The sequence below is a fragment of the Chitinophaga alhagiae genome, assembly GCF_003568665.1.
Classification (GTDB): domain Bacteria; phylum Bacteroidota; class Bacteroidia; order Chitinophagales; family Chitinophagaceae; genus Chitinophaga; species Chitinophaga alhagiae.
Map to the genome: position 1 here is coordinate 1,211,101 of NZ_QXMH01000002.1, position 56,238 is coordinate 1,267,338.

A 56,238-nucleotide genomic window follows, 5' to 3' on the forward strand; every position below is an offset into this window, starting at 1 on the left:
TTAATTAACACACACTTTTATGAGCACCTTACAGAATAAAGTGGCCGTCATTACCGGCGGCAACAGTGGAATAGGTTACGCTACGGCGGAAGAGTTCATAGCCAGGGGGGCAAAGGTGGTGATCACGGGGCGCAACCGCACTGCTGTTGAAGCGGCTGCCGCCACGCTGGGCAGCGGTACTTTGGGTATTACCGCCAACCAGGCCAGCCTCACCGATGCCGCACAGCTCACTGCACAGGTAAAAGCCGCCTATGGCAAGGTTGACGTGCTGTTCGTCAACGCCGGCATAGGAGCGTTTCTGCCCGTAGAGCAGGTTACGGAAGAACAATTTGACGAAACCATGAACATAAATTTCAAGGGCGCCTTTTTTACCGTACAAAAATTTCTGCCCTTGCTGAACGATGGCGCTTCCATCGTACTGTTATCTTCCGTGAATGCCTTTACAGGCATGCCGGGGTCTTCAGTATATTCTGCCAGTAAAGCCGCACTGAACTCCCTTGGCCGAACGTTAAGTCGTGAACTGGCCTCCCGCAACATCCGTGTAAACGTGGTGAACCCGGGCCCCATTGTAACACCCATACTGGCCAAAGCCGGTATGGACGATGACAGCATAGCAGCGTTCCGTAAGAAGTTTGCAGAAAGGATACCGCTTAACCGCCCCGGGCAATCGGCAGAAGTAGCTAAACTGGTGGCCTTCCTGGCCTCCTCTGACGCTTCTTTCATTACCGGCGCAGAATACAATATTGATGGTGGGCTCACCATTCATGAACTGGTAGGATAAAATTTGGAAGACTGCATAGTTTCATAGTCCCGTTGTATTGACCCTGATGCGTTTTTAAAACAGATTGACACTAGCGAACAAGGCCGGGCAGTTTCGCACTGGTCCCGGCTTTTTCTTTACATTCGAAGCATTAAAACCATGTGATATGACCAAAGAACCGGAAAGCCTTTACATTATCCGTTTTAATGACTGCGACCCGTTCAGCCACCTGAACAATGCTGCATATATCAACTATTTTATGAATGCCCGTGAAGACCACCTGGTGGATGCTTACGGCATTCAGCTGAAAGACTACGCGGCCAAGGGGTTTGGCTGGGTAGTGACCCAGCACCAGGTAGCCTATCTGAAACCGGCGCTGGTAGCAGAGCGGGTGTATATCTTTTCCCGCGTGCTGGATTTTACGGACAGCCAGATAAGGGTAGAAATGTGGATGACGGACGAAGAAAAGAAAAAAGTGAAATCCCTGCTCTGGTCTACTTTCACCCATATAGACCTGAAAACCGGCCGCCGCGCCGTACACGATGCGGGCATGATGGAACTGCTGACCCAGATTGCCGCGGACCAGCTGCCGGCAGATACCTTTGAGCAACGGATGGCCGCTATGCGGCAGCCGGCCTGAGGTATCTTTTGTTAACACCCTTTTAAAAATATTGAACCGAATAAGTAAACAGTTGTAGGAAAACAGCCGCCGGGGTAATCATGCCCCGGCTTTTTTCAAAATTTTATTTGGCCCGCTCAATTATTTTAATACCTTTGTCGCGGAGTTAACCAAATGGTTAAACAAATAAGTTAAAGATGCAGACCTTAAACACCACCGAACAACAGATCATAGAAGCAGCCAGGAAAATATTCATGCACAAGGGCCTTGCCGGCGCCAGGATGCAGGATATTGCGGACGAGGCGGGTATCAACAAGGCCATGCTGCATTATTACTACCGCAGCAAGGAAAAACTGTTCGAAATAGTGTTCTGGGAGGCCATAGACCAGCTACTGGTAAGGGTGAACGCCGTACTCGCGGAAAAAATGCCCGTGGAGGAAAAAATAGGGGCGGCCGTGAGCCACTACATCATCACCCTGAGTGATAATCCGTACCTGCCCCTGTTTGTATTGAACGAAATACAGCAGAACCCTGACCGTATCATCCAGCGTTTTGTACATGCACCGCTTTTTCCCAACGTGCAGGTGTTCATGCAGGAAATAGCCGCCGCCATGGAACAGGGCATCTTCAGAAAAGTGAACCCGCCCCAGCTGATGGTCAGCATTATTTCCATGTGTATATTCCCGTTTGTTGCCAAACCATTGCTGCAAGCGGCTTTTACAGTGAATGACGTACAGTTCGGCATGATGATGGAAGAGCGGAAGAAGTTCGTAACGGATTTTGTGATGCACGCATTGCAGCCCTGATTTTTTTGCAATGGAATTAACCAAATAGTTAAATAAAAGAGTTAATTATGAAATGCTTTCCCCTGTTGCTGTTGGGGCTGCTGGCCACCGGCTGGCTACATGCTCAGGAGCAGCGCCTCACACTGGATTCCGCCTGGCATTACGCGCGGGAATATTATCCCATGCTGAAACAGAAGCAGGTGGTAGACGAGGTAACGGCCCTGCAGCTGCGCAACATCAAAACCGGCTACCTGCCGCAGGTGGAGCTGGGCGGCAAGGCCACCTACCAGTCCGATGTAGTGAGCATCCCCATCAAGCTGCCCAACGTCAGCATCCCCACCATTCCCAAAGATCAGTATAACGTGGAGCTGCAGGTGAAGCAGACCATCTGGGACGGCGGCGCCACGGCAGGGCAGCGGGAGCTGCAGCTGGCGCAGCAGAAAGCAGAGCAGCAAAAGGTGGAAGTGGAAATGCACAAGCTGCGCCAGCAGGTAATGCAGGTCTATTTCAACGCCCTGCTATGGGAAGAGAACCTGGCGGCCCGGCAGCAAATGCATGCGGAAGTGAAGCAGCGGAAGGAGCGCCTGCAGGCCGGAGTAGACAATGGCACGGCGCTGGCCAGCCAGGTAGACATCCTGAAAGCAGAGCTGCTGAGAACGGAGCAGCAGGTGTACGAGGCCCAAACGGGTAAGCACGCCGCCGTTCAAACCCTGGCCTTGCTCACGGGCAGGGATATACGGGACAATGTACAACTGGAACTGCCTGCCGCGCAGCCGCAGCAGGGCGGTGAGCTGCAACGCCCCGAGCTGCAGCTGTACCGCTACCAGGCGGATGTATTGCAGCAGCAGGGCCATCTTACCGGCACGCGCAGCATGCCCCGGCTGAGCGCCTTTGCAACAGGAGGCTACGGCCGGCCGGGCCTCAATATGCTGGACAACAAGTTCGATTTCTACTACATCGGCGGCCTGCGCCTCAACTGGACGCTCTGGAACTGGCATTACAACCGCACGGAAAAAGCTATTCTCCAGCAGCAGGAGCGCACCGTGGCCGCGCAATCCGAGACCTTTTCCCTGCAAACCCGTTCTCAACTCCTGCAACAGTCTGCCGAGATCAGCAACCTGGCGGCCGCGCTGGAAAAAGACAAGGAAATTGTTTCCCTGCGCAAAAGCGTGCGCACCGTGTCTGCCGCCCAACTGGACAACGGGGTGATGACGGTACATGACTACCTCACAGACCTGCACGCGGAAACGCAGGCGGTGATAGCGGAGAAAACGCACCACGTACAATGGGTGTACGCCACATTGAATTATCAGGTTATTAAAGGCAATTAAAACATACACTGATGAAAACAACGGTAACGGCTATATCACTATTAACGCTCCTGGCCGCTTGCGGCGGCAGCAACAACGGCGCGGATGCCTACGGCAACTTTGAGTCTACGGAAGTGATCGTATCTGCCGAGGCCACCGGCCACCTGCTCACCTTCAACGTGGAAGAGGGCATGCAACTGGCCGCCAACGCCCTGGTGGGCGGCATAGACTCCGTGCAGCTTAACTTGCGCAAGGCCCAGCTGGGCGCCAATATCAAGGCGGTGCTGAGTAAAAAGCCGGAAGTGAACCCCCAACTGGAAGTGATCCGGCAGCAGATAGCCACCCAGCAAAAGGAAAGGCGGCGCATCCAGGACCTGCTGAAGGCCAACGCGGCCACACCCAAGCAATTGGACGATATCAATGCGGCCATTGCCGTGCTGGAAAAACAATATGCTTCCACCGCCTCCACGCTGCATACCCAGGTAAGCGGCATCACCAGCGAAACCCGGCCGCTTCAGCTGCAGGTAGAGCAGGTGAACGAGCAACTGGCGCAAAGCCGTGTTATCAACCCGGTGGCGGGTACCGTGCTTACCAAATATGTAGAAAATGGAGAGGTCGTGAATTATGGCAAGCCGCTGTATAAAATTGCGGACCTCAACACCATGTATCTCCGCGCTTATGTAAGCGGCAGCCAGCTGCCGAGCCTGAAGACCGGCCAGCAGGTAACGGTGCAGACAGACATGCCGGACGGCAGCCTCAAAAACTGGCCCGGTACCGTAAGCTGGATAGCCGCTGAAGCGGAATTTACGCCCAAGACCATCCAGACGCGGGAAGAAAGGGTGCAGTTGGTATATGCCGTAAAAGTACGCGTACAAAACGACGGCAGCCTCAAAATAGGCATGCCCGGCGAATTAAGGATCACGCAATAATCCCGTTATGCAACCCATCGTAATAGAGAACGTACACAAGCGTTTCGGGGATGTAAAGGCCCTCCACGATATTTCCTTTTCGGTAGAACAAGGGGAGCTGTTCGGCCTCATCGGGCCAGACGGGGCGGGGAAATCCACCCTGTTCCGCATACTGGCCACGCTGCTGCTGGCAGACCAGGGCAGCGCCTTCGTGAACGGCCTGCATGTGGTGAAAGATTACAAGGCCATCCGGCGGCAGGTGGGCTATATGCCGGGGCGCTTCTCGCTCTACCAGGACCTTACCATTGAAGAGAACCTGAACTTCTTTGCCACCATTTTCAAGACCAGCGTGGAAGAGAACTATGATCTTATCAAGGATATTTACGAGCAGATAGCGCCGTTCAAGGGCCGTCCCGCCGGCAAGCTCTCCGGCGGCATGAAGCAGAAGCTGGCCCTGTGCTGCGCCCTGGTACACAAACCCGCCGTGCTGTTCCTGGACGAGCCTACCACCGGCGTAGACCCCGTATCCCGCAAGGAGTTCTGGGAAATGCTGCAGCGCCTCCGGCAGAAAGGCATCCCCATCCTAGTATCCACGCCTTACATGGACGAGGCCATGCTGTGTGACCGTGTGGCGCTCATCCAGAAAGGGGAGATCATGCAGATCAACACGCCCGGCAACATTGTAAAAAGCTACGGTAAAAAGATATGGGCCATGCGGGCGGACAATATGTTCCGTCTCATCCGGGACCTGCGGGCTTTTGAAGGAACAGACAGCTGTTTCGCCTTTGGGGAATACCTGCATGTAACACTACATGTACCGGTAGAAAAGGTGCAGGCCTACCTGACCCCGCTGCAGCATGGCAACCTGGTGATCAAACCCGCACAGCCCGGCATTGAAGATGCTTTTATGCAACTGATGCAGGAACAAAATGAAACGGTATGAGCAAAGCCATCATCACCCGCAACCTCACCAAACGCTTCGGCGACTTTATAGCCACCAACGCCATCACTTTTGACGTGGAGCAGGGGGAAATATTCGGTTTCCTCGGGGCCAACGGCGCCGGCAAAACCACCGCCATGCGCATGCTCTGCGGGTTGCTGAAACCTTCTTCAGGAGAGGCTACCGTAGCCGGTTTCAACATCTTCACCCAAACAGAGCAGGTAAAGCGGCGCATCGGTTATATGAGCCAGAAGTTCTCGCTCTACGAAGACCTGACGGTGAAAGAGAACATCCGCTTCTACGGCGGTATTTACGGCCTCAGCCATCAGCAGATCAAAAGCAAAACGGAAGAGCTGCTGGGCAAGCTGCAACTGCAGCAGGAAGCGGGGCAGCTGGTCAGTTCCCTGCCGCTGGGCTGGAAGCAAAAGCTGTCTTTCTCCATTGCCGTGCTGCACAACCCGTCTATTGTATTCCTGGACGAGCCTACCGGCGGGGTAGACCCCATCACCCGGCGCCAGTTCTGGGACCTCATTTACGAGGCGGCAGACCGCGGCGTCACCATTTTTGTGACCACCCACTATATGGACGAGGCGGAATATTGCAACCGCATTTCTATTATGGTAGATGGGAAGATCAAGGCGCTTGACACGCCGGCCAAACTGAAGGAGCAATACCAGGCGGCATCCATGAACGATGTGTTCCTACAACTGGCAAGGGCCAAACCGGGAGAAAACAATTCATCATCTTAACCGATCATCATGCGCGAGTTCCTCGTTTTTGTCAGAAAGGAATGTTATCATATTTTCCGTGACAGGCGTACCCTGCTCATCCTCTTCGGCATGCCGGTGGTGCTCATTGTGCTGTTCGGTTTTGCCATTACCAACGAAGTGCGCAATGTAAAAATTGCGGTGCTTGACCAGGCAAAGGATACTTACAGCCGCCAACTGACAGACCGCATCACCGCCTCGGGGTATTTTACGGTAGACCGTTACCTCGCCTCAGAAAAAGATATTGAGCCGGTGTTCAGGGAAGGAGAGGTGAAAGTGGTGGTGGTACTGCCGCCCAACTTCGGCCATGAATTTTATCACGGCCGCAAAGCCCCGCTGCAGCTGCTCACAGATGCATCAGACCCCAACACCGGTACTACGCTGGTCAATTACGCCAACGCCATCATTCTCCAATACCAGCAGGAAATGACGGGCAAGGTTACGTTGCCGCTCACCATTCAAACAGCGTCCCGCATGATCTACAATCCTTCCCTGAAAAGCGTGTTCCTGTTCGTTCCCGGCGTAATGACACTGATACTGATGCTGGTCAGCGCCATGATGACATCTATTACCATCACCCGGGAAAAAGAGCTGGGCACCATGGAAATACTGCTGGTATCTCCCCTGAAACCCCTTACCATCATAGCCGGCAAGGTAATACCCTATATTGCCCTGTCTTTCATTATTGCGCTCACCATACTGGCCATGGGTTTCTGGATATTCGGCATGCCCGTAAAAGGCAGCCTGCTGCTGTTGCTGCTGGAGTGTTTGCTGTTTTGCCTGGCCGCGCTTTCCCTGGGCATATTGATATCGAGCCTCACCAATTCCCAGCAAACGGCCATGATGATTTCCATGATGGGCCTGCTGCTGCCTACCATCTTGCTGTCCGGCTTTGTGTTCCCGCTGGAAAGTATGCCGAAGCCGCTGCAGGTGTTTGCCAATATTGTACCGGCCAAATGGTTCATTATTATTCTGAAAGATATCATGCTCAAGGGCGCCGGCCTGCGCCAGGTATGGCAGCCCACGCTCATCCTGGGCGGTATGACGCTGTTTTTCCTGGTGCTGAGCGTTCGCAAATTTAAAACCCGTTTAAGCTGATGCGTACCATCTTCTTCATATTGCAAAAAGAGTTTCTGCAGGTGTTCCGCAACCGCTCCATGCTGCCCATCATTTTTGTGGTGCCGGTGGTGCAGCTGCTGGTGCTGGCCTTTGCGGCCAATTACGAGATCAGGAACCTGTCTGTAGACGTGGTGGACCATGACGGCTCTACCTGGAGCCGCCAACTGCGTGACAAGCTGCTGTCTTCCGGTTACTTTACCCTGCACCGCCAGTCTTACAGCCAGCAGGAAGCGTTTGAAGACCTGGAGGCCAACCGGGCAGATCTCATCCTCACTATTCCCCCGCATTTTGAGCGGGACCTGGTGCGGGAAAACGAGGCCACGGTACAACTGCTCGTAAACGCCATCAACGGCAGCAAGGCAGGCCTGGCCTATGGTTACGCCGCCAACATCATTGGCCGGTTCAACCGGCAGGTACGTATGGACTGGCTGGCGCTGGATGAAGATGACGGCCCGGAGCATATAGATATTACTTACCGCTACTGGTACAACCCTACGCTCAATTACAAGTTCTTTATGGTGCCGGGCATATTGGTGGTGCTGGTAACCCTTATTGGCGCGTTCCTGTCAGGGATGAACATTGTGAAAGAAAAGGAAATAGGCACCATTGAGCAGCTGAACGTAACTCCCATCCGCAAGCATCATTTTATTATCGGCAAGCTGCTGCCGTTCTGGATCATAGCGCTGTTTGAACTGGCCTTTGGCCTCGCTGTGGGCAAGCTGGTGTTCAGCCTGCCGTTTGAGGGCAACATTGCCTGGGTGTTCCTGTTTGCGGCGGTGTACCTGCTGGTGATGCTGGGGCTGGGCCTGTTGATTTCCACCTTTACGGAAACGCAGCAGCAGAGCATGTTCATCACCTGGTTCTTCCTGATCATTTTTATACTGATGAGCGGGCTGTTCACGCCCATAGAAAGCATGCCCGCATGGGCGCAGCAGCTTACGCTTGTTAACCCCGTAGCGTATTTTGTAAAGGTGATCCGTATGGTGATGCAGAAGGGGAGCGGCTGGGCGGACATACAGCATTATTTCGGCATCATGCTCCTGATGGCCGCAGCTGTCAACAGTGTGGCCATCTGGAACTACCGTAAAACGGTTTAGTAAACAGTTGTAGGAAAACGGACGGCCGGGGCATTTTTGCCCTGGCCTTTTTTTACCGCAGCGCCTGGTGTACCAGCTTGCCAATGGTTTTCAGCCCGTCGTCCACCTGTTTGCTCCAGGGGTTGGCAAAGCTGATACGGAGGCAGTTGTTGTACCTGTCCTGCAGGGAGAAGATGCGCCCTGGCGCAAAGCTGATCCGGCGTTTCATGGCCTGCTCGTACAGCTCAATGGTGTTCACGCGCTGGTTCAGTTCCAGCCACAGCACATAGCCGCCCTGCGGGCGCGTAACACAGGTATCTTCAGGGAAATAGTCCGCAATGGCCTGCTGGTAGCGGAGGCATTGGGTGTGCAGCAGCGTGCGGATGTTGCGCAGGTGGTGCTCGTACCGCCCGTTTTCCAGGAAGTGGCCAATGGCGGCCTGCGGCAGCGTGGCGCTGGAAACGGAGTGGTTGAGCTTGAGGCGGAGCACTTTGTCCTTGTACTTGCCCGGCATGGTCCAGCCCACACGGTAGCCCGGGGCCAGGGATTTGGAAAAGGAGTTGCAGTAAAGCACATTGCCGGTACGGTCATACTGTTTGCAGCTGCTGGGGCGGGTTTTGCCGAAGTAGGTATCTCCGTAGATATCGTCTTCTATCAGCGGAATATCGTATTTGTTCATGAGGCGCACCAGCTCCCGTTTGTTCTTGTCTGGCATGCAGGAGCCAATGGGGTTGTTGAAGTTGGTCACAAATACGCAGGCTTTTATTTTGAACTTGGGAATAGCTTTGTCCAGGTACTCGAGATCTACCCCGTATACCGGGTTGGTAGGCACTTCCAGCACTTTCAGGCCCAGGCTTTCCGCCAGCTGGAAGGTGCCGCAGTAGGCCGGGCTTTCGAGCGCTATCACATCGCCCGGCTGGGTGGTGGCGGAAAGGCAGAGCGTTAAAGCGTCCATACAGCCCGTTGTGGTCACAATATCTTCTTCCGTGATGGTACCGCCCCATTGCAGGCTCAGGCGGGCAATCTGCCGCCTTAAATTCATATTGCCCTGCAGGTTTTCGTAACTGGTGCCATTGGCGGGCAGGCTGCGCATGGCCTGTATCAGGGACTTGCTCAGTTTGGCGGCGGGCAGCTGGCTCTCATGCGGCGCGGCCACGGAAAAGCGCAGCACATCGTCTGGGCTGAGATGGTAGAACACTTCCGTGATCATATCGCTCACGTTCACTTCCGTAGCCTTTTTTACCGGCCGGCAGCTCTTGGGCATCTCCGGCAGGCGGCGGGGAGAAAAGCGCACGTAATAGCCTGATTTGGGCCGCGGCTCAATGTAGCCCTTGCTTTCCAGGTGGTAGTACGCCTGGAAAACGGTGCTCATGCTGATGCCCTGCTCCTTGCTGAGAGAGCGTACGGAGGGCAGCTTGTCGCCAATGCGGATCACCTCCTTTTCGATCATGGCCTGTATGCGTTCTGCTACCTGCAGGTATAAATGGTCCATAACACGGTTTTGTACTGATATGGTCAAAATTACGGAAATGATATCTGTTTGGCGGGAATTTCCTAATTTCATTTTTCATTTAACCATTTAGCCGCCATGCCACGACTACCTTTTTCCGTAGACACCCGTTTCCGCACCCAGCACCTTTCCCTGGCCGAAATAACGGCCAACCTGCCGCAGGAGCACCTGCAGCGGGAAGTCCGTCCCGGCAAGTGGACGGCGTTCGAGAACGCGGCGCACCTGGCCGTGTTTCACCCTGTGTACATGCAGCGCTTCAAACGGATACTGGAAGAAGACGAGCCCGTGTTTGAACGGTACGTATGGGAGAACGACGACCTCTTCGCCCAATACAAGAACGTGCGCAATGCCGCGCTGCTGGACGTTTACCGGAAAGACCGCGAAAGCATGATAGCGTTCATTGACGGACTGGACGAAAAGGCGCTCCGCCGCTACGGTACGCACCCCGTGTACGGGCGGTTTGACATGGCGCAGTGGATAGAACTGTTCATCCTGCACGAAGCGCATCACCTCTTCACCATTTTCCAGCTGGTGCATACAAAATCCTCCTGAGTACTACAGGATTGAAAAACATTCAGTCATAGGCCCGTGCATACAAAAATATCATGATCACGTTACCCGTTACAGATTACGCACATTTCAACTTTGCCGAAAGCCTGCAGTTCCTCAACCGTTCCCCTCGGGAATGCCTGCATTATGTACGGAACGACTCCGTATACAAACTGCTGGCGCCCGGCGGCCATCCTGTGTTGCTGCGGATAAGTGAGGCGCCGGGCAGCGAAGCACTGGTTGCAGACATATTGCACGGTGAAACGGACGCTAACGGCGAAGCATATATCAAGACCTACATCAACCGCTGGCTGCACCTGGACGGCAGCCTGCAGCCCTTTTACCGTTTTGCCGCCGGGGACGCCCTGCTAGGCCCGCTGGTACAGGCGTTCAGCGGGTTGCGGCTGGTGGGCATACCAGACCTTTTTGAGGCCATCACCTGGACCATCACCGGCCAGCAGATCAACCTGGCCTTTGCTTACACCATGAAGCAACGGCTGGTGCAGGCCTTCGGGCACGCGGTAGCATGGGAGGGGAGCACGTATTACCTTTACCCGCACCCCGCCGTCATAGCCGTGCTGCGCCCGGAACACCTCATGCCCATGCAATTCTCTCGCACCAAGGCGGAAGGCATCATCCGCATTGCGCAACTGATGGCCGGCGGCCATTTGAGTGAGGATATGCTGATGAAATTACCCTATGAGCAGGCACGGGATACGCTGGTGGCCATCAAGGGCATAGGCCCCTGGAGCGCCAACTACGTGCTCATGAAATTTGCGCAGCACCCGCAGGCCCTGCCGCTGGAAGACGCCGGCTTGCACAACGCGCTCCGGCACCGCCTGGGCCTGCCCGCCAAACCGGGTATACAGGAAGTAAAGAACATTACGCAACACTGGCAAAACCACGCAGCCTATGCAACCTTCTACTGCTGGCGTTCCCTCTACGCCAAATGAACACATGCTCAGCATGCCCTCGCCCGTAGGCCGCCTGCTTATCAAAGGCACGGCTGTCTACATCAGCGCCGTGTTGTTTACAGAAGAAGGGGAGGAAACCACAGACGCGCCGCCGTTATTGCATGAATGCATACGCCAGCTGCAGGAATATTTCGAAAAAAAACGCCGTGTTTTTGAACTGCCCCTGCAGCAACCCGGCACGCCGTTCCAGCAAACGGTATGGCATCAGCTCACCACCATTCCTTTTGGTGAAACTATTACCTACCTGACCCTTGCCAAAAGAGTGGGCAATGTAAAAAGCATCCGCGCCGTGGGCACTACCAACGGCAAAAACAACCTGGCCATTATAGTGCCCTGCCACCGTGTAATTGGCAGTGGCGGCGAACTGACGGGGTATGCGGGTGGTTTGTGGCGCAAACAGTGGCTGCTGGACCATGAGCGCGGCGGCCTGCTCTTCTGAATGACGAACCGCATTCGTCACGGATCACGGTTGCTTGTCAGTCCATCTGATATGGTCAAAATTTACAAAACTGCATCTGTTTTTTTATGTAGAAATGGCGGAGTTTTGTGTTGTCAAATTGAGACCTAACAACCGCGAACCATGAACGCAACATTCCGCCACGACCTCTTACAGTTGAATGAACTGCTTTCCCAAACGGCCGCTTATGCGGGCGGTTTCCTTTCCAGGATCAACGAGCTGAAAGTGAGTTTGCCGCTACCGGCCTTCCCGGCTTCGGTGCTGCCTGAAAAAGGCATGGGCGCCGCCGCCGCGCTGGAGCATTTTGACAACCGCTTCGGAGATCACCTGACCGGCAACGCCGGTCCCCGCTACTTCGGTTTTGTGACAGGCGGCGTAACGCCCGCCGCCCTGGCGGGAGACTGGATCACCAGCACTATAGACATGAACCCGGCAGACAAGTCCGCCGTGTCTTTCCATATAGAAACAGAAACCCTTGACCTGCTGAAACAATTGTTCGGCTTGCCGGAAGAGTTCCTGGGCTGCTTTGTGAGCGGGGCTACCATGTCCAATTTCACCGGGCTGGCCGCTGCGCGCCAGTGGCTGGGCAGGCAGCAGGGGGTAGATGTAGACATTGCCGGCGCCGGGGCGCTGAAAGACGTGAAGGTACTGGCCGCCACCCCGCATTCCAGCATAGCCAAAGCGCTGTCTATGCTCGGCCTGGGCCACAACGCGCTGGTGAAGCTGCCCACGCTGCCTGAACGGGAAGCGGTGGATGTGAACGCGCTCAAAGCCTGGATAAACGCGCGCCCCGGGGAACCGTTCATTTATGTGGCCAGCGCCGGTACGGTGAACACGGTAGATTTTGATGATATAGCCGCCATTGCGGCACTGAAAAAAGAACACGCTTTCTGGCTGCATGTAGACGCCGCCTTTGGTGGGTTTGCGGCCGCCAGTCCACGGTACAAACACCTGCTTCGTGGCTGGGAAGCGGCAGACAGTATTACCATAGACGCCCATAAGTGGCTTAATGTGCCGTACGATGCGGCCATGATATTCACCCGTCATCCATTGCTGCAGCTGGCCGTGTTCCAGAACGCGGGCGCGGCTTACCTGGGAGACCCCTCCCGGCATTTCAACTACATCAACTACGCACCGGAAAACTCACGCCGCCTGCGTTCACTGCCTGCCTGGTTCTCTCTGAAGGCCTATGGGGCCGAAGGTTACAGGGACATGGTGGAAGAGAACATACGGCTGGCCCAGCAACTGGGAGAGCGCATCCGGAAGAGTAAACGCTTCCGCCTGCTGGCGCCCGTGCGGCTCTGCGTGGTATGTTTTACGCTGAACCATGAAGAACGAATGCTGGCGGAGCATATCCAACTGTTCCTGCAAAAGCTCAATATGCGGGGCGTAGTATATGTAACGCCTACCCAATACCAGGGCCTGCCGGCTTTAAGGGCGGCACTGGTCAACTGGCGGACTACAGACCAGGACATTGACAAGGTGATGGACGAACTGGAAACCGTTGCTGCAGAGATCGCCCATCTTTCCGCCATCCTGGAAAACAATTGATTTAGAGGTTGATATTAGTTAAGGCGACGGGTATCCACCCGTTGCTTGATTTAACCTTGTTGCCATAACGGAATACCATATCAAAAACAAGTCATGAAAAAGAACAACATAAACGCTTATGTGGCATTGGTGATAGTGAGCATCTTCTGGGGCACCACTTACCTGGCCGCCAGGATAGGCGTACAACATATGCACGGCATGTTGCTGGCCGGCCTGCGGCAAACCTCCGCCGGTTTGTTGCTCACCGCTTTCTTCCTGATACGGGGGTACAAGCTGCCGGAGTTGCCGGTGCTTTCCCGCCTTTTTGTAATAGGGGTGCTCATGCTCTGCGGCAGCAACGGGCTCATGACCTGGGCCATGGCCTACATCCCCAGCGGCATGGGCGCCATCATTGCCGCCACGGTGCCCATCTGGATCACTATTTTCAGTTACTTCCTGGTACAGCGCACCAGAATAACCGTGCAGCTGGTGCTCGGCATGGTGATCGGGCTGGCGGGCATTGGCGGTATTTTTTACGATCATATCAGGGAGCTGATGGACCCGCAGTACCGTTTCGGCGTTATGCTCATCACCGCCGCCTGCGTGTTCTGGGCATTGGGTTCCGTGCTTACGGCCAAGTGGGCGCTGGGCGTTAACTACCTGTACGGCGCCGGTTTCCAGATGCTGTTCAGCGGTATTGTGATGCTGGTCATTTCCCTGTTCATGGGCCAGCCGCTGCATATAGCCAGCTTCACCGGGGAGCTGTGGGGCAGCTTGCTGTACCTCATTTTCATTGGTTCGCTGCTGAGTTATTCCGCTTATGTATTTGCCCTGAACAATTTACCGCCTTCGCTCGTTTCCATTTATGCGTACGTCAATCCCGTAGTGGCGGTAATACTGGGCTGGCTGATACTCAGTGAAAAACTGAGCTGGACAATAGGGGTTTCCTGCCTGGTGACCCTGCTGGGCGTATACCTCGTTAACAACGCATTTAACAAGAATAAAAGTTATGAACGCAGCAAATGATGCAAGGGTGCTGGCCTGGCACCCGGATTATCAGCCTTACTTTGAGCAGTTCAACAAGGCGTGGATCACCAGCAACTATACGCTGGAACCGATAGACCGCGCTGTGCTGGAACATCCGCAGGAGCACATCCTGGCGCATGGCGGAGAGATTATTTTTGTGGCCCTCGGCAACGAAATAGCGGGTACCGTGGCCTACAAGCAGGTGGATGACAATACGGTGGAAATGACGAAGATGGCGGTAGACAACGCCTTCCAGGGCCGCAAGCTGGGCTGGCTGCTGGCAACGTCTATCATGGAGCGCGCCGCGCTGGCCGGCTACACCCGTATGATACTGTACTCCAACACCAAACAGGCCGCCGCCGTGGCCATGTACCGCAAGCTGGGCTTTGCGGAAATGGAGCTGGAAAGCGGCGGCTACGAAAGGTGCAATATCAAAATGGGCATTGACCTGCCGGCACACCCGCTGGCTCCCCTGGCCCGCGAGCTGCGGCAAACCGTAGCGCAAACAGCGGAAAAGTTGCTGCGCTTTTCAGAACAGGAGGCCGGCGCCCGGCCCGCCCCGGGCAAGTGGAGCCGTAAGGAAATACTCGGCCACCTCATAGATTCCGCTACCAACAACTACCCGCGCTTCATCCGCGCCCAGCATTCGGAATATTCGGAGCTGCCCGGCTACAACCAGGACTTCTGGGTGGAGGCGCGCCAATACCAGCACGAGCCGTGGCCCGCGCTGGTGCAGCTCTGGAAAGCATTGAACCTGCACATTGCCGGCCTGCTACCCCTCATACCCGCCGCCGCCCTTGGGCATATCTGCGTAATCGGGCCGGGCGCGCCGGTTACGCTGCAATACGTGGCGGAAGATTACCTGCGGCACATTCATCATCATCTCAACCAAATATTTCCCGTTCATGCAAATTATTAAAGCAACCACCTCGCACCTGCAGTCCCTGGCCGCGCTCTTTGACGCCTACCGCCAGCATTATGAGCAGGCGCCGGACCTGGAAGGGGCTAGAGCCTACCTGGCGGAACGGCTAAAGAACGATGACAGCGTGATCTACGTAGCGGAATCAGCCGGCCAACTGCTGGGTTTCACGCAGCTGTACCCGGTGTTCTCTTCCATAGGCATGAAAAAAGCGTGGATATTGAATGACCTGTTCGTAGACCCGGAACACCGCCGCAAAGGCGCGGCCCGCCGGTTGATAGGCGCATCCCGGGAACTGGGGCAGGGAACAGGCGCGCGGTACATTATGTTGCAAACGCATATTACCAATGCCACCGCGCAGGCGTTGTATGAAGATGAAGGGTTTAAGCGGGATGAGGAGTTTTACTACTATTATCTTTCCATTTAACCATAACGGCAGGGCGGGAGCGGAAACGTTCCCGTTGCTGTTTACAGCGGAAACGCTTGCGGATCGCTGGCCTTACGCTGCTTCAGGCGCAATGCAGGCGGCATTTGCGTGCGGTGCTTTCTGCCAGCCCCTGTTACTTCAGAACGTAAAACCTACCATAAAAACGTTGGCCGCCGCGGGAAATTCCGTGTCAAAGGAATGCGGCAGCGCCCGTTTGCCCTCATAGCGCATGTGGTACTCCCGGCGGATATAGGAAGCAAACAGCCATACCTTGTCTGCCCGGTACTGGAAACCCAGCCCCGTGCCAAAAAAGTGGCGGCCGTTGAGTTTGATGGGAATGGTGGACCCCGTTTCCTCCCGGTAACTGAGCGCATTTTCCTTGTTATACAGCGGTTTCCCGAATTGCCCCAGCGCATAGGGAATAAACCGGCCCACGGGGTATTTCAGGCGCAGGTCAAAATAGGCGGGTACCATCAGGGAGTTGCAGAAACTGGTGATATCCACGCCCGCGCCTATACCGGCGTACCTGATGAAACCAAAGGAGTTCACCAGGGAAATGCCGGCCTGGCTGTTGTGCAGCATAACGCCCAGGTAGGCATTGGAAAAATTTTCTCTTCTCTGCGCGGTAGACACAAGGGGGCCCAGGAGTAACAGTATAAGGTAGAATTTTTTCATTAGCGTTTTGTTTATCTGAACAATAACCTGATGAACTAGTCTTTGGCCGGGGGAAGTGAAATTGAAATCTTGTATAAATATATCGCTTTTTCCACGTTCTTTGTTCAATGGAACAACAACAAAATCCCTGGCAGGTCAGGGCGTCTGCACTGCAGTATGACAACCGCTGGATCAGTGTTACAGAGCACCAGGTTATCAATCCATCTGGCGGGCCGGGCATTTACGGGGTAGTAAACTTCAAGAACCTTGCTATTGGCGTGCTGGCGCTGGATGAAGAAGGGAATACGTGGCTGGTAGGGCAATACCGCTTTGCCCTGGAAGCCTACAGCTGGGAAATTCCCGAAGGGGGCGGCCCCCTGGGGCAAGACCCGCTGGCCTCCGCGCAAAGGGAGCTGCTGGAAGAAACCGGCCTGGTGGCCAGCCGCTGGGACCTCATTGTTCAGCTGCACTTGTCCAACTCTGTGTCTGACGAGTTTGGGATGGTATTCCTGGCCCGCGGGCTGGAGCAGCGGGAGCCGCAGCCGGAAGAAACGGAGCAGCTGGCCATTCTGCAACTGCCCTTTGAAAAGGCGTACCAGATGGTGAAAAACCACGAGATCACAGACTCCCTGTCCGTAGCCGCCATTCAAAAGATTAAACTCATGATGCTGGAAGGGGAGCTTTGATGCGTTATCTTTGCCGCTGATGAACCATCGATTTAAACCTTCGCCGCCCAAACCGAAACAATCCGCCCTGATCATCGGCCGCCAGCCCTTGCTGGAAGCCATGCGCTCGGGCAAGGCCATTGAACGGATCTACCTGCTGAAAACCGCCACGGGAGACATTATCCCGCAGATCCGCCAGCTGGCCGCGGAGCAACGTATCCCCATCAATACGGTGCCGGTTGAAAAGCTCAACAGCCTCACCCAGGCCAACCACCAGGGTGTGGTGGCCGTTACGGCCAAAGTGGCCTACCTGGACCTGCAAGACGTGATCTCCCACGTAACAGATAAAGGAGAAACACCGCTTTTCCTCATTCTTGACGGCATTACAGACGTACGCAATATTGGCGCCATTGCCCGCAGCGCGGTTTGCTGCGGCGCCCAGGCCATCATTATACCAGACAAGGGCATTGCCGCCCTGAACGAAGAAGCCCTCAAATCTTCCGCCGGCGCTTTGGAGAAAATTGCCGTATGCCGGGTGAACAGCCTGCTGAAGGCCATAGACACCCTGCACCTCAACGGCATACAGGTAGTAGCCAGCGAAATGGAGGCTAAGGAAACGCTGGCCGGCCTGCCATGGACGGAGCCGGTGGCCGTGATCATGGGCTCGGAAGACAAAGGTGTGTACCCGGCGCTGCTGAAAGCCGCGGACCGGCAGTTCCACATCCCCATGCAAAACAGTTTTGAGTCTTTCAACGTGTCTGTTGCCGCCGGCATCATCCTGTATGAGGCCATGAAGCAGCGGATGGAGGTGGGGTGAAGGAATGGCCGCGTCAGGCAAAGTGAAAGGACCTGCTTGGGCGCAGCCGGTTTTGAAAGGATGGCGAGCGTTTTTCAAGGTGTTTAAAAAACTAAAGAGATGAAGTTTATAGAGTGCCCTCGAGATGCCATGCAGGGCTGGCCCCACCAGATCAGCACTGCCGCCAAAACGGACTACCTCAATGCTTTGCTGGAGATAGGCTTTGATACGCTTGATTTCGGCAGTTTCGTTTCACCCAAAGCCGTTCCGCAGATGGCTGACACAGCCGCTGTACTGAAAGGCCTGCGGCCTGGCAATAGAACAAAGCTGCTGGCCATTGTGGCCAATCTACGGGGTGCGGAAGAGGCGGTAGGGTACGAGGCCATTGATTACCTGGGTTTTCCTTTTTCCCTCTCGGAAACCTTTCAGCTCCGCAATACCAACAAGACCATTGAACAGTCGCTGGCGGAGGTGCAGGCCATCCAGGAGCTGTGCATCAAGAACGGCAAACAGCTGGTGGTGTACCTTTCCATGGGTTTTGGCAACCCGTATGGAGACCCCTACAGCCCCGAAGTGGTGCTGCAGTGGGCGGAAACCTTTGCCGGTCTGAACATCGGCATCCTGTCCCTGGCAGATACCGTGGGCGTGGCGGAGCCGGACAATATCGCCACCCTGTTTTCCCGCCTCATTCCCGCTTATCCCGGCATTGAGTTCGGCGCGCACTTCCATTCCACGCCCTATGCCTGGGAAGAAAAGATAGCCGCCGCTTACAACAGCGGCTGCCGCCGCTTTGACAGCGCCTTGAAAGGCATTGGCGGTTGCCCCATGGCGCAAGACGAGCTGGTGGGGAACATTGCCACGGAAAACCTGGCCGCCTGGTGCGCCCGCCACCAGGTTCCCATGCCTTTTCACATAACAGACATACTGGACGCCGTGCAGAAAGCGGAGCAGCTGTTCCGTAAAGATTTGATCTGAACGGCCCGCTAAAATTCCTGTTCGGCTTTCCGCTAGCGGCTGGCGCCGGGCGTCCCGCAAAATCACCCTCCACTCTTCCATAAAGATTTGATTTGATAACTTCGCAGCATGAACTTCAGAATGACCTTCCCGGTAGCGCCGCTGGAACCTTCCGTGCAGTATGCGGACAAATTGTTGATGACAGGCTCCTGCTTTGCTGAAGAAATAGGCGGCCGCATGCAGCAGCACAAGTTCAACGTGCTGGTAAACCCCAACGGCATCCTGTTCAACCCGCTGAGCATTGCCCAAAGCCTGCAAGGTTATATGGACGGGCGGCCTTACACCGCGGCAGACCTCTTTATGCATGAAGACCTCTGGCATAGCTGGGACCATCATTCCCGTTTCTCCGGCCCGGACGGGGAGGCCGTGCTGGCAAACATCAACGCGTCTCGGGCCGCGGCAAGCCGGCGGCTGCAAGAAGCAGACTGGCTGGTGATCACCCTCGGTTCGGCGTATGTGTACGTGTTGAAAGAAACCGGTAACATGGTGGCCAATTGCCATAAAGTACCCGAAGCATCGTTCTACAAAAAACTGTTGTCTGCAGACGAGATCATTGCCGCGCTGGACAATATGATGCATCGCCTGTTCTTCTCCAACCGCCAGGTCAACATCCTGTTCACCGTGAGCCCCGTGCGGTACGCGCGGGATGGCGTGGTGGAAAACAACCTGAGCAAGGCCATCCTGCTGCAGGCCGTGCATCACCTCGTCAATAAATTTGACCGGCTGTTTTACTTCCCCGCCTATGAGCTGGTGATAGACGATCTGCGGGATTACCGTTTTTATAAAGAAGACCTGGTACACCCCAATGAGCTGGCCATTCAATACGTATGGCAGCATTTCACCGCCGCCTGCCTGCACCCCGATGCGCAGCAGCTGGAAAAACAGGTGGCAGACATTCTCCGCGCGCGGCAGCACCGCCCATTCAACCCGCAAACACCGCAGCACCGGCAGTTCCTGGCCGCGTATGCCAAAAAGGTGGACGCGCTGGCCGCGGCGCACCCATACCTGGACATGAGCGGGGAGCGGGCGTATTTCAGCGGGCAATAACGGGCGCAACAAGTCGCATTTCACCTTAAGTATGTCGTAACCGCACCGCTTCTCCCCAAAGCGCTTCCCTTACTTTTGTGTATACAAAAACACAGTATCACATGAACCAGGAAGTAACGGCCTATATTCAGAAATTACCCAAATGGCAAGTAGCAGTAGCGGAAACGCTGCGTAAAATGATCCATACAACCATTCCGGGAGTGGAGGAGCGCTTGCAATACGGCAAGCCTCACTACCTGAAGAACGGCCACTATGCCGCCGTTGTACATGCGGCCAAAGACAAGTTGTCTTTTATGCTTTTTAATGCCACTGCGTTGCCGGAGATCAAGGGGTATTTTAAATCCATGTCAGGCCCCGAACGCAAAACGGCTACCATCACCGAAGGGCAGGAAGTAGACTACAAGCAGTTGGGCGATTTCCTGAAAAAGACCAGCGCATCACTATAAAATAAAAAGGCCGCCTCCTGCAACAGGGGCGGCCTTTGATAGTCTTCAGGAGGCTTACACCTCGGGCACTTCGGCATATCCGTCTGCCGTTTTCTTTTCCTTGATAAATATCACGCCCACCACCAGGCAGATCAGCGCAATGGCCACGGGGTATACCAGCCCCGCCAGGTGATTCCCTGTTTTCTGCACCATCAGCGTGGCAATAGCCGGCAGCAGGCCGCCAAACACGCCGTTGCCAATGTGGTACGGCAGGCTCATGGACGTGTAGCGGATGCGCGTGGGGAACAGTTCCACCAGGAATGCGGCAATGGGGCCGTATACCATGGTCACGAATATTACCTGTATCAATACCAGCACGATCAGCCAGATGAGGTTGTTGGTGCCTACTTTCACTTCTTTTTTTACTTCTTTCTTGTCTTTTGTGATGGTGGTCACTTCCTTCACTACGGTACTGTCAGAATAAGTGCGCACCTTGGTGGACTTTTCAAGCGTGGTGCCGTCTTCCAGCGGGGTGATGGTGCTTTCTACCCGGTACATGGCCGTCACTTCCTGCTTGGCGGAAAGATCTACCGTTTTGTCCATCGCATTGTAAATGGGAAAGTACGCCAACGCGGCAATGAGCATGCCCATCATCATGATCTTTTTCCGGCCTATCTTGTCAGACAGGTGGCCGAAGTAAATGAAGAAGGGGGTGCCGATGAGCAGCGCCACGGCAATGATCACATTGCTCTGCACAAACTCTATGTGCATGGTGCTTTGCAAAAAGGAGAGGGCATAGAACTGGCCGGTGTACCATACCACGCCCTGGCCCATGGCCGCGCCGAAGAGCGCCAGCAGTACCAGTTTCAGGTTTTCCTTATTGCCAAAGCTCTCTTTGAGCGGGTTCTTGGACGTTTTGCCTTCTTTTTTCAGCTGGGTGAACAGCGGGGACTCCTGCAGCTTGATACGGATGTAATAACTCATCATTACCAGGAAGATGCTCAGCCAGAAAGGGATACGCCAGCCCCAGTCGTTAAACGACTCCGCGCTCATGGTGGTGCGGGTAACCAGTATTACGCCGAGAGATACGAACAGGCCCAGCGTGGCGGTGGTCTGAATAAAGCTGGTGTAATAGCCGCGGCGGTGGGCAGGGGAGTGTTCCGCCACATAGGTGGCCGCGCCGCCGTACTCTCCACCCAGCGCAAGGCCCTGGGCCAGGCGCAGTATCAGCACCAGTATGGGCGCTACCAGGCCAATGGTCTTGTATCCCGGAATAAGGCCGATGGCAAAGGTAGAACCGCCCATGATGAGCAGCGTGAGCAGGAAAGTGTATTTCCTTCCCACCATGTCACCCAGCCGGCCAAATACGATGGCGCCAAACGGGCGCACAATGAAACCCACTGCAAAAGTGGCCAGGGTGGCTATATACGCAAGGGTAGGGTTGCTGTCCGGAAAGAATTTTTCAGACAGTATCAGCGAGAGGCTGCCGAAAATATAGAAGTCGTACCATTCTATCAATGTTCCGGCAGAAGATGCGAATATCACCTGCCAGATGTTCTGATGCTGTTTCGTGGAGCTCATAAAGTCAAATTGTTATCCCGAAAAGATAGAAAAATACTTTAATAATTTATGCATCCCCAAAATCCTTTATCTTTATTAATATAAGGACAGTTAAGCCGCATGCATCGAATTTTTCTTATTCTTATCCTGCTAATTTTCACCTATCCCTCTAGCCTATACGCCCAGAGACCCGGTGTAGGGCTTACTTTGAGCGGAGGCGGGGCCAAGGGGCTGGCGCACATCGGCATCCTGCAGGCCATAGACAGCGCGGGCCTGAAGATAGACTATGTGACCGGCACCAGCATGGGCAGCATTGTAGGCGGTCTGTATGCCATCGGCTATTCCGGAGATTCCATTGAGCACATGGCCCGCAAGCTGGACTGGAGCTCCCTGTTTTCCAACCAGCCCACCATGGACGATATCAGTTTCGAGGAACGTGCAGAATACAACCGCTATATGGTGGAGGTGCCCTTTGAGTACGGCAAGCCCAAGCTCACTTCCGGCGTTATTTCCGGGCAGCAGCTCTGGCTGGAGCTGGCCACCATGTGCTGGCCCGTGCGGGATGTGAAAGACTTTTCCAGATTCAGCATCCCCTTCAAATGTATTGCAACAGACGTGGCCACCGGAGAAATTGTAACGCTTGACAGCGGGGAGCTGGTATCGTGTATGCGTGCCAGTATGGCCATCCCCTCCGTGTTCACCACCGTGAAGATAGACGGCCGTAAACTGGTAGATGGCGGGGTGGTGCGCAATTTTCCCACCATCACGGCCAAAGAGATGGGGGCAGACATCATCATCGGCTCCAGCGTAAGCGGTGGCCTGGCCAAGGCAGATGAACTGGTAACGCCCATCGATATTATTTACCAGCTGGGATTTTATAAAGACGCGGAAGATTTCAAGGAAGCCCGCAAGATAACGGACATTTACATTGAGCCCAACCTGAAAGGCTACGGCGCCGCCAGTTTTGGCAGTGTAGACTCCATCATAGCGGTAGGCAAAAGGAAAGGCCGGGAAATGTACCCCGTTTTCAAACGCCTGGCAGACTCCCTCAATGCCCTTTACCCCCAGCTGCCTCCCCGCAGGAACCGGGTGCCCGTGGTACCGGATATAGAAATTGCGGACATCACCATCCGCGGGCTGGTGCATTCAGACGAGAAGTTTTTCCGCGGCAGGCTCAACCTCAAGCCCGGCGGCTGCTACACGCCGCAGAAAATACGGGAGGCGGTGGTGAACGTATACGGCACGCGTTTCTATAAACAGATCACCTACCACCTGAACCCGCTGGGGTATGGTAAAAGCGAGCTGGAAATTGATGTGGAGGAAAACCCGCTCACCTACGTGAAATTTGCCCTGCACTATAATACGTTCACTAACGTGAGCGCCATCATCAACATTACGCAGCGCAATTTCATAGTACCCAATTCCCGCGCTTACGTAACCGCCGCCATCAGTGAAAACCCGCGGCTGCGGGCGGAATATTTCAAATACCTGGGCCGCAAGCGCACCGTGGGTTTCGGCGTGGGGGCCTATTACGAGAACAACCCGCTCAACTACTACGACAATTTCAAGAAAATACAGGAGTACCGCAACAAATACGCCGCGGTAGACATTCACCTGCAATACATGCTGAACCGGATAATGGCCGTGGGCGTGGGTACCCGCTGGGAGTACATCCGCCTCAAGCCCAGCCTGAGCCCGTATATAGAGGTAGACGGCAATACCAACCAGCTCAATTCCTTCTTCTATTATGGCCTCAGCACCATTAACCGCAAGCTGTACCCCACGCGTGGCGCGGAGATCAAGCTGGAGGCCGGCGTGGTGCATAACCAGAACCCCACCTTTGCCATGCGCAATGCCGATGGTACGGAACTGGACCTTGACAGCCTGGGCTTCCGGTTCAACAACTACCAGCGCGCTCTGCTGAAAATGAACTACTATTTCCCCATGGGGCGCAAAAACACCCTCAACCTGAACGCGTACGCCGGCGTGAGCTTTAATTACAACCAGGAGCTGGTGAACGATTTTTTTATTGGCGGTATTACCGACTTCAGCCGCAACCAGATCCCCTTTGTAGGTTTATATGACGGGGAGATGAACACCTCTCACGTGGCATCTGTACAACTGGCCTGGCAACTGGAGGCGTTTAAGAACATATTCCTGATACCCCGCGCCTCCGTGGCCACCTTTAATACGGACAGGCTGGTGGCGCCCAAAGGCAATTACCTGAGCGGTTACGGCATTACGCTTGGTTACAGCACCCGCCTGGGGCCGCTGGAGGGTACGCTGATGTACAGCGATCAGGCCAGGTACCTGAAGGCTTATGTGAATTTAGGGTTCCATTTCTAGGGTCAATGCATCCTGTCTCCGCGTACTTTCAGGGTTTTGATCATGTCTGCTTCATAGGCCAGCCATTCCTGCCAGCGTTTTTTTACTTTTTCTTCCGGCAGGTATTCGTTGGCAAGGTCAATGAACAGGCGGTAGTGGCCCGCTTCTGACACCATGAACTTGTAGTAGAACTGGCGGAGGTAATCGTCTTCCAGCCCTTCGCTCAGCAAGCGGAAGCGCTCGCAGCTGCGGGCTTCAATAAGGGCAAATATCAGCAGCCTGTCCAGCAGCACATCCGCCGGTGAGCCGCCCTTCTGCTGAAAGGCCATGAGCGCGTTCACATAGTCATCTTTCCGCTGTTTGCCCAGTGTAAAGCCGCGTTTTTTCATTTCCGCCAGCACCTGCCTGAAATGCCCCCATTCCTCCGTTACAATGGGCGCCAGCTCTTCTACCAGCCGCTGTTTCTCCGGGTACCGCTGGATCAGGGATATGCAGGAGGTAGCCGCTTTCTGTTCACAAAAAGCATGATCTGTCAGCACTTCTTCCAGCGAAATTGCGGCCAGGTCTACCCAACGCGGGTCTGTGGGTAACTTCAGGCCCAGTATTGAAACTTTACTGCTCATACGGTGTTGATATTGGAGCACAAAGTTATAGATTTGGACCATGCAAAAGGAGGACTTTCTGGAAGCCGCCCTTCAGCGGCGGCGTGAGCAGCATGCGTTGCGGCAGCTGCGGTTGCCGGGGCACAAGGTAGACTTCTGTTCAAATGATTACCTGGGCCTGGCCCGCAGCGAGCGGGTGCAGGAAGAGGCGCTCACCATTTGCAGGCAGTTGCCGCAGGTACATGGCAGCGGCGGCTCCCGCCTGCTGGCCGGCAACTATGAGCTGGCGGAGAAAGCGGAAGAAGTGCTGGCCGCCTTTCACAATGCCCCCGCCGGCCTGCTTTACAACTCCGGTTACGATGCCAACCTGGGCCTCTTTTCCTGCGTACCGCAGAAAGGAGATACCATTGTATATGACCAGCTGATACATGCCTCCATCAGGGACGGCATACGGTTGTCTGCCGCGCAGGCCCATTCTTTCCGGCACAACAGTCTCGAAGACCTGCATAAAAAACTGCAGGGCGCCACCGGCACGCGCACGTTTGTGGCTGTAGAGTCCGTGTATTCCATGGACGGTGACCTGGCGCCGCTGCAGGAGATCAGCGGCCTTTGCCGGCAGCACAACGCCCTGCTGATAGTTGACGAGGCCCATGCCACCGGCGTAACGGGGCCAAAAGGAGAGGGGCTCGTACAGGCGTTGCAGTTAGAAGCCCATTGTTTTGCCCGCGTGCATACCTTTGGTAAAGCTGTTGGCTGCCACGGCGCCATTGTGCTCGGTTCAGCCGTATTGCGGCAGTACCTGGTCAATTTCTCCCGTTCCTTTATTTATACCACCGCGCTGCCGCCCCAGGCCGTGGCCGTAATACTGGCCGCTTACAGCATTTTTCCTGACATGCGGCAGGAACGGCAGCAGTTGCAGCAGCTTATACAGCAATTCAGGGCGGGCGTGCCCCCGGAGCGGCGGCTGGAGAGCGAAACGCCCATACAGGTGGTAATGGCCCCCGGCAATGAGGCCGCGCGCGGATTGGCACAGCGCTTGCAAGAAGCAGGGTTAGACGTGCGTGCCATCCTGCACCCCACGGTGCCCCGAGGAGGGGAACGGCTGCGGGTAGTACTGCATAGTTTTAATACAGAAAGCGAAGTAGCCCGGTTGACCGGAACTATTTTTACGTAAAAGGCGTATATTAACAATGATTTCTTCACCCTTCTAAAACTGTTTTTATGGACATTCACCCTGTTTGGAAAAAAGTGTTGGAAGAGCTCGATATCTGTAGCTGGTACCACTCGTTGCTGGAAGAGTACCAGGGTACACCGGCCTTTGCAGACCATAGCATTACGGAAGCACACGAAATGATCAGGGAGTTTGGGTACGAAAAAACGACCTATGATGCCAAAAGCGCCGTTTATACCGTAGAAGTGCTGGAAGAAGTGCGCACCGTAAAGGGGCTTGGCTCCGGTATCGCCATTTCCCTGAAAGACGGGCTGATAGACGTGGCCATGGTATTTGACCTTGATCACGACGTGAAGGAAGGCGGCAAGCTGAACCGGCTGTGCGAAGTGTTGGGCCTCCCGCCATCTCCCGGTAAACCATCTTTCACCAACTACAAAGAGTTGTACGCCTTGCTGAAAAAGATCTTTACCAAGTATGACGAAATCAGCAACAAGGTAATAGACCTGTACCTGGAAGAGCCGGCCTCGCTGTCTCGCCTATAACCATGCTCTATGAGATTGATCCCCCTCGTTTTTACGATAGCGCTCGTATGGGCGCTCAACCACAAATGGGGCAGCCTGCCCGCGCTGGGCATGCTTCTCAGCCCGCAACACGGATGCTGGCAGCACGCGGACCCATTAGCCATGGAAACAGAAGAGCAACTGGTTATCCCGGGCCTGAAAGGCCCCGCCCAGGTATGGTTTGATGAGCGCATGGTAGCCCACGTATTTGCCGCGCAGGAGCAGGATGCCTATTTTATCCAGGGTTACCTCCACGCCAAAAACCGCCTCTGGCAAATGGAGCTGCAAACCTACGCCGCCGGCGGCCGCCTCTGCGAAATATTAGGCCCCGGCCTGCTGCAGTATGACCGGCGCAAACGCCGCGAAGGCATGGTGTACGCCGCTGAAAAAGCCGTTTCCGCCATGGAGGCGGACCCGGTGTCCAAAATGCAGGGCGATGCCTATACCGCCGGGGTGAACGCCTATATCCGGCAATTGCGGCCCCGCCAGTACCCGCTGGAGTACAAGCTGCTGGGCTACGCCCCCGAACCGTGGAGCAACCTGAAAACGGCTCTGCTCATCAAGTATATGAGTTACGACCTGGCCTCCAGCGCCGATGATCTGGAGTATACCAATGCCCGCCAGCTATACGGCAAAGCGGACTTTGACCGCATGTACCCGGATTTTACAGACCAGCAGGCCCCCATCATCCCCGCCGGTACGCCCTTTCCCGCACCCTCGGCGCGGGCGGCACCGCCGCCAGACAGCCTGCTGGGTGATATCTATAAAGTGCAAACCGCCGTGCAAGATCGGGACAAAGGCAGTAACAACTGGGCCGTATCCGGCAGCAAAACCCGCTCCGGCGCCCCCATTCTCTGTAACGACCCTCACCTGGAGCTGGGCCTGCCCTCGCTCTTCTACGAAATGCAGATCAAAACCCCTGATATGAACGTGTATGGCGTGTCCCTCCCCGGCGCGCCCGGCATCATCATCGGGTTTAACGACCATATAGGCTGGGGCCTTACCAACGGCTATATGGACGTGCTGGACTTTTACCGGATGAACTTCCGCAACGGCAAAAAAGAATACCGCTTTAACGATGCCTGGCGCCCTGCCAGCCTGCGCGTGGAAGAGATCAGGATACGCGGCCAACAGCCGTACCTGGACACGGTGGCCTACACCGTTTGGGGCCCGGTACTGTATGACAATACCTTCCCCGACCTCAAATCTCACGAAGGTTTTCTGGCCATGCGGTGGACGGCCCACGACGCCTCCAATGAACTGCTCAGTATTTACCGCCTCAACCACGCCCGCAACTACAATGACTACCTGAAGGCGATGGCACTGTGGAACTGTCCGGCCCAGAACTTTGTTTTTGCCGGTAAAGATGCCGGAGACATTGCCATCTGGCACAACGGCCACCACCCCCTGCGCTGGAAAGACCAGGGCAAATTTGTGATGCCCGGCTCAGACAGCACCTACGCCTGGCAAGGCTTCATCCCCCAGGTGGAAAACCCCCACAGCTACAACCCCGTGGAGGGTTTTGTCAGTTCCGCTAACCAGGCGGCTACAGACAGTACCTTCCCGTACCATATGTTCGGTTACTACGACCTGTTCCGCGGCATGCGCATCAAGGAGCAACTGAGCGCCATGCAGGGCATTACGCCGGAAGACATGATGACGCTGCAGAAAGACAACAAGAACCGGCTGGCGGAGGCGGCATTGCCGTTCTTAAGCCAGTACATGAACGCGGCAGGGTTAACCGCGCAACAACGGAAGTACTGGAAAACCATGTTTGCCTGGGATGCCGTCAGCGCTCCGGAGAGCAAAGGCGCCACCCTGTTCCTGCTGTGGTGGGAACAACTGGAAAAACAGATATGGGACGATGACCTGGTACGGGACAGCATTGCACTGGTGCGCCCGCTGGAAAAAACAACGCTCTTCTGGCTGATGCGTGACAGCGCCATGCATTTTGTAGACAACGTCAACACCCCGCAGCGGGAAACCCTGCAGGATGTTGTGCAAACCGCCTTTCAACTGGCCGCGGACTCTGCCGCCGTCCTTGACAAAGCAGGTAAACTGCCGCTGGGCAAATTCCGGGGTACAGACATACGCCATCTTTCCCGCAGCCTGCCCGCACTGAGCCGCATGGGCCTGAACACCGGCGGCGGGCGGCACATCATCAACGCCACCAAGAAAACAACCGGCCCCTCGTGGAGAATGGTGGTGGAATTAGGGAAAGAAACGCGGGCCTGGGGTATTTACCCGGGCGGGCAAAGCGGTAACCCCGGCAGCCGGTATTATGATAATATGGTAGACGATTGGATGGATGGAAAATATTATTCACTGCGTTTATATGACGAACGGAAATCATCAGACGGCATTGTGCAGAAAATATTTTTTACACCTGGAACATAGCAGGGGAGAGGGTTTGAGGGGATGTTTGAATTTTATTTATTGAAATATTTGGCGAAAATAATTTAATACATATCTTTGCAATCCCAAACGAAAACGGGTGATTGATTCCGTAGCTCAGTTGGTAGAGCAATACACTTTTAATGTATGGGCCCTGGGTTCGAGTCCCAGCGGGATCACAAAGGTACGAGTAATCGTACCTTTTTTCGTTTTAATCCGTCCAGTAGCGCGGATTTCACGAAGTATTCGGTACATGTTTGTTCAAGGATGTTCAATCCGTTCGGGTACCTATTCGGGTACCCCTCTTCTCACCTTAATTTTGGTACCCTCGACGTGGATGAACTGAACAGGTTTAGGCTTTTTCTCAACCTTAAACTTTGTACGTATGAAAGTCAATGAAAAACTTTCAATTCTATTTCTGCTGGAAAAATCAAAGATCAGTAAAGATGGCCGGGCTCCTATTACAATCAGGCTAACGATTGATGGTGCGCGGGCGGAAATTTCCCTCGGTCAAAAAATTCTCCCACTCTACTGGAACCAGGAGCACGAAAACGTAGATTTAGATTTGCACCCTGATAAAAAGTTAGCTAAGCAAATATCGCAGGCGGTATCAAAAGCGCAGGGAGAATTAGAAACTCATTTCTTCTTCCTGAGCCAACAATACCCGGAAGTAACTTCTGAATTATTGAAACGTTCCTATACAGGCGAATTGGCGAAAGAAATTAGATGCGCAAAAGAAACTCCTCCCAGCCGCACTTTGCTCCAGGTACTTAATTTCAAATTCAGCAGATTCGCCCGCCTTGTAAAAAAGGGTGACCGTGCGGAAACAACATTGGATAGATGGAAGGTTGTAAAAGGGAAAATCCGCGCCTTCCTGAATTTCAAGTTTAAAAAATGGGATATTCCCCTAACGATTATTGAAGAATCCCTTTCTTCCGATTTTCTTCATTTTCTTCAAACAGAGCAGGGAATTCAGAAGAATACCGCCATGAAATACCTGAAGCAGACTAAAGAGCTCCTCACGATTGCCGAAAACAAGCGATGGCTGGAGAAAAACCCTTGGTGCAGCTTTAAGACTACCTACAAGCAGCCTGATAGATGTTATCTTACGCTGGAGCAGATTTTTTCCATCAGCAAGAAGAAACTAATTACACGGCTCAACCATGTGAGGAATGTTTTCTTGTTTGCGTGCTTTACCGGTTACTCTTTCAATGAATTGCTGCGACTACGTAGGGATATGATTTTTTTAGGAAACGACGGTAAACGGTGGATTAAAATTCAAAGGCAAAAAACTGGTAATCCGGAGTGTCTCCCTCTATTGCCGATTGTGGCTGCAATCGTCGATTCCTATGCGGATGATCCTTATTGTACTGCTAATGACGTACTGCTGCCTGTAAAATCTTACCACAACTATAATGGCTACCTAAAGGAAATTCAGGATCTGTGTGGTATTCCATTTGATCTCACCACACACGTAGCCCGGCATACTTTCGCCACTACCGTTTGCCTCGATCATGGTGTTCCACTTGAGACCGTCAGCCGGTTGTTAGGCCATACAAATATCCGTACTACGCAGATATATGCAAAGATTTCCACCCGCAATATCAGCATGCACATGCAGCGGCTGGAAAAAGTGTTGTTTGATATGGAAGGTGCGTTGCGAATAGTGCATCTTCAGGATATTGTGTTCCTGCCGAATAATGAGATTTCAGTGGCAGTATAAAAAAGGGAGAGATTTACCTCTCCCTCCCCTTATTTATTGAGCAGTCGGTGATTTATACACAAGCGTAAATTCTCGACACCGTTACCTTGCTGAAATGTGGATGACGGGGGTTTATGAGGAAGTTTTGTAAATTTTTATAGTGAAGCGACGGGAAGGAAGCGATTACCGCTACTTCTCCAGCAAGGCATAGCTGTGCGGTTTCAGTGAGGGATGGCAATACTGAACCTCCGGTATATGTTATCAGGGGCTCCGAGATGTATTCCTTATAGGCAGCGCCATTTGCAATTGTGTATTCTACCATACGCATGCTGGACGGTATACGGTGGTATTCCCGAAAAATATGGCTCTCGATCAGTGCGGCGGCCACAGAATCGAAGGCGGAAAAATATGGCAAATTATTATGGTATAAACAACTCTCCAGTACACGTTCGCGGAGTGCGTGCACTTCGATATGGTGTAATATCCGATAGATAATCATAAAAAACTTTTAAAATTGGCCCAAGCGAATTCGATAGAGTAATTCTCTGGTCTTTAGTAAGCCAGGATGTGTACAGGACATAACTAAAGGCGATTGGCCTGCTAGTAATGCTGTTGGTGACTTTAGCCATTCTCTAGCATCCAACGGGTTTGCAAATACTTCCAGTGCATAGCAGTATAGCTCCAACAATGCTCCCACACGATCATTGATCCATGGGTTTAGCCGATCATTCTCTTTCCGAAGGTGCAACGATCTTTGTGTAACATGTAGGAAACTTGCTAAAGTTGGATAATCCAACAACAGCACATTCTTGATGCATACAAGTTGGTTTTTGGTAAATCCCCATTTTATAAGTTTTTCTTTTTCAGAATAATGCATATCTCTATAGTGATGAATGAATTCCATCGGGTTTTCCAAATTGGAGAAAGGGTTAATGGAACTTTCTTTATGCATTAGTATTTCTTCGCTTTTTCGAGGGCGTCCGCGCCTTCTTTTCGCCTCTGGTGAGCTCTTTCCTGTTTGAATTTCGTTAGATTCCATAAACACTTTTTTTAAATTGCTGTATAAATGAGCCAGATAGAAATCCAGCCCCTATGCGTTTTAAACGCTCATTTATGAAAATAATATTGCTATGGCATTGGTTTGTACCGTTCTGCCGGAATTGGCGCCAGTTCCCTGATCCAAGCCACGAGATTATCGTGCTCGTTATTTAGGTCTACCAGATGTGGAATGAAATATTCCCGACCCAAAAACGTAGTGCCGAGATCCTTTAGATGGCCAATATTACCATGTAGGCACCCATAGTACATTAATTTGTTAAAAACTCCACAATCGCCGAAGAATGCATATCCCCATCCATAGATATTTAACATTTGAACTATCGGCTCTGATAGCCTTGAAGAGAACAGTTGTTGCCCTTTTTTAGATGTGAAGGAATGCGATTGAATGCCTGTAATACTATAAAGCATTGCATAACTAGCTTCCATGATCCGGCGAATATCCTCCAGCTGATCTTTTGAAATTCCTTCTTTTACCACATTGAGTTTATCCCATAATGGCAATCTTGAAAAATCAATAATGTCTTGCACGGTATTGAATTTGAATTCCTTTACCGATATTTTACGCTTTTTCGCGTATACTGTTGTTACGGTTGTCATCTGCGTAGATTTTAAAAATTGCTTTAATTAACTTGGTAATATTTGTAGTATAAAATATTGCGTCGACCCGTTGCTCACCATTCCAATCATCCACTACATGGCTACTCATGGCAGTTTGAAGCAACTCTGAGAGTTTTTCTTCAACATCGTGGCGGGAAATGTGCTTCACAAACCCCTTGACTACTTTTTTTGCGGCCTTCTTTTTCATAACAGCAATTTGCATGGTTAGGAATTGCACGGAATGGAGATCCCATGCCGAGTTTGCTTACTTCGGATTAATTGAAAGTAAATTTCAGATCTGCTCCATTAAAAAAATGGGAGATTTAGGTACCTAGGAAAAATATTTCTTGAGATTGGCTGATGTGCCGCGAAGAATTTCAGTTCCCGTTGTGATGAATTTCAGGCAACGGCCTAACTGAAAATGCGAATGCGCGGAACTCCTGCCGCCAGAGAACCCGTAGGACCGGGGTGCGTGGTACGGAACAGGAGCCCACGCGCATCCGCATGGGCCCTTTTCTCTGTCCCCGACCACGCTGTTGCAAAAAACGTCCTACTTTTCTCTGCAGCGGTCGTAGAAAAAAAAGCCAAATATTAGTTTGGGGGAAGGCAAATATATAAGCATCTGCCCTACCTCAACTGATTTTTTTACTATTTCTAAAACAAATATAATGTTTTTCTTGAAATGCACAACGCATTGTGCAAGCATGCCAGAAAAATTTGTTGTTTTCGCGGGATGAAAGACGAAATCATCCTTAAATTTTTTGCTGAGAAAGTGAGGTCGATTAGAGATAAGAAAAATCTAACGCAGGAACAGTTGGCAGCACTTGCCGATACCGGGCGTAATACAATAAGCAATATTGAAAATGAGAAGTTTGAACCCAAGCTCTCCACTATATGCCGGATAATTTGGGCGTTGGAGATGAATCCGAATGATTTTTTCCCGAAGTCTGAGTAATCATTGGTAATGTCAAACCAGCCAAAACGACACCATTTTGTTCCAGAATGCTATTTAAAGCATTTTATTTCAGGTACTCATTTACAGGTACTGAATATTCGCAATGTTCAAAAATGGGGGAAAATAGATATTGAGCCCAGGCAACCCGCAGGCATTTGTTATATCGAGCATTACTACACTATTCAACCTTCAAAGGAAAATGTAACTTTCAATCTAACCCGATACCCTAAACTATATATTGAAGTTGATCTTTTTAGAATTTTAGAAGGCATTTATAGTGAATTGGTTCGAAATCTTATAGGTTCGACTGAAATTAACCGTGATGATGCGATAAGAATTTCTGATTTTATTATTCAAATTAAAATTCGAAATCCGAAATGGAAAGATACAATGACGGATATCTTACGTACGTCTATCGATAATATAGTTCAATCAATAATTGAGAATCCAGATTATTCGGAAAAATTTAATACAAAAGATCCTGAAATACTAGAAGCAATCGGCAAACTTGCGAAGGATCGTATTTTGAGCGAACCTGCATTAATTGAAAGAGCTCAGCAAATGAGTATTATTGAAAGGTATGAGGAAGCAAGCAATAGAAATTTCGAATTTAGAAAAGCGATTGTAGATAGCAAATGGTCGTTGCTAACTGCGCCAAAAAAAGGCCCTTTTTTTATCACAACAGACAATCCTGGAGTTGGCGTTCATAATAATAAAATATTCAATACGAATTTCGTCGAAGGTGAATTCTACTTCCCAATTTCATATATGCATTGTCTAGTAATTCATAATGTAGAGCAAGATTATTGCTTTTCAGATAGTGCCCCCCTAAAAAAAATTGTAGTACAAGTTGCTGATAGCAACACGGTATTTCGCATCAATGATTTCATAATTCAAACTGCTGATAAACTTATCATTGCCAGTGATGATTGGTATTTATCCCGTATGGCCAAGAAGAACCTCCCCCCAAAGCCAACTCTTAGAAAATAGGAGCATTTATTTTTTCCTAACTAGGAACCCCACTATGAAAGCTGCCCTCCCCCTGCCTATACTTTTGGGGAAAGAACTATGCGGCAGCAGTCTCCACCAAAGCCATCCGAGCGCCCGCCCTTACGCCGGGACCAGATCGTTACCGTTGAAGATCTTGAGCTGTTCCAACAGGAACTTCTCCTGAAAATCCGCCACCTGTTCACCGAGTTTTCTACCTCTTTTGCCGATGGCCGAAGTTGGTTGAAGACGGCGGAGGCGCGTCAAAAACTGAAGTGCGCCCGAACTACCCTCCACACCTGGCGGGCCAACGGAACCATCCCCTTCACCAAAATGGGAGGCACAATTCTCTACAGCGCCGAGGCCATTGAAAAGGTTTTACTGCAACGCATGGTGCAACGCAAGAAATCTATTCCATAATGCCAAAACGTCATTTCCATGAAAGAGAACTATGATGGAGGTGTACCTCCTCGGTATGAGCAAGTGCTTATCTACTTCCAGCAAAAAGGGTTGTCGGATCAGGAAGCACGGGATTTTTTCCTGTTTTATGAATCCAAAAACTGGCGCAACTCCAAAGGCGAGGAAATTCCCCGCTGGAAAGCGGTAGCCTATCGCTGGGCTATGCAAGCCGTTTCCCTACAACCGTGGTTATTCAATCGGCACCTTAACTGAATTCCGTTACGCATAAAATTTCATAGCTATGTGGGTTATCCGGAAATTTCCTGAGGCATGGGGTATTTACGATGAGGATACAGGCTTTGCCCGTATTCTAAACGAAAACGAAGTTTTTCTCATCGTAGAAGAGCACCCTCAACTATTGGATGAAGCCGTTAGGATGATCCTCGTACCCGAAATCGCCTCCTTCGATACGGGACTACCCGGTAGTATAAACGCTTGATTTTTCCCTCGGAAAAATTGCCATGCAACCCTGCAACGGGAAGGAACTGTGCAGCTGCCGGCGTAGGCGTTTGTAGGGTTGCCCTGCCTGCTGCGGCAGGGAGCAAGATGTATTGTTGTGTACAACAACTCCTTTGCCTGTGCCGGCAAAGGGCATAAATGCTTAACTGAAAACCGATGGTTAGGAAGAAAACGCCTGAAGACGAAGCACTGGTCCATATCATCAAAACCAGAGTTACCCGCCAGAAATTCGCCGAGCTACAGCAGCTTTTGGCGAAATCTGTGCACGGGGAAATGGCCGGTTTGCTGCGGGATATTCTGCATCACCGTACCATCCGCACCGTTGTACACGATCAAAGTTTGGATTTGGTGATGGAGGAACTCGCCGCACTGCGCGGAGAGATTCGGGCTATTGGTGTGAATATTAATCAGATAACGAAGCATTTTAATACATACGGTGAAAGCAGCAGGCGGGAATTTTACGCACGCACCGCCTTTGACCGGTACGCCGCGATGGAGCCAAAGATTAATCGGATTATAGAAATCGTTACCCAACTGGCGAAAATATGGTTGCGAGAATCTCCAGCGGCAGGTCGATAAAGTCGGCGCTCCACTACAACGAATCTAAACTTAGCGCCGGAAAAGCTACCCTGCTTTTGGCATCACGCTTCGGATGCAACGCAGACGAATTGACAGCCCGGCAGAAACTATCGCGATTTGAGGCACTCACTGGAAAGAATATAAAAGTGAAAACGAATACATTGCACATATCGTTAAATTTTGCGCCCGGGGAGCAATTGGCTCCGGCTACATTGCAGCACCTGGCGGCAGAATATATGCAGCGCATCGGATTTGCTGAGCAGCCTTACCTCGTTTACCAGCATTACGATGCCGGTCACCCGCACATTCATATAGTAACAACAAGCATTCGGGCAAACGGCCGGGCCATCAGCCTGCACAATATAGGGCGGGAAAGATCGGAGCCGGCCAGGAAAGCGCTGGAACATATCTATGGTCTTACAGTGGCAGAAGGCCGGCGGGAAAAGCTGGAGCTGCCAGCGGCTCCAGTTCCCGTATCCTATGGGAAAAGCGAAACGAAGCAGGCGATATCTAACATTGTTCGGGAAGTTTGCGGCACTTACTGTTATACTTCCCTGGATGAGCTGAATACCGCCCTGCGGTTCTACAACGTAACCGCGGATCGAGGAAGGCCAGGTAGCCTTTGCTGGAACCGCGGTGGGCTTATGTTTTCCGTAGTGGATAAGGATGGCTGTAAAGTAGGGATTCCCATTGCAGCAAGTAGCATTTACGGAAACCCTACCCTGAAATCGCTGGAACGAAAAATGGAGGTTAACCGAATCGCAGCAGTATACAAACGTAAGCGTTTGCGTAACGCAGCAGAGCGGTTAATAGCCGGGAAGTCACCAGCTGCAGTCAGGGAACAGCTGACCCGTAACAATATTACTTATCACCATACCAGCAGTAACGGTGAGACGGACCTCCTCCTGATCGATCACAGGAACAGGGCAGTTTTTTCCTTACGCGCAGAAGGATTTGATATTGCAACGGCAAAAAACCTACTTCAGCAAGGAGAAACGGACAATCATTCAAAGGCTACTTCGCTCTCTATTCCTTATAGCACAGCCTCATCTGCACTGAATATATCGGCCGGCCTACTCCGGGAACTTACCGCCGATGCTCATGCCAATGCCGAATTCCTGCCCGCGGAACTAATGGGTAAGAAAAAGCGGCGGCGGAAATCTTAATCAACTTCAAACTTTTCATTAATGTCTAATGGTGAAAATGCACAGGCGTTACGCTCAATATTGGATTTCATCCGGTTGGGGTCGGTATTTGTTATGCTGATTCATTTTTACGCTGTGTGCTTCCCACTCTTCGTAGAAATGGGTTTGTCCGCGGAAATGCTGGACAGGTTTACATACGACCTATGCCGCCGCCTTCCCATGTTTGGCACTCCCACGGCCGAAAAGACTTCCGCACTTGCGCTGCTGGCCATAAGCATGCTGGGTTCTAAAGGGCGAAAGGATGAAAAAATGCGGCTACAGCCGGTTATTGCTGCATTGGTTTGCGGATTACTGCTCTTATATGCAACAACCGCCATACTACGTGCGTACGATAGCCTGCGTATGCAGCAGGTATATATCACGGTAACATCGGCGGCATTTCTCGCCATACTTTATTCCGGCTCCCGCCTAAGCAGGTACATCCGCCTCCGCTTCCAGGATGATATATTCAACGAAAAAAATGAATCCTTCCCTCAGTGCGAAGAGTTAATTGAGAATGAATATTCGGTTAACCTCCCTGCCAGATATCAATTCCGGGGTAAATACCGCTCCAGCTATATTAACCTGCCATGCGTTTTTCGTGGCACGTTAATTTTGGGTACGCCCGGCAGTGGCAAGAGCTACTATTTTATTAACGAAATCATTCGCCAGCACCTAAAGAAGGCGTTTCCCATGTTCATTTTCGACTTCAAATTCCCCACCCTTAGCCAGCTGGCATACAATTACCTATTGGAATACGCAGAAAAATTTCAGATCAAACCGCAGTTTGTAGTAATCAACTTTGATGATTTATCCAGAACACACCGTATTAATGCGCTGCCGCCCGAGCAGATGGTGGATATTTCTGATGCTACAGAAAGCAGCCGCACCTTCATGCTGGCACTCAATAAACTGTGGGCTCAAAAAATTGGCGAGTTCTTCGTGGAATCGGCAATCAATTTTTGCACCGCCCTTATTTGGTTTCTAAAGAAATATGAAGATGGTAAATATTGTACGCTTCCGCACGTAATTGAACTCTCTCAAATCGAGTACCCAAAGCTGTTTCCGGTACTTTCCCTCGAAACCGAAATCTCTGTACTGATAAATCCTTTTACCAGCGCGTTGAAGCACAAGGCCAATGAGCAATTAGAAGGGCAAATTGCTTCCGCTAAAATTGCTATGGCCAGGTTGGCATCCCCTGCTTTGTATTACGTGCTCAGTGGCAACGATCACGACCTGGATCTGAATAATCCAGCTGCCCCAAAAATAATCTGCGCGGGCAGCAACCCGGCTAAGCGCCAGATATACGGCGCCGTGCTTTCGCTGTACGTAGAAAGAATGTTGAAGCTGGTTAACCAGGCCGGCAAATTGAAGTCCTCCCTGGTATTTGACGAATTCCCTACGATATACGTGCCCAATATCGATACCCTGATAGCTACCGCCCGGAGCAACAAAGTAGCCACCACGCTGGGCGTACAGGATATGGCACAATTGATACAAAGCTATGGAAAGGAAAATGCCGACGTAATAATGAACATTACCGGCAACATTATCAGTGGCCAGGTTATGGGAGATAGTGCCCGCCAGCTGTCGGACCGTATTGGTAAAATCATGCAGGAACGGGAATCTTTATCCATTAATTCTTCCGAAACATCGGTCAGCCGTAGTACCCAGCTGGAAACGGCTGTGCCGCCTTCAAAAATTGCTATGCTCAGCAGCGGGCAGTTTGTTGGTTTGGTAGCCGATGAGCCCAGCCGGCCAATCCGGCTGAAAGCCTTTCATGCAGAGGTTGTGAAGGATCATGAGGCCGAACATACAAAGGAAAAGAATAGCATCCCCATTCCTTCTTTCCGCAATGTTACAAAGGCAGATGTAGATGAGAATTTCCAGCGGGTAAAAAGTGATATCGAAAATTTGATTGAAACTGAACTCACGCGGATAAAGGCTAGTCCTGAATACCAGGAGATAATTGCTACAAGGTCTGCTGAAGGGCAGCAGGCATTGAACTTGTAATTTTTTCACCAAATAAATGTGAATACCATGGAACAAGCAAATTTTATGTACCTCACCGAAGAAGTGCTCCCTTCGCTTGGCTTCGGTGAAATTTTAGACGAACGTTTGCATCAGTCGATGAAAATGGGTCTTGAGAAGATTGAGTTGAAGGTGCGCGATCAGCAACCTAGTGGAGAATATTTATACAACGTAGTGTTGGAAAAACAGAAGGTAAATCCTGAAGATCCGGAACGTGAGCGCCGTTATTACGCCAACCGTGTGGAGGTTACGTTTAAGATGAATGGTGAGAAGGAAGCCCGCCAGCATACTTTTGGCCTGTATAAACAAAAAGGGCTTCCCCTTAACCAGATGCGCAACCTCATGAAAGGGAACTATGTACACAATTCTTACTGGAAAGAAGGTGTACAGAAGCAGCGGTGGCAATATGTGGATTTTTCCAAAACCACTGAAGAGGGTGTACACCCTATGAAGAGCATTTGGGCTGATTCCATAGAATGGAACCTAGCGAAAGAACTTTCCGCACTTCCGCATGTAAACGCACTTTCTGCGGACGTAAAGGAGGATCTTCTCCGGGCTATGAAAAATGGTGATAATGTGGCCGCCTCTATCAAAATGGATGGTAGCAGGCAAAATGTAATGCTGCGTGCAAACCCTAAGAAGTCTGCCATCGAAATTTTCAAACCGGATGGTGAGAAGATTTCACTAGGTAAGAAAACGGGGCTTTCTGTAGTTAACGATGGGCAGATGGGCTCAAAGAACCTGAAAGCTGCATCGGAATTGGTTACGGATGCGTTTGACGACGATTCTGGCTCGAAGAAGAAAGTAAAGCGCGGATGATGTTTATATACAAAGCCGGAATCATTATAGGTTCCGGCTTTTATCGTTATAACCCATTCCGAGCTACATCAGTTTGGCGTTGAATCAATATCACAAACGTGTTTGTGGGTAAGGATTTTAGCGAAACAGCAGTTGGATTTATTGATAAAAGTGAATAAATTCACTTTATAACCATATTTAAATTATTGAAATTTATTATCCAATTTATTTAAGGCATACCAACGGAAACCGATACTAACCCAAAACTTTCCATTATGAAATCATGGCAGCATCTTGAGCGTAAAGGTATGGTTGAGCCCGTACCGCTTGAAATTCAAGAACAAATGTTTGGTGCGCTTTTCCAAACTGTGAAAGAAATGCATCCCAATATGACAGATGAATTGGCGCAGGAAATCATGGAGAGATGTGAAGTCGTACGTTTTAAAAAGAAAACTACAATTCTGGATTATGGCGAAACTTGCCGCCACGTTTTCTTTACTGGTCAGGGACTGGTACGTGCTATTTTTCTTCATAACGGGGTGGATCAAACGTTTTGGTTTATGGGCAAAATGGATTTTGTGATTTCAGTTAGAAGTTTTTATCGCCAACAACCCAGTACAGAGAGGCTAGTTGCTATGGAGGATACAGACTGCATAACTATCCACTGGGATGATCTTGAGTATTTATATGATAAATATGAGAGTTTTAATAGGGTTGGAAGGTTACTAACGCAATTTTACTACGATCAGGCAATGGAACGGATGAAGTGGTTTTACTTTTCGGCTAAGGAGCGATACCAGATGTTGTTTGAGGAATATCCGAAATTTTTCGGGAAAGTGCCTGATGCAACGTTGGCATCTTACCTTGGAATTGATAAAGCCACCTTGAGCCGCATCAGGAACGCATTAAACAGAGAAAATTGATGACAAATGTCAACGTGATTTTATTTTCAGGCCCGTAGTTTTGAGTTATAAAACCTTTTACTGTTATGAAACCATATCTGATCGTAAGCCCCCTGCTACGGCCCATCTGGCTAGTGGCACTACTCCTCCTTTCTTTGCTCGCTTGCCAAAAAAGCGACACGCCCACTGAAAATATCAGACCTGGGCACACATTTACGAATTTACCAGACAGTGCAGACAGCCGGCTCAGCTCGTACACCGATTCCTTGCTCGTTAGTGAAGCTGCAAAGCCTTGGATGGACAGTGTAACGAATGCCGTGGGTAAGCCAAACTGGAAGCTGGCTGCATTCGGCGTGCAAGGTACTACACCTTCCGTAATGGTTCCCCTCATAAATTACGAAGCCCGCCAGGTAACCGGCCTACTCGTAATGCTTATGGGAGAACAATTCCGCTTCCGCATATTCGATTCCCGTAAGCCGGAACGATATGGGTTTAATAACGGAAGAAACCGGGCCAACGCCCGGACTGTATTCATTGCAGCGGATTTATTCAACCAGAAAGCATTTCCAGACAAGGGCCCTGCCGCAATCGGCCCCTGCCTGATGACCCGAAAGGAAAAGGAGCATTTTGATAACGCCAGGAAGACCGGCGGCTCATTTACGCCCATGGTAAAGGCTGCGGGATACGCCATGTCCATTACCTGCTACACCACTATGGCTTGTACTGGTGATGGCTTTGGTAACTGCGTAGGAAACATTGTATATCATACGGATTGTGTGTACAACTACATTTGGGTGGACGATGGTTCGTGGGGCTCTTCCGGGGGTAACGGCGGTATAGAGGGTGAAGGCGCAGGTGGCGGCGGTGGTGGTGGCACGCCACATGCAGGCCCTCCAGATCCATCGGAACTGTGCGGTGTACCTACTCCTGTAAATCAGGGGCCGGTTGCAGTGCTGCCGCCCTCCAAGCCCATTGAAAATGTGAAGCAGTACATTTCATGCTTTGATGCCCGCTCTGGTGCGCGTATTACCTTCTATGCGGACCAACCCGCACCTGGTAGCGATGAGCCCTTTGCCGTTAAGGGAAAAGTTGGGCATTCCTACATCACGATCGAGCAGTTTACCGGTGGCCAGGTGGTACGTCGCACTTTAGGATTCCACCCATACCAGGCTGTTTCGCCGTTCTTCACTAAAGAAGGGAAAAGCCAGCTTGGTGATGATTCAGGGAAGCCGTACGATGTAAGGCTGGATGTAGATATAGATGGGGAAAAGCTCAATAAAGTGTTGTTAATGATTGAGCAGTACAATCCGCATTACCACCTGGAAACCTATAATTGTACTAATTTTGCATTAGATATCTCCGATGCATGTGGAATAAAAATACCGCGTACAAAAGGCTGGTGGCTGGTTGGCTCGGGATTGAACCCTGGTAATTTTGGCTACGATCTGGCAAAATTACGTGGTGCGATCGTTGGGCAAGGCCAATCCGATGATAACGAAGGAGACTGTAACAAATAAACCATTTTTTATGAAAACCTTTTCAGCATTCATTTTGCTCACTTTTTTCAACATGCATGTTTCATTTGCCGGGCAGCCTCCCGAAAATGAGCAGAAGATTATCCGCAACTTTCTCACGTATATTACCGCTCCGAAGTGGAGCATCGATACTGTAGTATCCAAGTATGTTGTATTTTATTCGGAGGAGTCCAAGGTTGCCTCGCGCGCTAAACGCAAGTTCTATTTGAGCATGGCAGTTACGGAACTGGCGCAGGCGGCGAAGAACGTTAAAATCAACGAACTGAAGATTACACCATATGATGATGCGGATGAAAAACTCCAAATTATGGTGCTCGGCCCGGAATATCGTGAGCGTTCTTTTGTGGTAACTGATTCTTCCGGTAAGTTCGTGCGGTACTTTTTGATTAAGGACGATCAAATTGAATCGTTTGTTCTCTTTCAGAACAAAGCATACCTGCTACTGAACTAGCCCAATACTAAAGCAAACCTTTACGCTGTTCCTGTAACAGCAGCAAGGGGGAAGTGATGCCCCACTCGGCAGCATTGCTTCCCCTTTTTCATGCCCATATCTTAACGGAAAAAACGGAAATATATGTTGACCGCATGTACGGAATTGCTACGCGAACTGCAATCCAAAATAAACATTCTTTCGCGCGACCCTGGTGCAGGATTGGCCCGTATTGAGAAAATACTAGGGTTCATTAATCAGGTGTTTTTATCCATGAAATCGCTTATGGAATCCTATGTTTTCCAAAACCAGTATGAGGAAATTACTTTCTTCAAAGAGATTACTCCCGAACTGTACGCCCATTGGGTATTCTACAGCACGATTTATAATGTACAGAGCCACGCATATCCTGCATCCTCAAAGCATAGACTGAAATATTTTGAACATGAATTAAAGAAGATTGACGACTTTTTCTTTCACCATATAGAATTCTACAAATACTACCGAGCTGGCAGGAACCATAGGGATGTTGAGTTTTTCACAAGACAAGAGGCTTCTCGCGAATTTAATACGGATTTACTGGCACCGGTTATGGATCAGCAATTTTGCACTCCATATTCACTTAAACTGGCCATGGTAATCGCCAATGAGAAGTTGAAAAGTTGGTTGAGTAGTGCAATATCGGCTGAAGTAAAACCAGAAATCATTTCAACTTATAATTCAGAACCTCCACTTCCTGTGTTACAATGGACGGGAACTAAAACTGGGCTATGCGAAATGATTTATGCATGGTATGCCAGTGGGGTGTTCAATAATGGCAATGCTACCATTGAGTCTATTACTAGGCATTGCGAGAAGTTTTTTAGTATAGAATTGAGCGCGCAAACTGTGACGTTTCAGGAAATTCTTCGAAGAAAGAAGGGTCCAACCACTTTTATTGACTGGCTAAAGAGTAAATATATTTTTTATATCGAGTCTATTGAATCCGCAGCAATTCAGCGCAACATAAATAAAAAATAGGAACGATTTTACCCTATTGATTTCACAAATAGGTTTGTATTTTGGAGCGTTTTGGAGCTTTTATTTATAATGGTTATCTTCCACAGAGATTTTAATTTTAACAGCCCTAAAAAATTTGTAGCATGTTTATTCCTTACCGCGATTTTTCGGAAGTAGAGCGTGACATTAGAGATAAAAACCCGGAAGTTATATATAAGTACAGAACATGGGAAGATGATTACCACAAAAGGATAATCACTGAAAACGAAGCCTGGTTCGCCCATCCACATTCATTAAATGATCCTTACGACATAAGACCTCCATACAATTTTGTCGTTGATAGTATAAACTGGGATATTGCAAGGATGAAAATAAGGCGTGCTGGCCGCCATTATGAACCGGGATTGTCAGATGAAGAGCTTGAAAGAGAAGTTGAAATTCGCCTCCAAGCTATTATGGCAGACCCAATCACATATTTCCAACGGAATAGAGAGGAGTATGTGAACGATCGTAGAAATTACGATCAAATTGGACTTTTTAGCTGCTGCAAGACTTTTAGTAATGAGCCCATGTGGGCACACTATGGAGCCAATCACTGTGGATTTTCTGTTGGATTCAATACCGTTGAGTTAGCACGGGCATTACATTGTACTGTTGGTGAGGTTAACTATAGTGATGCTCCAATCGATTACTATGTTATGGGGGATAATGCAAAGAATCTTGAGAATGAAATAATGCAGAAGGCTACTAGGTGGTCTGCGGAGGAAGAACTCAGGTTTATTACAGTAGGAATTGGTATTACTAGGGAGAGAGCCGCAAAGTTTCCGAGTGGAGCGGTTTCGGAAATTGTTTTTGGACTTAATACTGCAAAGCGTGTTCAGGATGAAATTAAAGCTGCTGCGGCGATAAGGTTTCCCGGCGTGCCTACTTACCAAGTACGTACTCGTCAGGGTGCATATGGTTTTGATAAAGTTGCAGTTTAGAGTTATTTATTAAAAAAATGAAAATACTAATCGATTGGCAATAATTCCCTCAATAGATGCCCATTACTTAGAAGCGGTTTGTAAAGTAATCGCAAACACTGAGAAAGGCTTAACTGGAAGTGAAATACAAAAGTTGTTGGCGGATTCAAAGATTGATGATAGTGATCCCGATTTAACTAAGTGGAAGCGGTTATATAATGCATTTGCTCACTGGCAGAATAATAATAACTGTTCAAATAATATAGTTGACTTTTTGAAGCGAGCTCTGCAGCCTGCCAGATACATAAATCAGGCGGAATTGTTCCACTTTCGACGAAATGAGATCAATAAAGTATTGTCATTTATTGGAATTGAAATATCCGACAGGGGAACTCTCATTGAAGTTTCTAAAACTGTTACATTAAGTGAAGCGGAACAACGCGCAGGACACTTTAAGTATAAATTATTAGCACGAAACATACACCCGGATATTATCCAATATTGTAATTCAGAGTTATTACAGGAAAATTATTTTCATTCAGTATTTGAAGCAGTTAAGGGTGTGGCTGAAAGAATTCGGCTTATGACTGGTTTATATGCAGATGGGAATCCATTGGTCGATACTGCATTTTCAACTAATAATCCATTAATAAGAATTAATAGATTGCTAACTGATACCGATCGTAGTGAACATTTAGGATTGATGAATTCAATCAAAGGGCTGTTTGGAATAATTCGAAACCCAACAGCTCATGTACCAAAGATACTTTTTGTAATTGATGAAGATGACGCACTCGATATTATGACTATAGCTTCATTTATACATAAGAAGTTAGATAGGGCGCTTTAAATTTTTTTAAAATATTTCTTCATACTAGGATTTACACTAGGATAACCCGCCTCCCCCGCGCCCCACCTTTGCCATACACCCTCACCCAAAAACTTCGTGTATGGCAACTCTTACTCTTCACCCGTTTGTCCTCGCAGGCCTCCTCGCAGCCATTACATACGGTATCGTTACGCTAGTGCTCCGGCTGCGCACCTCTACCAAAATGCAGCTTGCGAATGTTCCCTCTTCCGAAAAATCTTTACTGTTTTCTGCATTCGATCCCGCGTCCGGTATGCGCCTGGCGCCGGAACCCGAAATGGAACTGGAAATAGAGGGGATCGACGACGATACCCAGCTGGAACTTGTAGAAGACGATACCAGTATCCTATTGAAGGAAGCCGAGGCCCTCACAGAAGAGGTAAGCCGCCTGCTCTCCAGTATCGCCAGCGACCCGCCCAATCCCACGGAGGTTTTCACGAAATTCCGTGCTCTATTAAGCCAGTATAGCATTTTCCAGAACACCGAATTCTACGACGCGATCAATCGCTTTGTGGCCATAGCCGTGGAGCGCGACCTGGATATCCAGTTTAACCACGGGCAGCTTACCGAATTGTGGTCGTAAACATCTTCCTTTCTCTACTTCTCCTTTAACGGCCCCGGCCCGTTGCGCCAAGGTTCTCCGCCGCCGCGTGATCCCCCAACGGCCGGGGCTTCCTTCCCAACCCAAAAAAAATACACCAATGTACAGACCAACGCATGAACGCCATACGGCGCTCCGGGTAGCTTTTACCCAATTTTTCCTCACGGTATGCATTTTCTCTATCGCCCAGGACGGCACTGCGGGTATCGAACGCGCAAACGAGCTTGTAAGGGATTATTTCGACGATGGTATCACATTGCTGTACGCTATCGGAGCCGTGTTGGGCCTCGTTGGTGCCGTGAAGGTATATACCCGCTGGAGCCAGGGCGACAACGAAACCACAAAACTTGCCGCCAGCTGGTTCGGAGCCTGCATTTTTCTAGTGGTGGTGGCGACTGTCCTGAAAAGTTTCTTCGGCGTGTAAAGCTGCAACCATGGCTACTGTATACCAAATCAATAAAGGCGTTAACCGCAGCATCGAATTCCGCGGCATCAAAGCACAATACCTCGCCATCCTCGCTGCCGGCATGGTTGCCCTACTGCTGGTAAGCGCTGTCGCCTTCGCAGCAGGTACTCCTGCAATGATTGCGATTCCTGTCATTGTACTGGCAGGTTACTGCCTGGTTACCGCGGTCCAGCGGTACAGTAAGCGCTACGGTGAACATGGCCTGGCTAAAAAGGCCGCTCAGGTAAGAATGCCGGCCTATCTCACCGCCTCTTCCCGGAAACTATTCCTACAACTCAAGAATGTTTGCCATGAAACGGAATAAGACGCTCGATAGCGTTTTCCCTATTCATAAGGTAGAGAATAACTATCTCATATCGAAAGCCGGAAGCATTACGATAGCCTTTGCTTTGGTTCTACCGGAAATATTTACCATGGCTGCTTCGGACTACGAAGCGCTACATGCGACTTTTGTAAAGGCAGTACGCACTCTTCCTGAACAAACCGTGCTCCACAAACAAGATTGGTTTATAGAAGAAACGTTCCGCGCTGTACCTGGTGATGATTCCAGCCTTACGGAAGCCAGTAACCGCCATTTTAATGAGCGGCCTTATCTCCGCCACGAGTGCTACGTTTTCCTAAGCACTATTCCCGCTGCACAACGAAATCCGGCCCCTTCGGCAAATATTCTGCTCCGCGGTTCCGTTTTGAGCAGCGAAATGCTCAACCAGCGCAGCTACGACCTATTCGCGGAGCGCGCCGGGCAGTTCGCCGCTGTACTGCAGGATAGCGGCTATTTACAGGTGAGGCGGCTCACCGACGACGAAATTGCAAGTACGCCGGAACGGGCGGGCATTTTGGAGCGGTATTGCTACCAGTTGGCCCATGATGCCCTACCGGCGTTGGCAGACTTCAAAACGGGTACAGAACTTAGTGTAGGCGGGCGTCTGCTGCAAATTTTCTCCCTCGCGGACCCAGAGGACTTGCCGGCACTTTGCGGCCCGAGAATAAATTATGAGAAGTACAGCACTGATCGCACACCCTTTTCCGTCGGCTTCGGCGCACCGCTGGGGCTCTTGTTGCCGTGCAACCATATTGTGAACCAGTATGTGGTAATCGGCGACAGCGGTGCTACGCTGCGGAAAATCGAAACCAAGCGTAAGCGCCTCCAATCGCTTTCCGCGTATTCCCGCGAAAATGCCATCAGCCGCGACGCGGCCAGCGCATTCCTAAACGAAGCTATTAGCCAGGGGCGGCTACCTGTGAAGGCCCATTTAAACGTAATTGCATGGCACGACGATCCAGCCAAAAGCCGCGAGCTGCGGAACCTGGTATCTACCGCCATGGCTGCACTGGATGGTAAAGCAAAGCTGGAGACTGCCGCCGCCGCATGTCTATTCTGGGCTGGAATACCGGGGAATGGCGCAGAACTGCCGTCCACGGATCGTTTCGACACCTTCGCGGAGCAGGCGGTGTGTTTTTTCAATGTAGAAACGAACTACAGCACATCTCTTGCGGCCAACGGCATCCGTTTTGGTGATCGGCTAACCGGCCGGCCGCTTCAGGTGGATCTGTTTTATGAGCCCTTCGAAAAGGGCCTCATCCAGAACCGTAATATCTTCCTTTGCGGCCCGTCGGGCTCCGGCAAGTCTTTCGCCACCAACCACATACTGCGGAGTTGCAATGAGGGCGGCGATCATATTCTTGTAGTAGACGTAGGCCATTCATACAAAGGGCTATGCGACCTGGTGGGCGGCTATTACTTCACCTTCAGCGAATCGAATCCGATTTCCTTCAACCCTTTTTTTGTTCCGGAGAATCAACTGGATACAGAAAAGAGGGAGGCGATCAAGTCTTTGCTACTGGCGTTGTGGAAGAAAGATGATGAGGCTTACTCCCGCAGTGAATATATTTCCTTGTCAAATGCGCTCCAGAGTTACTTCGATACACTGAAGGCCGATCCTGCGATATTCCCCTGTTTCAACACCTTCTACGACTATCTCCGCGACCAGTTTGTACCGGCCCTTCGCCAGCAGGGCGTAAAGGAGAAGCACTTCGATATCGATAACTTCCTCTACGTTCTGCGCCCATACTACACAGGCGGCGAATACGATTACCTGCTCAACGCCACGGAGAACTTGGATCTGCTGCATACCAACTTCATTGTGTACGAGTTGGATGCGATCCGCGACCATCCGATTCTCCTGCCCGCAGTTACACTCACGCTGGCAGAGGCCTTCCTGAACAAGATGCGCCGCCTGAAAGGCGTGCGGAAGATTATCCTGATTGAAGAGGCATGGAAGGCCATTGCGCGTGCCGGCATGGCTGAATATATCCGCTACCTGTTCAAAACGGTGCGCAAATTTTACGGAACCGCAGCTGTGGTAACCCAGGAGATCGATGATATCATTTCCAGCCCCATTATCAAGGATACCATTATCGCCAACAGCGATATCAAAATTCTACTCGATCAAAGCAAGTATGCCAACAAGTTCCAGGCTATCCAGGATGCGTTGGGCCTTACCGACAAAGACCGTGGGCTCATTCTCTCCATGAACAAGGCCAACGATCCCGCCCTGAAGTACAAGGAGATTTTCATTGGCTTAGGCGCTCATAGCAAGGTTTACCGTACCGAAGTTTCGCTGGAGGAATACTTGTGCTATACCACAGAAGAGCGGGAAAAGCTGCTGGTTCAACAATACGCCGCGCGCTTCGGCTCCATAAAACGCGGCATTGCCCGTCTGGCGGCGGATATAAGATCAAAAAAGGTATGATATGAAAAGGAAATTGCTCATAGCGTTCGTATTTGCCGCCGTGCTCATTGCCGCGCCCACCAAGGATTCCTACGCAATTTGGCCGGTCATAAAAGCGGCTCTGAAGAAGGTAATCCGCGCCATGGACTTACAAATACAGCGGCTTCAAAACAGGACTATCGGCCTGCAAAACGCGCAAAAGGTGCTGGAGAACGTAATGGCGAAGATGCGGCTGGAGGAAATTGGCCAGTGGACTGAGCGGCAGAAGGCTTTATACCAGGACTACTTCAACGAACTGTGGAGGATAAAATCCGTCATTGCCTATTACCGCCGCATTTCGGAGGTAATTGAGCGGCAACAGGCGCTGGTGGCTGAGTACCAACGGGCATTTGCCATCATACGGGAGGATAGGCACTTCTCCGCTGCTGAAGTAGATGGCCTGTACAATCTGTATTCCCGCATATTGGAGGAAAGCCTTGATAACGTGGAAGACGTGCTGCAGGTGGTAAATGCTTTCACCGTACAAATGAGCGATGCCGACCGCCTGAAGATAATCGGCACCGCCGCCGACCGTATGGAAGGCCATGTTATAGCCCTCCGCCGGGTTACCAACCGCGCCGCCGCCCTGAGTGCCCAGCGTGCCCGCACCGTGAAGGAAGTTAATCGTATCAAATCCATGTATGGCATAAACTGAAAGCGATGAACAGTATTACCATCATTTTACTCCTTTGGATATTCAACGTCGGCAGCGCACAAGCCCAGCTGGCGGATGAATGGCTCCGGCAAAAGCGAACCCAGCGCAAATACCTGGTTGCACAGATAGCAGCGCTTCGGCAATACGCAGGCCTCGCACGGAAGGGATACGACGTTGTTGGTGGCGGAATCAGGCTGGTTGGGCAGATAAAGCAGGGCGATCTCGATATTCATTCCGCATTCTTTTCCTCCCTCCGGCAGGTAAGCCCATTCGTGCGCCGCCACCGTAAGGTGCTGGATTTATCCGCCAGCTACCTTCAGCTTATCGCGCATTGCCGGAAAATGAAATCCCGCTGGTCTAACAGTGAGGCGTTGCCCGGATGGCAGCGTAATGCCGCGGCTGATGCCTACCTGCGGTTCGCCAACGAGATTACCCAGGATCTGCTATTCTTAACAGAACTGTTAACAGACGGGCGTTTTGAATTAAATGATGCCGAGCGCCTGGCCAAAGTTGACGAGCTCAGCGCTGCCCAATCTGCGCGTAAAACGTTGCTACACCGGCTTTCAACTACCATCTCCAGCAAGGTAGGTCGCGAGGAAATACGGCGTAGGGAAATACTTCATCAGCAAACCTTATTGCCATGAGAATAACCTTCATACTCATATTTCCGCTACTGCTCAGCTTTTCATCCACCAGGGCACAATCGGACGAACTCATTCAGCTTGGCCTCAACATTGAGAAGCTGAACCAGTTCCGGCAAATCCTTTCCGATATGCGGAAAGCCTATACGGTACTAAGCCGTGGATATTCCACCGTTCGTGATCTTTCGCAGGGGAACTTCAAGGTACACGAACTATTCCTCGACGGCTTGATGGCGGTAAGTCCCGGTGTAGCGCGTTACAGACGTATTCCCGAAATCATATCAACACAGCGGGTTATTGTAACTGAGTACCGTAGGGCAATGGCGCGTTTCCGGGGGAAGGGTTTGTTTTCACCAGATGAACTCGCCGCCATGCAGCGCGTGTATGCTGGGCTATTCGACCGGACTGTTAGCAGCTTAGAGGAATTGGCCCTTATCGTTACCGGCGGGAAGCTGCGAATGAGCGACGGAGAGCGCATGGCGGCTATTGACAGATTGTTTGAGGCACTCGAAAGGGAACTCGATTTCCTTCGGCAGTTTAATACCAACAACACCACTGTGGCCGATATCCGGGAACGAAAATTCAAAGAAATCCATCAACTAACTGCCCAGCAGGGCGAGTAAAATTTCAAACATTGAAAAAGAAATTACTATTCGCGCTGCTCATGGTGGCTGCGCCCATCGCATGTTTTGCTCAATCCGGCGGAAACGAGGATATACAGAAGCTACATGCTATTCTGGACAGGCTTTACGAGGATATGATTCCGTTATGCGGCCGGCTAACCGACGTTGCGCGTGGCATTGCAGGATTTGGAGCCATATTCTACATAGCAGTACGTGCAGGTCGTAGTTTGGCAGCGGCGGAGCCTATCGACTTCTTCCCGTTATTGCGCCCATTCGTGCTTGCCGTGTTGATAGGTATTTATCCATTGGTGCTGGGCGTAATAAACGGCGTACTGCAACCCACTGTAGATGCGACTAACGAACTGGTTACGGATAGCGATAATGCAGTGAAGGAACTGCTGAAGGTAGAATATGAGCTGCTGGCACAAGGGAAAGTGGAAGTGCCTCCCGGCAGTCCGGGCACCGGTGATGAGGAAATGAGGGATTATTACAAGTACCTCAACCAGGAAACTGCGGGGGAAGAGAACTCCCGCGGATTCTGGAGCCTGATGTGGGGCAAGGTAGAAGGCACTCTGCTTTACTACGTGCAGCTTATCGTTTCCAAAATTCTCCAGATTCTGTTCTACGCGGCCGCCTTATGCGTAGATGCCATGCGCACTTTTCATCTTGTAATTCTGGCCATTGTGGGGCCGTTCGTTTTTGCCCTGAGCGTGTACGACGGCTTTCAGCATACACTCTCAGTTTGGTTGGCGCGGTACATCAATGTTTACATGTGGCTTCCGGTGGCCAACTTATTCGGCGCAATGATTTCCCGCATCCAGGAGAATTTTATCAAAAACGATATTGAAGCCGTTCTCGCAGGTGGTAATAACCTCACTTACAGCCTTACCAGCGTGGCATACATCGTTTTCCTCATCGTTGGGATAGTTGGCTATTTCACCGTTCCGTCCATCGCCAATTACATAGTACACGCCAGCGGCGGAAACGCCCTTCTCTCAAAAGTTCATTCCGCCGTAGGCATGGCTGCATCTGCCGGGGCAACCGGCGGTGCTTCTGCGGCCGCGGCTGGTGGCAGTGGCGCCTCTGCGGCGGGTTCAGCTGCTGCGGATGCCAGCGGACCCGATAAGCAACATTTCCCGATGGCCGATGCCGCAAACTCCGAAGGCTATAACAAAGACGGTGGGCACCAGTACAAACAGATTTCCGGAAAGTAAACGTGAACCTATGTTTCAGCATTTTAAGAACATCGATACCGCATTCCGGCATATCCGGGTGTTTTCGTACCTCTTCCTTTTTGTGAACGGTGTAGGTGCTGCGCTGGTGACCCATTGGGCATTTCGTTCCGTACAGGAGGAACGCTCTCGTGTGTACGTGCTAGCCAATGGAAAACTGCTGGCTGCCGAGGGTACAAACAAAAGGCTGGTGCTGGAAATAAGGATGAAGGATCATGTTCGGGATTTTCATCAGCATTTTTTCACTGCTTCCCCGGATGAAGAAGCTATTCGCAATTCGGTTACCAGGGCGCTGTACCTGGCGGACGCGTCCGCCAAATCGGTATATGATAATCTCCAGGAATCGGGGTACTACAGTGGCATCGTATCAGGGAACATCAGCCAGTTTGTAGCGGAAGATAGTATCGCCGTGGATTTGAACACCATGCCAAACCGCTTTGTGTACTACGGTAAACTGAAGATTGTGCGTTCTACATCCACCGTAATTCGCGCCCTCATCACTACAGGCACCATCGCTGAAACTGCCGGGATCAGTAACAACAACCCGCAGGGCATGTTGATCGGCAATTGGCGAATCGTTTCTAACCAAGACCTCCAACACCTTGCGCCATGAAGAAACTGCTAAAATTGAAGGCGCTGGATTTGCAAGCCGCAGCCGGCATTATTTCTCGCCCAAAGCCCTGGGTGGCTGCTTTAGTAAAGCGGCTGGAAAAGCTTGAGCGACGACTTACCTACGCCCAAAAGCATTGTTGGCTGTTTATGTTTACCGTTGCGGCAGGCGCATACTTCCTCTATGTTGCCATTGCTGGTATTTCGGCCAGCAGCCAAGGCTTCATTCGCCAACAGCCACCAAAGCGAATAGTACCAATCTTCAACCCTCCACCTGCGCTGGTAGATTCAACTCATTTTAAAAACGCATTACCATGACTTCGATTTCACTTTCAAAGCTGGATATTAAAAAATACCTGAGATTATTGCCCTTTGCGGCTTTCGTGCTCACGTTGACTTTCTACTACCTGTTTACTTTCCTTGCAGGTACTGCCAACAAGGGGGAGCCATCCAGCAAAAGCGCATTCAATACGGAATTGCCATCTCCTAAACTGGACGACCGGTATAAAAACAAACTCGATATCTATATGGAGGCGCGGCAGGATAGCATTCGGCGCCTGAAAGAAGCCAAACGCGATTCCGTATTGTTTCCGGTAGAAGCAGCTACCACTGTTAGTACTGTAGGCCAACCGGGCGACATTTCACCAGCAGAGCTGCGTGGCAGTACAGTGGAAGATAGAAACGTGAAGCGGAGCAATAAGGCCATGGCTATGTTACGGGAGGCACTTTCTCGTCAGGAGGATTTACCGGAGCCCACGCCAGAGCCTCGTTTGCAGACTTACTCACGACAACCGGCGGGCACGACTGAACTCTCCCGTATGGAGGAAATTATGAATGCCGCGGCTACATCCCCCACAGACGATGCAGAATTACGAATGCTGGATGGTATGCTGGATAAAATACGGGAAATCAAGCAGCCAGGCAGCACTACATTGAACAAATCGCAAGGTCAGGATACTACGCCCGCACTATTTGCATCCTCCGTGGCACCCGCTTCGGTGGTTCCGGATGAAAATGTTGAGGGTAACGGGTTCTATGGGCTTGCCGAAGAAACCTCTGCCGATCAAACACCGGGTAGCGGCACTATCTCGGCGGTGGTACATGCCGATCAACGTGTAAAAACCGGCTCCATTGTACGCCTGCGGCTCACCCAGGATATGTACGTGAACAATGCGCGTGTACCGGCGAATGCTTCGGTGTATGGAGTTGCCACAGTGGCCAAGGAACGCGTGCAACTGGATATAAAGCATGCTGTATATGCCAATACAGTTCTACCAATAAAACTCAGCGTTTTCGATATTGATGGCATTCCCGGGATATCTACACCAGGGGCTGATGCCCACGATGCCAGCCGGGATGGCCTTAACCAGGTGGTACAGAACCTCGAATTGTACAGCATGGACCCAAGCATCGGCGCACAGGCAGCTGCATCGGGCATACAGGCTGCGAAGGGTCTTATTTCCAAAAAAACGAAAACCCCGTATGCCATGCTGAAGGCCAATCATAAGGTAATGCTGGTAAACGGTCGATTTTAAACCAATAAACCAATAGATATGAAACAATCCATTCTCGCACTGCTTTTTTCGTTTTCTGTTTTGGCGGTTGCCGGGCAGGTGGTGGAGCTTCCTGCTCAAACTGAAGTAATTCCGTATCCATTGAAATGCGGTTATAATAAAACAACCGTATTACTCTTTCCGGCAGGCATTAAGGATGCCGACCGGGGGCGCACTGATATTATTGTGAGCCGCCAGCAAGGGCTCAACAACGTGCTGAAGGTGAAGGCCGGCAAGAAGGATTTTGAGCCCACGAACCTCAACGTTTTCACCCTGGATGGGAAACTGTATACTTTTGAGGTGCTTTATAGCCCAACCGGCGGTGGTACATTTGACCTTTCCCTGCTAAAGCCTTCTGCCCACCATGCCGGTAAGCCGATGCCGCTTATTTTCCCCGAGCTGGAGGAATCCTCGCCGGACACCCAGTTGCGGCTAAACAAGGTGGAAGCCGCCAGACCGTTCTTCCGGCTTTCTTCCAAAGGCAGGCAGTTGAAGTTGGGGCTACAATCCATACATTTCGACTCCACGCGCCTTTATTTTCACTTTCGCATTCGCAATTCCGCCAAACTTCCATACCAGATTGATTTTTCCCGTATGTACATCACAGATGGGCGGTTGGTTCGCCGTTCATCTGCTCAACAACAGGAAATTACCCCGGAACTCTCCACAGGATTCAAAACAATACCCGGTTTGTCAACTGCCGATTTCATCTTCGTTTTAAAGCGGTTTACGATTCCTCATGGCAAAAAATTTCAACTGGAATTCAATGAAAAGAACGGTGGGCGTAGCATTCGCCTGGAAGTGCGCAACCGCCACTTATTTAGGGCTAAGCCACTTTTCTAAAATTAAGTGCCATGAACTTCGCTCAAACTGGCCCGGTAAATCGGGTTTCCGAAGCAATTGCATTGTATGCCTACCAGGAGGCTCAGGCAATAGCCCTGAATCCCGGTGGCTGGGCCATGGATAAAGCCGGCCTGGAGCTTAAACAGCGGTTCTACGAAGGCATTGCTGCAGCTTCTTACCCAATTATTTCAAATACAGAACGGCAGGCGCTACGATATGTTCGCCACCAAATACGCCGAATGCGCGCCGCGCAGCACCCCAACTGGTGGAATAGAGTTGTTTATCATCCAGCAAGCATATTTCTGCGAAATTTTTTACTACAGCGGCGGGAAGCGTTTCGCCAACTGGAGAACCGGCAGCGCTCTACGGTTAATCATGAGCTCCGGACCTTGAATGTACATGCATCGGTAAAGTCTCTTACCGATGCCGGTTTTAAAATCCCGATGGAATCCGTGCTGGTAAAAATGATGAACCAGGAGATGCCACATTTTCATTTCCGGTACTCAGATCCCACACGCTGCTCCAACACCGAATTTGTACTTCATTTTGAGCGCCTTCCTAACAGCAACTACTACCAGTTCAGTTCATTTACTGCCTCAGCGTTAGGTACGGGCAACACCAGTCAGGAACAGTTTCAGCAGGTATTTCGGCAAAATTTAGATGCAGAGGCTTGCCAGTCGTTGGTGACTGCCGAGGAAGCGGCAGTTTTGGTAAATGGCGGGCATGTATCCCGCATTGATACTGGAAATGAGTATTGGATTGCGCTGGATCGCACCGGCGTAAATCCACCTGGTAGAACAGCTCTAACCAGTACCGTTTTCGATTTAGATAAATCACTGAACCGTGTTC

General features: G+C 51.0%; 60 protein-coding genes and 1 tRNA gene (1 of these 61 only partly in view). 54 read left to right on the plus strand and 7 right to left on the minus strand.

Annotation, left to right across the window (positions count from 1 at the left end):
- Positions 1 to 19 precede the first annotated feature (19 nt).
- From D3A97_RS15815 to D3A97_RS15855, 9 genes are all read left to right on the plus strand, one after another.
- Entirely contained in the window at positions 20 to 781 is a 762-nt protein-coding gene (locus D3A97_RS15815) for a glucose 1-dehydrogenase (protein ID WP_119079431.1), read from the plus strand.
- 145 nt (positions 782 to 926) lie between these two features.
- The gene (locus tag D3A97_RS15820; protein ID WP_119079432.1) at positions 927 to 1,400 is read left to right on the plus strand and encodes an acyl-CoA thioesterase; all 474 of its coding nucleotides are present in this window, start codon (positions 927 to 929) and stop codon (positions 1,398 to 1,400) included.
- Positions 1,401 to 1,576: 176 nt separating this feature from the next.
- Positions 1,577 to 2,185, plus strand: a complete 609-nt coding sequence (locus tag D3A97_RS15825) for a TetR/AcrR family transcriptional regulator (RefSeq protein ID WP_119079433.1) — start codon at positions 1,577 to 1,579, stop codon at positions 2,183 to 2,185.
- Between the two features lie 47 nt (positions 2,186 to 2,232).
- Complete coding sequence (locus tag D3A97_RS15830) at positions 2,233 to 3,495, plus strand: TolC family protein (protein ID WP_119079434.1); 1,263 nt, start codon at positions 2,233 to 2,235, stop codon at positions 3,493 to 3,495.
- An 11-nt stretch (positions 3,496 to 3,506) separates the two neighbouring features.
- Positions 3,507 to 4,403, plus strand: a complete 897-nt coding sequence (locus D3A97_RS15835; protein ID WP_119079435.1) for an HlyD family secretion protein — start codon at positions 3,507 to 3,509, stop codon at positions 4,401 to 4,403.
- A 7-nt stretch (positions 4,404 to 4,410) separates the two neighbouring features.
- Entirely contained in the window at positions 4,411 to 5,325 is a 915-nt protein-coding gene (locus D3A97_RS15840) for an ABC transporter ATP-binding protein (RefSeq protein WP_119079436.1), read from the plus strand.
- Positions 5,322 to 6,071: an ABC transporter ATP-binding protein gene (locus D3A97_RS15845; protein WP_119079437.1), complete on the plus strand. Its 750-nt coding sequence runs from the start codon at positions 5,322 to 5,324 to the stop codon at positions 6,069 to 6,071. The genes D3A97_RS15840 and D3A97_RS15845 overlap by 4 nt, the downstream gene beginning before the upstream one ends.
- 9 nt (positions 6,072 to 6,080) lie before the next feature.
- On the plus strand, positions 6,081 to 7,187 hold the full coding sequence (locus D3A97_RS15850) for an ABC transporter permease (RefSeq protein ID WP_119079438.1): 1,107 nt from the start codon (positions 6,081 to 6,083) through the stop codon (positions 7,185 to 7,187).
- On the plus strand, positions 7,187 to 8,305 hold the full coding sequence (locus D3A97_RS15855) for an ABC transporter permease (RefSeq protein ID WP_119079439.1): 1,119 nt from the start codon (positions 7,187 to 7,189) through the stop codon (positions 8,303 to 8,305). Before D3A97_RS15850 ends, D3A97_RS15855 begins: the two co-directional genes overlap by 1 nt.
- 52 nt (positions 8,306 to 8,357) lie before the next feature.
- On the opposite strand, the gene D3A97_RS15860 is transcribed toward D3A97_RS15855, so the two are convergent.
- Entirely contained in the window at positions 8,358 to 9,776 is a 1,419-nt protein-coding gene (locus D3A97_RS15860) for an aminotransferase-like domain-containing protein (protein ID WP_119079440.1), read from the minus strand.
- A gap of 96 nt (positions 9,777 to 9,872) precedes the next feature.
- Between D3A97_RS15860 and D3A97_RS15865 the strand changes: the two genes are divergently transcribed.
- The 7 genes from D3A97_RS15865 to D3A97_RS15895 all read left to right on the plus strand — a co-directional run bounded on the left by D3A97_RS15865 (position 9,873) and on the right by D3A97_RS15895 (position 15,676).
- A complete protein-coding gene (locus D3A97_RS15865) occupies positions 9,873 to 10,346 on the plus strand; it encodes a DinB family protein (RefSeq protein ID WP_119079441.1) in 474 nt (157 codons plus the stop codon).
- Between the two features lie 53 nt (positions 10,347 to 10,399).
- The gene (locus D3A97_RS15870) at positions 10,400 to 11,296 is read left to right on the plus strand and encodes a DNA-3-methyladenine glycosylase family protein (protein ID WP_119079442.1); all 897 of its coding nucleotides are present in this window, start codon (positions 10,400 to 10,402) and stop codon (positions 11,294 to 11,296) included.
- Positions 11,256 to 11,756 carry a methylated-DNA--[protein]-cysteine S-methyltransferase gene (locus D3A97_RS15875; protein ID WP_232825984.1) on the plus strand — a complete coding sequence of 167 codons (501 nt, stop codon included), beginning with the start codon at positions 11,256 to 11,258 and terminating at the stop codon, positions 11,754 to 11,756. Before D3A97_RS15870 ends, D3A97_RS15875 begins: the two co-directional genes overlap by 41 nt.
- A gap of 141 nt (positions 11,757 to 11,897) precedes the next feature.
- Positions 11,898 to 13,325, plus strand: a complete 1,428-nt coding sequence (locus D3A97_RS15880) for a pyridoxal phosphate-dependent decarboxylase family protein (RefSeq protein WP_119079444.1) — start codon at positions 11,898 to 11,900, stop codon at positions 13,323 to 13,325.
- A gap of 93 nt (positions 13,326 to 13,418) precedes the next feature.
- A complete protein-coding gene (locus tag D3A97_RS15885; RefSeq protein WP_119079445.1) occupies positions 13,419 to 14,330 on the plus strand; it encodes an EamA family transporter in 912 nt (303 codons plus the stop codon).
- Positions 14,314 to 15,249 (plus strand): GNAT family N-acetyltransferase, encoded by a 936-nt coding sequence (locus D3A97_RS24860; protein ID WP_157986578.1) that lies wholly within the window; start codon positions 14,314 to 14,316, stop codon positions 15,247 to 15,249. The genes D3A97_RS15885 and D3A97_RS24860 overlap by 17 nt, the downstream gene beginning before the upstream one ends.
- The gene (locus D3A97_RS15895; RefSeq protein WP_119079446.1) at positions 15,236 to 15,676 is read left to right on the plus strand and encodes a GNAT family N-acetyltransferase; all 441 of its coding nucleotides are present in this window, start codon (positions 15,236 to 15,238) and stop codon (positions 15,674 to 15,676) included. Before D3A97_RS24860 ends, D3A97_RS15895 begins: the two co-directional genes overlap by 14 nt.
- Positions 15,677 to 15,814: 138 nt before the next feature.
- On the opposite strand, the gene D3A97_RS15900 is transcribed toward D3A97_RS15895, so the two are convergent.
- On the minus strand, positions 15,815 to 16,351 hold the full coding sequence (locus D3A97_RS15900; RefSeq protein ID WP_119079447.1) for a hypothetical protein: 537 nt from the start codon (positions 16,349 to 16,351) through the stop codon (positions 15,815 to 15,817).
- A 107-nt stretch (positions 16,352 to 16,458) separates the two neighbouring features.
- Here D3A97_RS15900 and D3A97_RS15905 point away from each other — a divergent pair, with 107 nt between their 5' ends.
- The 5 genes from D3A97_RS15905 (at position 16,459) to D3A97_RS15925 (ending at position 20,298) form a co-directional block, all read left to right on the plus strand.
- Entirely contained in the window at positions 16,459 to 17,016 is a 558-nt protein-coding gene (locus tag D3A97_RS15905; protein WP_119079448.1) for an NUDIX domain-containing protein, read from the plus strand.
- A gap of 19 nt (positions 17,017 to 17,035) precedes the next feature.
- The gene (rlmB, locus tag D3A97_RS15910) at positions 17,036 to 17,812 is read left to right on the plus strand and encodes a 23S rRNA (guanosine(2251)-2'-O)-methyltransferase RlmB (protein ID WP_119079449.1); all 777 of its coding nucleotides are present in this window, start codon (positions 17,036 to 17,038) and stop codon (positions 17,810 to 17,812) included.
- 99 nt (positions 17,813 to 17,911) lie between these two features.
- A complete protein-coding gene (locus D3A97_RS15915) occupies positions 17,912 to 18,766 on the plus strand; it encodes a hydroxymethylglutaryl-CoA lyase (RefSeq protein WP_119079450.1) in 855 nt (284 codons plus the stop codon).
- Between the two features lie 108 nt (positions 18,767 to 18,874).
- Positions 18,875 to 19,852 (plus strand): GSCFA domain-containing protein, encoded by a 978-nt coding sequence (locus D3A97_RS15920; protein ID WP_119079451.1) that lies wholly within the window; start codon positions 18,875 to 18,877, stop codon positions 19,850 to 19,852.
- A 101-nt stretch (positions 19,853 to 19,953) separates the two neighbouring features.
- Complete coding sequence (locus D3A97_RS15925) at positions 19,954 to 20,298, plus strand: DUF1801 domain-containing protein (RefSeq protein WP_119079452.1); 345 nt, start codon at positions 19,954 to 19,956, stop codon at positions 20,296 to 20,298.
- A 54-nt stretch (positions 20,299 to 20,352) separates the two neighbouring features.
- Here D3A97_RS15925 and D3A97_RS15930 read toward each other — a convergent pair whose 3' ends face one another.
- Entirely contained in the window at positions 20,353 to 21,858 is a 1,506-nt protein-coding gene (locus D3A97_RS15930) for an MFS transporter (RefSeq protein WP_119079453.1), read from the minus strand.
- A 99-nt stretch (positions 21,859 to 21,957) separates the two neighbouring features.
- On the opposite strand from D3A97_RS15930, the gene D3A97_RS15935 reads away from it, so the two are divergent.
- Positions 21,958 to 24,183, plus strand: a complete 2,226-nt coding sequence (locus D3A97_RS15935; RefSeq protein ID WP_119079454.1) for a patatin-like phospholipase family protein — start codon at positions 21,958 to 21,960, stop codon at positions 24,181 to 24,183.
- Between the two features lie 2 nt (positions 24,184 to 24,185).
- On the opposite strand, the gene D3A97_RS15940 is transcribed toward D3A97_RS15935, so the two are convergent.
- Entirely contained in the window at positions 24,186 to 24,785 is a 600-nt protein-coding gene (locus tag D3A97_RS15940) for a MiaE family protein (RefSeq protein ID WP_119079455.1), read from the minus strand.
- Between the two features lie 40 nt (positions 24,786 to 24,825).
- On the opposite strand from D3A97_RS15940, the gene D3A97_RS15945 reads away from it, so the two are divergent.
- The 5 genes from D3A97_RS15945 (at position 24,826) to D3A97_RS15970 (ending at position 30,612) form a co-directional block, all read left to right on the plus strand.
- Positions 24,826 to 25,938 carry an aminotransferase class I/II-fold pyridoxal phosphate-dependent enzyme gene (locus D3A97_RS15945; protein ID WP_119079456.1) on the plus strand — a complete coding sequence of 371 codons (1,113 nt, stop codon included), beginning with the start codon at positions 24,826 to 24,828 and terminating at the stop codon, positions 25,936 to 25,938.
- Between the two features lie 47 nt (positions 25,939 to 25,985).
- Positions 25,986 to 26,477 (plus strand): hypothetical protein, encoded by a 492-nt coding sequence (locus tag D3A97_RS15950; protein ID WP_119079457.1) that lies wholly within the window; start codon positions 25,986 to 25,988, stop codon positions 26,475 to 26,477.
- 9 nt (positions 26,478 to 26,486) lie between these two features.
- Entirely contained in the window at positions 26,487 to 28,892 is a 2,406-nt protein-coding gene (locus tag D3A97_RS15955) for a penicillin acylase family protein (RefSeq protein ID WP_119079458.1), read from the plus strand.
- Positions 28,893 to 28,995: 103 nt separating this feature from the next.
- A tRNA-Lys gene (locus D3A97_RS15960) sits at positions 28,996 to 29,068 on the plus strand.
- 206 nt (positions 29,069 to 29,274) lie between these two features.
- On the plus strand, positions 29,275 to 30,612 hold the full coding sequence (locus D3A97_RS15970) for a site-specific integrase (protein ID WP_119079460.1): 1,338 nt from the start codon (positions 29,275 to 29,277) through the stop codon (positions 30,610 to 30,612).
- A 487-nt stretch (positions 30,613 to 31,099) separates the two neighbouring features.
- On the opposite strand, the gene D3A97_RS15980 is transcribed toward D3A97_RS15970, so the two are convergent.
- The 3 genes from D3A97_RS15980 to D3A97_RS15990 all read right to left on the minus strand — a co-directional run bounded on the left by D3A97_RS15980 (position 31,100) and on the right by D3A97_RS15990 (position 32,455).
- Positions 31,100 to 31,630, minus strand: coding sequence for an antitoxin Xre/MbcA/ParS toxin-binding domain-containing protein (locus D3A97_RS15980; protein WP_119079462.1), 531 nt, complete (start codon positions 31,628 to 31,630; stop codon positions 31,100 to 31,102).
- An 89-nt stretch (positions 31,631 to 31,719) separates the two neighbouring features.
- A complete protein-coding gene (locus D3A97_RS15985; RefSeq protein WP_198674012.1) occupies positions 31,720 to 32,247 on the minus strand; it encodes a hypothetical protein in 528 nt (175 codons plus the stop codon).
- Entirely contained in the window at positions 32,210 to 32,455 is a 246-nt protein-coding gene (locus D3A97_RS15990; protein WP_119079464.1) for a hypothetical protein, read from the minus strand. Before D3A97_RS15990 ends, D3A97_RS15985 begins: the two co-directional genes overlap by 38 nt.
- Positions 32,456 to 32,980: 525 nt before the next feature.
- Between D3A97_RS15990 and D3A97_RS15995 the strand changes: the two genes are divergently transcribed.
- From D3A97_RS15995 to D3A97_RS16130, 27 genes are all read left to right on the plus strand, one after another.
- Entirely contained in the window at positions 32,981 to 33,202 is a 222-nt protein-coding gene (locus tag D3A97_RS15995; RefSeq protein ID WP_157986580.1) for a helix-turn-helix transcriptional regulator, read from the plus strand.
- Between the two features lie 9 nt (positions 33,203 to 33,211).
- Positions 33,212 to 34,192: a DUF4238 domain-containing protein gene (locus D3A97_RS16000; RefSeq protein WP_119079466.1), complete on the plus strand. Its 981-nt coding sequence runs from the start codon at positions 33,212 to 33,214 to the stop codon at positions 34,190 to 34,192.
- A gap of 78 nt (positions 34,193 to 34,270) precedes the next feature.
- Complete coding sequence (locus D3A97_RS16005) at positions 34,271 to 34,609, plus strand: helix-turn-helix domain-containing protein (protein ID WP_119079467.1); 339 nt, start codon at positions 34,271 to 34,273, stop codon at positions 34,607 to 34,609.
- An 18-nt stretch (positions 34,610 to 34,627) separates the two neighbouring features.
- Positions 34,628 to 34,861 (plus strand): hypothetical protein, encoded by a 234-nt coding sequence (locus tag D3A97_RS16010; RefSeq protein WP_119079468.1) that lies wholly within the window; start codon positions 34,628 to 34,630, stop codon positions 34,859 to 34,861.
- A 402-nt stretch (positions 34,862 to 35,263) separates the two neighbouring features.
- Positions 35,264 to 35,686 (plus strand): plasmid mobilization protein, encoded by a 423-nt coding sequence (locus D3A97_RS16020; RefSeq protein ID WP_119079470.1) that lies wholly within the window; start codon positions 35,264 to 35,266, stop codon positions 35,684 to 35,686.
- The gene (locus D3A97_RS16025; RefSeq protein WP_119079471.1) at positions 35,653 to 36,852 is read left to right on the plus strand and encodes a relaxase/mobilization nuclease domain-containing protein; all 1,200 of its coding nucleotides are present in this window, start codon (positions 35,653 to 35,655) and stop codon (positions 36,850 to 36,852) included. The genes D3A97_RS16020 and D3A97_RS16025 overlap by 34 nt, the downstream gene beginning before the upstream one ends.
- Positions 36,853 to 36,873: 21 nt before the next feature.
- Positions 36,874 to 38,883, plus strand: a complete 2,010-nt coding sequence (gene mobC / locus D3A97_RS16030) for a conjugal transfer protein MobC (protein ID WP_119079472.1) — start codon at positions 36,874 to 36,876, stop codon at positions 38,881 to 38,883.
- A gap of 27 nt (positions 38,884 to 38,910) precedes the next feature.
- Complete coding sequence (locus tag D3A97_RS16035) at positions 38,911 to 39,720, plus strand: hypothetical protein (protein WP_119079473.1); 810 nt, start codon at positions 38,911 to 38,913, stop codon at positions 39,718 to 39,720.
- Between the two features lie 254 nt (positions 39,721 to 39,974).
- Complete coding sequence (locus D3A97_RS16040; protein WP_119079474.1) at positions 39,975 to 40,622, plus strand: Crp/Fnr family transcriptional regulator; 648 nt, start codon at positions 39,975 to 39,977, stop codon at positions 40,620 to 40,622.
- Between the two features lie 65 nt (positions 40,623 to 40,687).
- Positions 40,688 to 42,118 carry a hypothetical protein gene (locus tag D3A97_RS16045; RefSeq protein WP_119079475.1) on the plus strand — a complete coding sequence of 477 codons (1,431 nt, stop codon included), beginning with the start codon at positions 40,688 to 40,690 and terminating at the stop codon, positions 42,116 to 42,118.
- 10 nt (positions 42,119 to 42,128) lie between these two features.
- Complete coding sequence (locus D3A97_RS16050) at positions 42,129 to 42,587, plus strand: hypothetical protein (protein WP_119079476.1); 459 nt, start codon at positions 42,129 to 42,131, stop codon at positions 42,585 to 42,587.
- Between the two features lie 123 nt (positions 42,588 to 42,710).
- On the plus strand, positions 42,711 to 43,586 hold the full coding sequence (locus D3A97_RS16055) for an RteC domain-containing protein (RefSeq protein WP_119079477.1): 876 nt from the start codon (positions 42,711 to 42,713) through the stop codon (positions 43,584 to 43,586).
- A gap of 122 nt (positions 43,587 to 43,708) precedes the next feature.
- Entirely contained in the window at positions 43,709 to 44,548 is an 840-nt protein-coding gene (locus tag D3A97_RS16060) for a DUF2971 domain-containing protein (protein ID WP_119079478.1), read from the plus strand.
- A gap of 34 nt (positions 44,549 to 44,582) precedes the next feature.
- A complete protein-coding gene (locus D3A97_RS16065; RefSeq protein WP_119079479.1) occupies positions 44,583 to 45,377 on the plus strand; it encodes a TIGR02391 family protein in 795 nt (264 codons plus the stop codon).
- 100 nt (positions 45,378 to 45,477) lie between these two features.
- Positions 45,478 to 45,978 carry a hypothetical protein gene (locus tag D3A97_RS16070; RefSeq protein WP_119079480.1) on the plus strand — a complete coding sequence of 167 codons (501 nt, stop codon included), beginning with the start codon at positions 45,478 to 45,480 and terminating at the stop codon, positions 45,976 to 45,978.
- Between the two features lie 118 nt (positions 45,979 to 46,096).
- Positions 46,097 to 46,420 (plus strand): DUF4134 domain-containing protein, encoded by a 324-nt coding sequence (locus D3A97_RS16075; RefSeq protein ID WP_119079481.1) that lies wholly within the window; start codon positions 46,097 to 46,099, stop codon positions 46,418 to 46,420.
- Between the two features lie 10 nt (positions 46,421 to 46,430).
- Positions 46,431 to 46,766: a DUF4133 domain-containing protein gene (locus D3A97_RS16080; RefSeq protein WP_119079482.1), complete on the plus strand. Its 336-nt coding sequence runs from the start codon at positions 46,431 to 46,433 to the stop codon at positions 46,764 to 46,766.
- On the plus strand, positions 46,753 to 49,215 hold the full coding sequence (locus tag D3A97_RS16085; RefSeq protein ID WP_119079483.1) for a TraG family conjugative transposon ATPase: 2,463 nt from the start codon (positions 46,753 to 46,755) through the stop codon (positions 49,213 to 49,215). The genes D3A97_RS16080 and D3A97_RS16085 overlap by 14 nt, the downstream gene beginning before the upstream one ends.
- A 1-nt stretch (position 49,216) precedes the next feature.
- A complete protein-coding gene (locus D3A97_RS16090; protein WP_119079484.1) occupies positions 49,217 to 49,888 on the plus strand; it encodes a conjugal transfer protein TraI in 672 nt (223 codons plus the stop codon).
- A gap of 5 nt (positions 49,889 to 49,893) precedes the next feature.
- Entirely contained in the window at positions 49,894 to 50,532 is a 639-nt protein-coding gene (locus tag D3A97_RS16095; protein WP_119079485.1) for a hypothetical protein, read from the plus strand.
- Positions 50,529 to 51,152 (plus strand): TerB family tellurite resistance protein, encoded by a 624-nt coding sequence (locus D3A97_RS16100; protein WP_119079486.1) that lies wholly within the window; start codon positions 50,529 to 50,531, stop codon positions 51,150 to 51,152. Before D3A97_RS16095 ends, D3A97_RS16100 begins: the two co-directional genes overlap by 4 nt.
- 11 nt (positions 51,153 to 51,163) lie before the next feature.
- Entirely contained in the window at positions 51,164 to 52,366 is a 1,203-nt protein-coding gene (gene traJ / locus D3A97_RS16105) for a conjugative transposon protein TraJ (protein WP_119079487.1), read from the plus strand.
- 10 nt (positions 52,367 to 52,376) lie between these two features.
- Positions 52,377 to 52,997: a conjugative transposon protein TraK gene (gene traK, locus D3A97_RS16110; protein WP_157986581.1), complete on the plus strand. Its 621-nt coding sequence runs from the start codon at positions 52,377 to 52,379 to the stop codon at positions 52,995 to 52,997.
- Complete coding sequence (locus D3A97_RS16115; protein WP_119079489.1) at positions 52,994 to 53,311, plus strand: hypothetical protein; 318 nt, start codon at positions 52,994 to 52,996, stop codon at positions 53,309 to 53,311. Before traK ends, D3A97_RS16115 begins: the two co-directional genes overlap by 4 nt.
- On the plus strand, positions 53,308 to 54,528 hold the full coding sequence (traM, locus tag D3A97_RS16120) for a conjugative transposon protein TraM (protein ID WP_119079490.1): 1,221 nt from the start codon (positions 53,308 to 53,310) through the stop codon (positions 54,526 to 54,528). The genes D3A97_RS16115 and traM overlap by 4 nt, the downstream gene beginning before the upstream one ends.
- An 18-nt stretch (positions 54,529 to 54,546) precedes the next feature.
- Entirely contained in the window at positions 54,547 to 55,389 is an 843-nt protein-coding gene (traN, locus tag D3A97_RS16125) for a conjugative transposon protein TraN (protein ID WP_119079491.1), read from the plus strand.
- An 11-nt stretch (positions 55,390 to 55,400) separates the two neighbouring features.
- Positions 55,401 to 56,238, plus strand: partial view of a hypothetical protein gene (locus D3A97_RS16130; protein WP_119079492.1) — the 5' portion only. Its footprint extends 290 nt past the window's final position; only the first 838 of its 1,128 coding nucleotides appear in the window; the start codon lies at positions 55,401 to 55,403; the stop codon falls past the right edge of the window.

What these genes read in the sequence shown, in the direction of transcription:
- D3A97_RS15815 (WP_119079431.1), top strand. Translation starts at nt 20, where the DNA reads ATGAGCACCTTACAGAATAAAGTGGCCGTCATTACCGGCGGCAACAGT.
- D3A97_RS15820 (WP_119079432.1), top strand. Translation starts at nt 927, where the DNA reads ATGACCAAAGAACCGGAAAGCCTTTACATTATCCGTTTTAATGACTGC.
- D3A97_RS15825 (WP_119079433.1), top strand. Translation starts at nt 1,577, where the DNA reads ATGCAGACCTTAAACACCACCGAACAACAGATCATAGAAGCAGCCAGG.
- D3A97_RS15830 (WP_119079434.1), top strand. Translation starts at nt 2,233, where the DNA reads ATGAAATGCTTTCCCCTGTTGCTGTTGGGGCTGCTGGCCACCGGCTGG.
- D3A97_RS15835 (WP_119079435.1), top strand. Translation starts at nt 3,507, where the DNA reads ATGAAAACAACGGTAACGGCTATATCACTATTAACGCTCCTGGCCGCT.
- D3A97_RS15840 (WP_119079436.1), top strand. Translation starts at nt 4,411, where the DNA reads ATGCAACCCATCGTAATAGAGAACGTACACAAGCGTTTCGGGGATGTA.
- D3A97_RS15845 (WP_119079437.1), top strand. Translation starts at nt 5,322, where the DNA reads ATGAGCAAAGCCATCATCACCCGCAACCTCACCAAACGCTTCGGCGAC.
- D3A97_RS15850 (WP_119079438.1), top strand. Translation starts at nt 6,081, where the DNA reads ATGCGCGAGTTCCTCGTTTTTGTCAGAAAGGAATGTTATCATATTTTC.
- D3A97_RS15855 (WP_119079439.1), top strand. Translation starts at nt 7,187, where the DNA reads ATGCGTACCATCTTCTTCATATTGCAAAAAGAGTTTCTGCAGGTGTTC.
- D3A97_RS15860 (WP_119079440.1), bottom strand. Translation starts at nt 9,776, where the DNA reads ATGGACCATTTATACCTGCAGGTAGCAGAACGCATACAGGCCATGATC.
- D3A97_RS15865 (WP_119079441.1), top strand. Translation starts at nt 9,873, where the DNA reads ATGCCACGACTACCTTTTTCCGTAGACACCCGTTTCCGCACCCAGCAC.
- D3A97_RS15870 (WP_119079442.1), top strand. Translation starts at nt 10,400, where the DNA reads ATGATCACGTTACCCGTTACAGATTACGCACATTTCAACTTTGCCGAA.
- D3A97_RS15875 (WP_232825984.1), top strand. Translation starts at nt 11,256, where the DNA reads ATGCAACCTTCTACTGCTGGCGTTCCCTCTACGCCAAATGAACACATG.
- D3A97_RS15880 (WP_119079444.1), top strand. Translation starts at nt 11,898, where the DNA reads ATGAACGCAACATTCCGCCACGACCTCTTACAGTTGAATGAACTGCTT.
- D3A97_RS15885 (WP_119079445.1), top strand. Translation starts at nt 13,419, where the DNA reads ATGAAAAAGAACAACATAAACGCTTATGTGGCATTGGTGATAGTGAGC.
- D3A97_RS24860 (WP_157986578.1), top strand. Translation starts at nt 14,314, where the DNA reads ATGAACGCAGCAAATGATGCAAGGGTGCTGGCCTGGCACCCGGATTAT.
- D3A97_RS15895 (WP_119079446.1), top strand. Translation starts at nt 15,236, where the DNA reads ATGCAAATTATTAAAGCAACCACCTCGCACCTGCAGTCCCTGGCCGCG.
- D3A97_RS15900 (WP_119079447.1), bottom strand. Translation starts at nt 16,351, where the DNA reads ATGAAAAAATTCTACCTTATACTGTTACTCCTGGGCCCCCTTGTGTCT.
- D3A97_RS15905 (WP_119079448.1), top strand. Translation starts at nt 16,459, where the DNA reads ATGGAACAACAACAAAATCCCTGGCAGGTCAGGGCGTCTGCACTGCAG.
- rlmB (WP_119079449.1), top strand. Translation starts at nt 17,036, where the DNA reads ATGAACCATCGATTTAAACCTTCGCCGCCCAAACCGAAACAATCCGCC.
- D3A97_RS15915 (WP_119079450.1), top strand. Translation starts at nt 17,912, where the DNA reads ATGAAGTTTATAGAGTGCCCTCGAGATGCCATGCAGGGCTGGCCCCAC.
- D3A97_RS15920 (WP_119079451.1), top strand. Translation starts at nt 18,875, where the DNA reads ATGAACTTCAGAATGACCTTCCCGGTAGCGCCGCTGGAACCTTCCGTG.
- D3A97_RS15925 (WP_119079452.1), top strand. Translation starts at nt 19,954, where the DNA reads ATGAACCAGGAAGTAACGGCCTATATTCAGAAATTACCCAAATGGCAA.
- D3A97_RS15930 (WP_119079453.1), bottom strand. Translation starts at nt 21,858, where the DNA reads ATGAGCTCCACGAAACAGCATCAGAACATCTGGCAGGTGATATTCGCA.
- D3A97_RS15935 (WP_119079454.1), top strand. Translation starts at nt 21,958, where the DNA reads ATGCATCGAATTTTTCTTATTCTTATCCTGCTAATTTTCACCTATCCC.
- D3A97_RS15940 (WP_119079455.1), bottom strand. Translation starts at nt 24,785, where the DNA reads ATGAGCAGTAAAGTTTCAATACTGGGCCTGAAGTTACCCACAGACCCG.
- D3A97_RS15945 (WP_119079456.1), top strand. Translation starts at nt 24,826, where the DNA reads ATGCAAAAGGAGGACTTTCTGGAAGCCGCCCTTCAGCGGCGGCGTGAG.
- D3A97_RS15950 (WP_119079457.1), top strand. Translation starts at nt 25,986, where the DNA reads ATGGACATTCACCCTGTTTGGAAAAAAGTGTTGGAAGAGCTCGATATC.
- D3A97_RS15955 (WP_119079458.1), top strand. Translation starts at nt 26,487, where the DNA reads ATGAGATTGATCCCCCTCGTTTTTACGATAGCGCTCGTATGGGCGCTC.
- D3A97_RS15970 (WP_119079460.1), top strand. Translation starts at nt 29,275, where the DNA reads ATGAAAGTCAATGAAAAACTTTCAATTCTATTTCTGCTGGAAAAATCA.
- D3A97_RS15980 (WP_119079462.1), bottom strand. Translation starts at nt 31,630, where the DNA reads ATGGAATCTAACGAAATTCAAACAGGAAAGAGCTCACCAGAGGCGAAA.
- D3A97_RS15985 (WP_198674012.1), bottom strand. Translation starts at nt 32,247, where the DNA reads ATGACAACCGTAACAACAGTATACGCGAAAAAGCGTAAAATATCGGTA.
- D3A97_RS15990 (WP_119079464.1), bottom strand. Translation starts at nt 32,455, where the DNA reads ATGAAAAAGAAGGCCGCAAAAAAAGTAGTCAAGGGGTTTGTGAAGCAC.
- D3A97_RS15995 (WP_157986580.1), top strand. Translation starts at nt 32,981, where the DNA reads ATGAAAGACGAAATCATCCTTAAATTTTTTGCTGAGAAAGTGAGGTCG.
- D3A97_RS16000 (WP_119079466.1), top strand. Translation starts at nt 33,212, where the DNA reads ATGTCAAACCAGCCAAAACGACACCATTTTGTTCCAGAATGCTATTTA.
- D3A97_RS16005 (WP_119079467.1), top strand. Translation starts at nt 34,271, where the DNA reads ATGCGGCAGCAGTCTCCACCAAAGCCATCCGAGCGCCCGCCCTTACGC.
- D3A97_RS16010 (WP_119079468.1), top strand. Translation starts at nt 34,628, where the DNA reads ATGAAAGAGAACTATGATGGAGGTGTACCTCCTCGGTATGAGCAAGTG.
- D3A97_RS16020 (WP_119079470.1), top strand. Translation starts at nt 35,264, where the DNA reads ATGGTTAGGAAGAAAACGCCTGAAGACGAAGCACTGGTCCATATCATC.
- D3A97_RS16025 (WP_119079471.1), top strand. Translation starts at nt 35,653, where the DNA reads ATGGTTGCGAGAATCTCCAGCGGCAGGTCGATAAAGTCGGCGCTCCAC.
- mobC (WP_119079472.1), top strand. Translation starts at nt 36,874, where the DNA reads ATGTCTAATGGTGAAAATGCACAGGCGTTACGCTCAATATTGGATTTC.
- D3A97_RS16035 (WP_119079473.1), top strand. Translation starts at nt 38,911, where the DNA reads ATGGAACAAGCAAATTTTATGTACCTCACCGAAGAAGTGCTCCCTTCG.
- D3A97_RS16040 (WP_119079474.1), top strand. Translation starts at nt 39,975, where the DNA reads ATGAAATCATGGCAGCATCTTGAGCGTAAAGGTATGGTTGAGCCCGTA.
- D3A97_RS16045 (WP_119079475.1), top strand. Translation starts at nt 40,688, where the DNA reads ATGAAACCATATCTGATCGTAAGCCCCCTGCTACGGCCCATCTGGCTA.
- D3A97_RS16050 (WP_119079476.1), top strand. Translation starts at nt 42,129, where the DNA reads ATGAAAACCTTTTCAGCATTCATTTTGCTCACTTTTTTCAACATGCAT.
- D3A97_RS16055 (WP_119079477.1), top strand. Translation starts at nt 42,711, where the DNA reads ATGTTGACCGCATGTACGGAATTGCTACGCGAACTGCAATCCAAAATA.
- D3A97_RS16060 (WP_119079478.1), top strand. Translation starts at nt 43,709, where the DNA reads ATGTTTATTCCTTACCGCGATTTTTCGGAAGTAGAGCGTGACATTAGA.
- D3A97_RS16070 (WP_119079480.1), top strand. Translation starts at nt 45,478, where the DNA reads ATGGCAACTCTTACTCTTCACCCGTTTGTCCTCGCAGGCCTCCTCGCA.
- D3A97_RS16075 (WP_119079481.1), top strand. Translation starts at nt 46,097, where the DNA reads ATGTACAGACCAACGCATGAACGCCATACGGCGCTCCGGGTAGCTTTT.
- D3A97_RS16080 (WP_119079482.1), top strand. Translation starts at nt 46,431, where the DNA reads ATGGCTACTGTATACCAAATCAATAAAGGCGTTAACCGCAGCATCGAA.
- D3A97_RS16085 (WP_119079483.1), top strand. Translation starts at nt 46,753, where the DNA reads ATGAAACGGAATAAGACGCTCGATAGCGTTTTCCCTATTCATAAGGTA.
- D3A97_RS16090 (WP_119079484.1), top strand. Translation starts at nt 49,217, where the DNA reads ATGAAAAGGAAATTGCTCATAGCGTTCGTATTTGCCGCCGTGCTCATT.
- D3A97_RS16095 (WP_119079485.1), top strand. Translation starts at nt 49,894, where the DNA reads ATGAACAGTATTACCATCATTTTACTCCTTTGGATATTCAACGTCGGC.
- D3A97_RS16100 (WP_119079486.1), top strand. Translation starts at nt 50,529, where the DNA reads ATGAGAATAACCTTCATACTCATATTTCCGCTACTGCTCAGCTTTTCA.
- traK (WP_157986581.1), top strand. Translation starts at nt 52,377, where the DNA reads ATGTTTCAGCATTTTAAGAACATCGATACCGCATTCCGGCATATCCGG.
- D3A97_RS16115 (WP_119079489.1), top strand. Translation starts at nt 52,994, where the DNA reads ATGAAGAAACTGCTAAAATTGAAGGCGCTGGATTTGCAAGCCGCAGCC.
- traM (WP_119079490.1), top strand. Translation starts at nt 53,308, where the DNA reads ATGACTTCGATTTCACTTTCAAAGCTGGATATTAAAAAATACCTGAGA.
- traN (WP_119079491.1), top strand. Translation starts at nt 54,547, where the DNA reads ATGAAACAATCCATTCTCGCACTGCTTTTTTCGTTTTCTGTTTTGGCG.